A 57671-nucleotide genomic window follows, 5' to 3' on the forward strand; every position below is an offset into this window, starting at 1 on the left:
CACCATCGAGCGCATGACGCCGAACCGGAAGACCGGCTGGACCTATTCGCCGCTTGCCCCGGCGGTGCTCGACCCGTCGATCCTGGCCGAGCTGCCGAAGCGCGAGCGCCATGAATGGGCAATCGACGCTGCTGCCGGCACGGTGAAGCTGCTGGAGCCTTCCGCGCGCACCAAGGATTGGAGCTTCCCGCTGGCGCCGATGCTCGGTTGCTTCGGCGTGGCGCCGGAGCGCGGCCAGGCGATCTCGACCGCGACCAGCGGCGCCTATGGCGGCAATATGGACTACCGGCTGTTCGGCCCGGGGGCGACCATCGCCTTCCCGGTCTTCGAGGCCGGCGCGCTGTTCTTCCTCGGCGACGGCCATGCCTGCCAGGGCGATGGCGAGATCGCCGGCACCGGCGTCGAGACCAGCTTCGAGGTCGAGTTCTCGGTGAAGCTCGTGAAGAAGCTCGGGCTGCGCTGGCCGCGCTGCGAGACCGAAACCGACCTGCTGGTGATCGCGAGCGGACGCCCGCTCGACCAGCCGCTGCAATTCGCGACCACGGAGATGCTGCGCTGGGTCGGCGAGGATCTCGGTGTCGATCCGGTCGAGGCGAGCCATCTGCTCGGGCAGGCCGTGCGCTACGACATCGCCAACGTCTTCAACCCGGCCTATTGCGTCGCCGCCCGGCTGGAGAAGACGGAGTTGACGCGCCCGATGTCGCTGCTCGCCCGCGCCTGAACCTCATCCCCCTCCCCGCTATTGCTCCGCTACGAAGAAGATCGAGTCATGTCCAAGGATACCGCCGCCCTGAAGGCCGAGCTGCTTCAGGCGATCGACGACCGTCGCGACGAAATCGTCGAGTTGCTGCGCCGCTTCCTGCGCATCAAGAGCGTCAACCCGCCCGGCGACACCCGCGAGGCCGCGGACTTCGTTCGCGAACTGCTCGATGCCGCCCGCGTGCCGCATCGCACCGAGGCCTTCGTGCCGGAGATGCCGAACATCATCGGCCGCTGGGAAACGGGCAATCCCGGCCGCCATCTCATCCTCAACGGCCATATGGACATCTTCCCGGTCACCAACGAGAAGCTCTGGGAAGCCGGGATCGTCGACGGCAAGATCATGGGCCGCGGCGCGTCCGACATGAAGACCGGCACGCTCGCCTCGATCCTGGCCTATTGCCAGCTCTACCCTCACCGCGAAAAGCTCAACGGCGCGCTGTCGCTGACCGTGGTCTCGGACGAGCAGTCGGGCGGGCGCTACGGCACCAAGTTCCTCTTCGATGAATTCGGCGAAGAGATGGAGGCAGATTGCTGCCTGAACGGCGAGCCGAGCGGCCTCGCCAATCTGCGCTTCACCGAGAAGGGCACGCTGCGTTTCTCGCTCTCGGCCAAGAGCATCGGCGGGCATGGCGGCTACGCCCACAGGGCGCGCAATCCGATCGCCGACGTCAGCCGGCTCGTGACCGTGATCTACGACCGCTATCACCTGAAGCTCGCGACGCTGCCGCCGGAGATCGATGCGGTTCTGACCTCGCCCGAGACGATCGCAGCGGCCGACCTCAACCTCGGCAAGGGCGCGGGCGATGTCGCCCGGCGCATCACCGTCAATGTCGGCATCCTCCAAGGCGGCCAGAAGGCGACGCAGATCCCGACGCATTGCATCGCCCATCTCGACATGCGCATTCCGATCGGCTCCGACCGCGACGCGATCCGCGCCGATCTCGAAGCGCTCGCCCGCGAGGCCGATTGCGAGATGGTCGTCAACGAGGACCACAGCTATCCGGCGAGCCTGACCGACCCGTTCGGCGAGATGGCCAACATCCTGCGCGGCAATATCCGCGAGCTGCTCGGGCATGACGCGCCGCCGGTGTCGAGCCTGGGCGGCACCGATACGCGCTACTGGCGCTGGCGCGGCGTCCCCGCCCTGATCTGCGGCCCCTCGCCGATCAGCATGGGCACCGACGAGGAGCACGTCACCATCGACGAGGCGATCGCGGTGATGAAGCTGCACGTCGGCTGCGCGGTCGATTATCTCGGCTCGACCGGGCCGGCGGGGAAGTAAACGCCGCCGAACCTATAGCTTGCTGGGCTTTGACGGAAACACGCCGTCATTCCGGGGCTTCGCGTCAGCGAAGAGCCCGGAACCCATGAACACGGGTCTGCCGTCATGGTCGGGCTTTTCCCGACCATCCACGTCTTCGCCGATCGAGCGTCTTGTTCAAGACGGGGATGCTCGCCACAAGGGCGAGCATGACGAACTGGAGCGATGTCGCGTTCATGGGTTCCGGCTCGGGCCTGCCGCCCGCCCCGGAATGACGCCGTGGTTCCGGTCCTAGCCGCTCAGAGCTTCACGACATACGGGGGCGGGGCTTGCGTCCGCCTTCGCTCAGGCGCCGACCTTGGCGAGCACGTCGGCGCGCAGGAAGCGCTCGATGAACAGCATGAACAGCACCGAGGGAACGAGCAGGATCAGCGCCGTGATCGAGGCGACCTGATAATTGCCGCCCATCGCCGCATTGTAGAGCAGCAGCGGCAAGGTCGTGACCTGCGGCACGCCGACGAAGAAGGTGCCGGTGAACTCGTCGAGCGATTCGAGGAAGACGAAGATGCCGCTGGCGATGATGCCGGGCGCGGCGAGCGGCAGCGTCACCGAGAAGAAGGCCTTGAGCGGCGAGGCGCCGATATTGCGGGCCGCGAGCTCGAGATCCCGGTCCACTGCCGCGAAGGCCGCCGCTGCGATCCAGACGGAATAGACGAGGCCGTGCGCCGCGTGGACGAGCACGACGGCGAAGACCGTGCCGTTGATGCCGAGCTGATAGAAGACGCGCGCGACGTTGATGTAGATCGCGACCGAGGGGAAGGCCTGGGGCAGCAGGAAGAGCACCATGAAGAAGGCGCGCGCCGGCAGCTTCAGCCGTGCCAGCGCGTAGCCGGCCGGGATCGAGAGCGCGAGCGCGACGATCACCGTCAGCACCGCGATCCAGACCGAGGTGCCGAGCGAGACCATGGCGTCGCCGGTCGGGCGGAAGACCTGCTCCCAGTAGCGCGTGCCGTAGACGACCGGCAGCTTGTAGGGCGTGTACCAGCGCTCGGCGACCGACCAGAGCGCGAGATTGGCCAGCGGGCCGATCAGGACGAAGGCGAAGGCGATGAGCAGGAAGGCGGCGAGTGTCGCACGCGCGGTCGAGGCTACGCGCATCATGGCGTGCCCTCCTTGGCCATGCCGCGCTTGAGGTAGATGATCGCCGCGCCGGCGGAGATCAGATAGGTGATGACGCCGAGCGCATTGGCCGTGGCGTAGTCGCCATAGGCGTTGATGCGGAAGGCCATGTCGACGGTCAGCATCGTCGGCTGCGAGCCCGACACCATCATCGGCACCGAGAGCACCGAGAGCATCGTCACGAAGGAGAGGACGAGCGCGACGAGGAGCTGCGGCATCACCTGCGGCAAGGCGAGCTCGATGAGGACGCGCATGCGCGAGGCGCCGAGATTGCGGCCGGCCTCCAGCGTCGCGCGGTCGAGCGAGGCGAGCGCGCCGGCGAGCAGCAGCGCGACGAAGGGCGTCTGCTTCCAGACGAAGGTCGCGATGATGCCGCGCCAGTCGAGGAAGCTCACCGCCTGCAGCGGCTCCATCAGGCCGAGCGAGACGAAGGTGTTGTTCATCAGCCCGTTCTTGGCGAGGAAGGTGCGCATGCACTGCGCCGCGACGATGAAGGGGATGAAGAGCGGCCAGCGATAGAGCGCTTTCAACGTGCCGACGATGATGCGGTTCTCGCCCAGCGTCAGCGTGCCGGCGATGACGATGGCGGCGAGCGCAGTCAGCAGGCAGGACGCGAGCACGATGATGACGGTGAAGACGATATCGCCGGAGTAGAGCTCATAGGCCTTGGCGAAGGCCTGCAGCGAGAAGCCGCCCTGGGGGCCGGTGAAGGCCGAGATCAGCGAGAAGCATAGCGGATAGAGGAACAGCGCCGCGACGAGGGCGAGCCCCGGCGCGATCAGCAGCAGGGCGAGATTGCGTTGGGAAAGGGACATTCTGCGCGACCGCTCCTGAAGCTCTGCGCCGTCATCCCGGACAAGCCGCGCGAGCGGCGCCGATCCGGGATCCATCGGGGGGCTGCGGAGTTCCAGGATGGATCCCGGATCTCCGCTTCGCTACGTCCGGGATGACGCGGTGTTTCCACGCGCCATCCCGCAAGGCGAACCTCAGTTCGCGACCTTCTTCTCGTAGCCCTCGAGGATGTCGTTGAAGTAGGGCGCGATCGGGAAGGGCTTGCCGTTCTTGGCGAGCTCGGCCGGCGTGACGTCGGTGAAGAGCTTGTCCCAGGCGGCCTTGTCGAGCTTGCCTTCGAGGTTCTTGGCATCGATGCCCGGATACCAGTTGAACTTCTTGACGATGCCGTCGGCCTGGACCTGCGGGCTGGTGGCGAGCGCGATGAAGGCCTCGGCCAGCTTCTTCTGGGCCGACTTCTCGGGAACGGCGTAGTACATCGGCTGGCCGGGCATGCCGGGCGAGACGAGCTTCAGCTTCATGTTCGGCGGCAGCTTGCCGTCGGCCTGCCAGGAATAGAACATGTCGACCCAGACCGGGCCGATCGCGATCTCGCCGCGGTTCAGCATGTCGAGCGTGCCGGCGTTTCCGGGGGTGATGACGGCGTTCTTGTTGAACTCCTTCAGCTCGCCGAAGGCCTTGTCCCAGCCCGCCTTGGTGTTGGCGTCATAGGGGCCCTGGATCAGCTTGTCGGCGTCGCCGCCGAAGGCATAGACCCAGCCGGCGACGAAGGAGACGCCGGACATGCCGCCCTTGATGCCGTTATAGCCGAACTGCTTCGGGTTCTTCTTGGCCCAGTCGGCAAGCTCGGCGAAGGTCGCCGGCGGCGTCTTGACCATGTCGGCATTGTAGGCGAGCGCGGTCTGCGACTGGAACATGGGGATGACGAAGCCGCTCACATCGGTGCCGAGCGCGTTCTTGGCGGCGTCGCCGGTGGCGAGCTTGGCCGTCTCGACATTGGCCGTGTACTTGTTCAGCAGCCCTTCCTTGACCATCTGGCCGGCGGCCTTCTGGTGAATGACGAGCACGTCGAAATCGGTCGCGCCCGCGCCCTTCTGGGCATCGAGCTTCTCGTAGATCTTCTGCGAGCCGGAATCGCCCGGGCCGGTGCCGACCGAGACGACCTTCACGCCGGGATGGGCCTTCTCGAACATCGGCCCGAGATAGTCCTTGACGTAATCGACCATGTTCTGGTCGCCCGCGGAGGCGACGTTGAGGGTCTGCGCGGATAGCGGCGAAGCCACGATCAGCGCAGCGAGCGAGCAGGCAAGCGTGATGATGCGCATGTGTCTGACTCCCTGTCAGGCGGCAATCCCGGCCTCGGTCGCCGGGAAGATGTGAAGGCGCTGCAGCGGAATGCGCAGCCCAACCTTCGTTCCGAGTTCGTGACGGCCGAGATCGTCGACCGTGATCTGGCGGCCGGCGGCTTCCACCTTGTAGCGGTAGATGCCACCGGGATAGGCGCGTGCGGCGATGGTGCCGGGCACGACGAGATCGCCTCCCGCAGCCGGCGCATCAAGCGCGTCGAGGCTCGCGACGTCGTCGCGGAAATAGGCGAGCGCGTCGCCGGCCGGCAGCGCGGAGGCGGCTTCGCCGGCAAGCGTCGTGCGCGCGTCGCCGGCCGCGACCGCGGCATGGCCGTCGCCACGCTCGACACGCAGCGGCAGCACGTTCTCCGCGCCCATGAAATTCGCGACGAAGGCGCTGGCCGGGCGGTCGTAGACCTCTTCCGGCGTGCCGACCTGGGCGATGTGGCCGGCCTGCATGATGACGAGCCGGTCGGCCATGGTCATGGCCTCCTCGCGGTCATGGGTGACATGGACGGCCGTCAGCCCAAGACGCTGCTGGATGGAGCGGATCTCGTGGCGCATCGTCATGCGGATCTTGGCGTCGAGATTGGAGAGCGGCTCGTCGAGCAGCAGGATGCCGGGGTCGATGGCGAGCGCGCGGCCGAGGGCGACACGCTGGCGCTGGCCGCCGGAGAGCGCCGTGACCTTGCGGTCCTCATAGCCGGCGAGCCCGAGGAAATTCAGCATCTCGCCGACCTTGGCGGCGATCTCGGCCTTCGACTTGCCGCGCAGCTTGAGGCCGTAGCCGATGTTCTGCAGCACGGTCATGTGCGGCCAGAGCGCATAGGACTGGAAGACCATCGCCATCCCGCGCTTTTCCGGCGGCTGGCCGGCGACATCCTTGCCGCCCACGATGATCGAGCCGGACTCGACCGGGACGAAGCCGGAGAGCGAGCGCAGCAGCGTGGTCTTGCCGCAGCCGGAGGAGCCGAGGAGCGCCGTGAAGCTGCCGGGCGTGAAGTCCAGATCGATGCCATGGAGCACGCGCGTGCCGCCATACGCGACCTTGAGACCGCGCACGCCGATGGCCGCGCCACTGCCCGTTCTGGCTTGCGTTACCGGCTGCAAGGCGCCTACTCCCCACTTCGTTTTTGTTGCCGGATAATGGAATTTTTCTTCCATTGACCGACCCGATTGAAATAAACATTACGTACGGGGCGCACTATGTGCAAGAGCTTTGTGAAACTTGGATGACAGCGCGGATACATTCTCTCTGGCTCATGCCATCGCCGGCCGACGAGGCCATGCTGACGGGGCTCGTCGGCGAATTGTCGGGGCGCTTCGGGACCCCATTTTTCGCGCCGCATCTGACGCTGCAAGGTGACACGGAGATGCCGCCCGCCGCGCTGGAACACGCGGCAGCGGCGGCAGCGGAGACGGTCCCGGCCTTCTCGGAGGCCGTCGCGCTGGTCGAGGGAAGCGAGGCCTTCTTCCGCTCCTTCTATGCGCGCTTTGCCGTCTCGCCGCCGCTGGCGAAGCTGAAGCGCGCGCTCGACCCCGAGGGTCTCGACAGCTTCATGCCGCATGTCTCGCTGCTCTACGGGCCGGTCGAAACGCAAGCCAAGGCAGCGGCCATCGCGGAGGTGCAGGCGCGACTCGCGGGACGCATGATCCACTTCGACCGCATCGGCATCGTGACCTCGGGACAGGATATCGCTATCGCCGACTGGCGGGTTGTTACGAGCGTGGAATTACGTTCGTAGATTCCACGGCGCTACAAAACTGCGTGCCATCCCGGACAGAGCGAAGCGACGATCCGGGATCCATGGCTGAACCTTCACCGGCAGCGCTCCGGCACCGATCCCGGGTCAAGCCCGGGATGACCGCGTGTTTCCGAGAAAGCTCGGAAGCCGCCCGGTAAGAGACCGCTACTCGCCCGTCAGCTCGCGGTTGCGACGGCTGATCTCGTCGCTGTAGCGCTTGATCGCATGCGCCTCGCTGAGGATGCCGACGAGGCGGCGTTTCTCGCGGTCGGCGACGACCGGCAGCGCCTCGCTCTCGGCTTCGTCGAAGAGCTTCAGCGTATCGCGCACCGACATGTCGGCCAGCAGCATCCTGTCGGGATTGCGCAGGAGATGCCTCACCGTGCGCGGAGCGGGCTCGGCCGCCGCCTCCTCGTCCAGCCCCGGATCGGGTTCGTAGAGGGCACCGGGCGGCACCATGCCGGCATAGGCGTCGCCCGGACCGACCGCGACGAGATAATTGGTCGAGCCCGGCGGATATTTCAGCCGGGCTTCGGCGATGGTGGCATCGGCGGCGATCTTCGGCACCTCGATGCGCATCATGCTGCCGGCGGTCAGCTCGCGCATCCAGCCGACGTCATGGGCGCCGCGGATGCTCTCGCCGCGCAGATGGAAGCGCCAGGTCGCGAAGGAGAAGCCGAACAGGCGGCGCGTGACCAGCGAAGCGGCGCCGGCCGCGCCGACCACGGCGAGCGTCAGCTTGAGATCGCCGGTCATCTCGAGCGCGAGCAGAGTCATGGTCATGGGGCCGCCGACGATCGAGACCGCGAGCGAGCTCATTCCGACCAGCGCGAACAGCGTCTCGTGCCCTGCGAGGTTCGGAAAGCCGAGCGTCAGCACGCCGATGAAGAGACGCCCCGTCAGCACGCCGAGCAGCAGCGACGCGAAGAACAGGCCGCCGCGGAAGCCGGAGCCGATCGACACCGAGGAGGCCAGCGCCTTGGCGACGAGCACGAGCGCCAGCAGCAGCAGGCTCGCATCGATGCCGAGATAAAGATTGATCGCTCCATGGCCGGCCGAGAACACCGACGGATTCCAGATCGCCAGCGCCCCGACGACGAGCCCGCCGAAGGCCGGCCGCAGCCAGGTCGGGATGCGCGAACGCCGGAATCCTGCCTCGACGAAGGCGGCGGCGCGCATGACGACGATGCCGACGAGGCCGCAGGCGGCACCGAGCAAGACGACGAGGGGCAGGTCTGACACCAGGATCGAACCGATCGGCGGCACCTCGACCGCGAGCAGCGACGGGGCGAGCAGGCTATGCGTCACCGTCGCCATGAAGGTCGCGGCCATTACCGGCACGAAGGCCGCGATCGAATAGCTGCCGAGGATCAGTTCGAAGGCGTAGAAGGCGCCGGTCAGCGGCGCATCGAAGGCCGCGCCGATCGCCCCGCCCGCGGCACAGCCGACCATCAGGCGCATATCCGCCCGGCGCAGGCGGAAGCGGCGGCCGATATGGGAGGCAAGCCCGCTCGCGGCCTGGGTATAGCCGGCTTCGAGCCCGACCGAGGCGCCGGCGCCGCTGGAGCCCATGGTCTGGAGCGCGACGAAGGCGCTGTCGCGCAGCGACATCCGCCCGCCATGCAGCGCATTGGCCTCGATCGGGTCGATCGGCTGCTTGCGACGGCGGAAGAACAGCCAGGACGCCAGGCCGATGGCTAAGCCGCCGAGCACGGGGCCGGCGATTGCGCGCCAGGGCGGTATCGTCGTGGTGATCGAGAGGCGCTGCCCTGCGGCCAGCCCGAAGATCAGCTCATGCAGGAGTTGCGTCGTGAAGGACATCGCCAGCACGATCAGCCCGGCGAAGACGCCGACGACGGAGGCCAGCACGACGATGCCGATCTCGCTCGATCGGATGAGCGCGCGCCAGCCCTGCGGCGCATCGCCCGCCCCGGCTGCGGCTTCGGAGGCTTTCACGGTGATCACGGCAAGGCCCGTCAGGCTCGTTCGTCACGTCCGCTCGCGGTCGCATATCGGAGAGGCCAGAACAAGACGCCATGGCGATACCGCGCCTGCGCCCGCCGCGGAGCCGCTACGGGATTGGCACGGCCAGCCCCGTCTTGACCCGGTCCATGGCGACGAAGCTGCGGAACTTGCGGATGTTGGGGTTGGCGAAGAAGAGCCGGCGCGTCAGCGCCTCATAGGCCGCCATGCTCGGCACCAGCACCACCAGCATGAAGTCGACCTCGCCGGTGACGTAGTAACATTGCTGCACCTCGGGCGCGGCGATGAAGGCGCTCTTGGCAGCGTCGATGTCCACCGCCGTCTCGCTCACGAGTTCGATCTCGACGAAGAGCGTGATGGGATGACCGAGCGCCACGGGATCGACGACCGCGACATTGGCGCGGATGACGCCGCTCGCCTCCATCCGGCGGATGCGGCGCTGCACGGCCGGCGCAGAGAGGTTGATACGCTCGCCGATCACGCGCTGCGGCGTGGTGTTGTCCTGCTGCAGGATGACGAGGATCGCCCGGTCGAAGGCGTCGAGATCATAAGCGGCCGGCGCTGGCATTGAACGTCCCGAGAAACAAACTTGCGTCCGAGGACTATAATTCCAGCGCCTTTTTTGCCTGGATTGCAATATTCATTCACGATCCGCTCCAGCGAGGCCGACATGTTCCTGCTCAACCGCCATCCCGATTACCGTTCCGCGCTTCATCCGAAGGATGTCGAGACGCTGGGTCCGGCCGGGGCGGACGCAATCGAGGCGCATCTGGCCGAACGCCCGAACCATGTGCCGACACCGCTCCATGACCTGCCCGGCCTCGCTGCCGCGCTCGGGATCGGGGCGCTGTTCATCAAGGACGAAGGCCAGCGGCTCGGCCTCGGCAGCTTCAAGGCGCTCGGCGGCGCCTATGCGGTGATCCGGCTGGCTCTGGAAGCGGCGTCCGAACAACTCGGCCGCCCGTTGAACGACGCGGATATGAACGACCCCGCCGTTCGCGCCGTCGCTTCGCAGATGACCTTCGCCTGCGCGACCGACGGCAATCACGGCCGCTCGGTGGCGCAGGGGGCACAGCTGCTCGGCGCGAAGGCGGTGATCTTCGTGCATGGCGGCGTCAGCGACGAGCGCGTCGCCGCCATTGCCCGCTTCGGCGCCGAGATGGTGCGCGTCGCCGGCACCTATGACGATTCCGTGGTCGAGGCGGCCCGCGTCGCGACGGAACGCGGCTGGACCATCGTCTCCGACACCTCCTGGGACGGCTATGAGCGTATCCCCGGCCTGGTGATGCAGGGCTATACGGCGATCGCCCGCGAGGCGCTGGCTGAGATGCCGGCGCGGCCGACCCATGTCTTCGTCCAGGCTGGCGTCGGCGGCATCGCCGCCGCGCTCGCCGCGCAGATGCTGAGCGCCTTCGGCGGGGACAGGCCGTTCTTCGCCGTGGTCGAGCCGTCGCGGGCAGCCTGCATCTTCGAGGCCGCCCGACAGGGCCGGCCAGTGAAGATCGCCCATGGCGAACCGACGGTGATGGCGATGCTCGAATGCTACGAGCCCTCGCCGCTGGCGTTGCGCGTGCTCTATCGCGCCGCCGACGCCTTCCTGACTGCGGAGGATGCGGACGCCGTCGAGGCGATGAACCGTCTCGCCCGCCCCGCAGCCGGCGATCCGGCAATCGTCGCCGGCGAGAGCGGCGGTGCCGGCCTCGCCGGGCTGCTCGCGGCCTTGCGCAACCCGCAGGCGCGCGCCGCGCTTAAGCTCGATGGCGCGTCCCGCGTCTTCCTCGTCAACACGGAGGGCGCGACCGACCCGCAGCGCTATGCCGAACTCGTCGGCCTCAAGCCGGGCGAAGTCACGCGATGACCGGTGCGACAGGCGCCGAACGGCTGACGCTCTATTCGCAGAGCCATTCGCCCTATGCGCGCAAGACCATCGTCTTCGCGCATGAGGCCGGGCTTGCTGACCGTATCGCCGTCGTCGATCACGAGACCAGCCCGACCAACCGCAATCCCGAGGTGTTCGCGGTCAATCCGCTGGGCAAGGTGCCGGTGCTGATGACGCCCGAAGCCGGCGCGATCTTCGATTCTTTGGTGATCTGCGACTATCTCGACGGGCTGCATGGCGGGCCGAGACTGATCCCCATCGCAGGCAAGCCGCGCTGGCAGGCGCTGCGTTTGCATGCCGTCGCGCAGGGGCTGTGCGACGCCGGCATCGCGCTGCGCTGGGAGACGGCGCGGCGGCCGGAGCATCTGCGATACCCGCCGCTGAGCGAGGGCCAGACGACGAAGCTGGTGGCATCCTACGACCTGCTGGAACAGGACGGGGCTTTCGACGAGCCGGTCCATATCGGCCATATCGGGCTGGCTACGGCGCTGGCCTGGCTCGAATTCCGCGCGCTGCCGGATTTCCGCGCCGGGCGGCCCCGGCTGACGCGCTGGTACGAGGCGTTCTCGCAGAGGCCTTCGATGCGGGCGACCGCCTATCATGGCGAGACACAGGACGGCCCGGCGCAGCCCGCCATTGCCGGATGACCGGCTGACGTCGTAGCAGGGGCGCGCGGCCCGCTCCGGCTGCGCCGGAGGCCGCCCATGAAGCTTCGTTCCGATACGCTGGCGATGACCGCCGTCCTCGCCATGCTGACGGCGCTCGGCCCGCTCTCGACCGATTTCTACCTGCCGTCCCTGCCCGAGATCGTGCAGGTGATGGAGACCGATGTCGCCGGCGCGCAGGCGACGCTCTCCTCCTTCCTGTTCGGCTTCGCGGCCGGGCAGATCTTCTGGGGGCCGCTCTCCGACCGGCTGGGGCGCAAGCCCGTGCTGCTCGCGGGCCTGGGTCTCTTCGCACTGGCGACGCTCGCCTGCGCGCTCGCGCCTTCGATCGGCGCGCTGACCGCCGCGCGGGCGCTGCAGGCGCTTGGCGCCTCCGGCCCGATCGTGCTCGGCCGCGCCATGGTGCGCGATCTCTACGATGGCCCGCGCGCGGGGCGCGAACTGGCACGGATGGGCATGATCATGGGCCTGGTGCCGGCGGTCGCGCCGGTGATCGGCGGCGTGCTTCAGGTCGCCTTCGGCTGGCGCTCGACCTTCCTCGCCTCACTCGTCTTTGCTCTTGGCCTCGCGATCGTCATCGTCACGGTGATGCCGGAGACGCTGCGCGCGCGCTCGCCGCAGCCGCTCTCGCTGCTCGCGATCTTCCGCGGCTTCGGCTTCCTGCTGCACAACCGCGCCTTCCGGGTCTATGTCGCCCTGACGGCGCTGGCCTATGCCGGGCTCTTCGCCTTCATCTCCGGCTCGTCCTTCGTGCTGATCGGCATCTACGGGCTGACGCCGGTGGAATACGGCTTCTCCTTCGGCTTCGGCGTGCTCGGCTACATCGCGGGCACGATCATCGCGCAGCGCCTCGTCGGGCGGCGCGGCATGGACGGCGTCATCGCCATCGGCGTCGGCTGCCTCGCCGGTGGCGGACTGGCCATGCTGGTCGGCGTCCTGACCGGGCTGGGCGGACCGGCGGGCGTCGTCGTGCCGATGGCGATCTATGCCTGCGGCGTCGGCCTGGCCATGCCCCAGGCCCAGGCATCGGCGATGATGCCGTTTCCGGACCGGGCCGGCGCAGCCTCGTCCTTCAACGGGCTCTGCCAGATGCTGCTCTCGGCCTGCGTCGGGCTGCTCGTCGGCCATCTGCTGAAGAACGCCGCGCTGCCGCTGCCGCTGGTGATGTCGGCGCTGGGCGTGACCGCGCTGGTGCTGTTCCGGGCGACGCGCGCGATCCGGACGGCGAAGGCTTAGACCGTCCTGCATTCCGACGCACCGCGCCGTCTTTCCGGGGCTTCGCGTCAGCGAAGAGCCCGGAACCCATAACCGCAGTTTGGCATGACGAGGCGGCTTGTTCCGCAGGCTTTTCCTGAAGCACCCGCGGATATGGGTTCCGGGCTCGGCCCTGCGGGCCGTCCCGGAATGACGGTGAGGTTCTTCAGCCGCCGAAGAGCCGCTCGAAGAAGTTGCGCTCCTGCGGAGCGGGCCTGACCCAGGCGCGATCCGAACTCGCGGGCTGGACCGGCGCCGGAGCGCCGGCGTCGGCCACCGGCGCGCCATCCCCGAAGATCGTCTTCGGCGCGCCCTGCCAGAAGCCTCCCGGCAGCGGGACGGGCTGGGCGCCGGCATGGGCGGCCTTCATGTACTTGCCCCAGATCTCGGCCGGGAGGCCTGCACCCGTGACGCGCTTCATGGTCGAGTTGTCGTCGTTGCCGACCCAGACGGCCGTGACGAGGCGCCCGGTGAAGCCGACGAACCAGGCGTCGCGATAATCCTGGGTGGTGCCGGACTTGCCGCCGACCTCCCAACCCGCGAGGTTGACCTTGCTGCCGGTGCCGCCGGTCATCACGCCATGGAACATGGTGTTCATCATCGACAGCGTCTGCGGCTGGATCACCGGGCCGAAATTATTCGCCTTGCGGGCATAGACGACCTTGCCGCTGGTCGAGCGGACCTCGCGGATGACATAGGGCAGCACCGACTGGCCGCCATTGGCGAAGCTGGCATAGGCCGCGGTCATCTCCAGCGGCGTCACCTCGGATGTGCCGAGCGCCAGGGACGGGTTCGGCTGCAGCGGAGAGGTGACGCCGAGGCGCTGGGCCGTGCGGATCACCTCGCGCGGCGTGACCTCCTGGATCAGCCGCGCGACGACCGTGTTGAGCGAATGGGCGAAGGCGGTCTGCAGCGTCACCGGGCCGCGGAAGGTGCGCGAATAGTTTTCCGGCTCCCAGCCCTTGATCGAGACCGGCGAGTCGTCGCGGATCGTGTCCGGCGTCATGCCCTTCTCGATCGCGGTCAGGTAGACGAAGGGCTTGAAGGACGAGCCCGGCTGGCGATGCGCGGCGGTGGCGCGGTTGAACTGGCTCTTGGTGTAGTCGCGCCCGCCGATCAGGGCCCGGATCGCGCCGTCCGGAGCGAGCGAAACCACCGCTCCCTGCGAAACGTTGAGCTTCGACCCTTGAGCCGAGAGCGCATCGACCAGGATCGTTTCGGCCGAGCCCTGCAGCTTGGTATCGATCGTGGTGAGCACGGTGACGTCGCCCTCGACGGCGCCGATGAAGTCGTCAAGGACATCCATCACGTAATCGGCGGCATAGTTGACCGAGCCGGCGCCGACCCGCTCTGGCACCTCGGCGGGCGCGGTGAGCGCGCCCTTGGCCGCCGCCTGCGAGATGAAGCCCTGGTCGGCCATGGCAGCGACGACGAGCTGGGCCCGCTTCTCGGCGAGGTCGGGATTGCGATTGGGCGCGAGGCGCGATGGCGCCTGGACGAGGCCGGCCAGCATAGCGGCCTCCGCGATCGTCACCGAGCGCGCCGACTTGTTGAAATAGCGCTGCGCCGCAGCCTCGACGCCATAGGCGCCGGAGCCGAAATAGACGCGGTTCAGATAGAGCTCGAGGATCTGGTCCTTGGTGTAAGTGCGCTCCAGCCAGAGCGCCAGGATCGCCTCCTGGATCTTGCGGGCCGCCGTGCGCTCCTGCGTCAGGAAGAGGTTCTTGGCGAGCTGCTGCGTCAGCGTCGAGCCGCCCTGGGCGACGCCGCGCCCGCGCAGATTGGTGACGAGCGCGCGGCTGATGCCGATCGGGTCAATGCCGAAATGGTCGTAGAAGCGCCGATCCTCGATCGCGACGAAGGCCTTCGGCAGATAGGGCGGGATCTCGCCGATGGTGATGGTGCGCCCGCCGGTCTCGCCGCGATTGGCGAGCAGAGAGCCGTCGGCCGCGAGGATCGCGATGTTCGGCGGCCGCTTCGGCACGGTGAGCTGGTCGATCGGCGGCAGCTGCGAGGCGTGATAGGCGATGAAGCCGCCGAGCCCGATGGCGCACCACAGGCCGAGCACCATCGTCCAGTAGAACAGGCCGCCCAGCAGCGAGCGGCGCCGGCGTCCACGACGCTTGCCGCCGCCTCCGCCCCCGCTGCGCTTGTTGCGCACCGGCTGACTGCGCGGCTGCGGGCGTGCCGCGGCGCGGTGACGGTGTAGTGGGCGGTCGTCGTCGGAAACGCGCATGTCAAAATCGTCGCGGCTTTCGCCGCTCTCATGATCGAAGGACGGCTCGCGCCGCTCGCCTCGTTTGATCCGGTCGTTCATCCCTGTCCCGTTCCGGCCGACATGCCGCCTGCAATGCGGTCAGGTCACACAGGATTCAAACATGGCGCTTTTAAGGGGTGGTTAAGCGTGCACCGCGACGTTGAGGACACAGCCGTCGCGAGATCGTGATCAAACTTGCAAATGCGCAAACGAAAACGTCATCAAACGGGATATTGCGCAAAATCGAACCGCTCGCCTACAAGCACATCGTCACGCTCGATCGCTCAGCTACTCCGGTTGTCGAAGCCGTTTCAACACTCGTTCGATCCCTTCCATAAAGAGGCACAGCATGCAGTCGCTCAACCGCTACGCGCCGTATTTCCTTGGCGTCCTGCGTATCGTCACCGCGCTGATCTTCATCGCTCACGGCACGCAGAAGCTGTTCGGCTTCCCCGTGCTGCCGCCCAACGGCTCCCTGCCGCCAGCCTTCACCATGTACTGGTACGCAGGCGTGCTCGAGCTGGTCGGCGGCCTTCTGGTCCTGGTCGGCTTCCAGACCCGCATCGCCGCCTTCGTCCTCTCGGGGCAGATGGCTTTCGCCTATTGGATGGGCCACGCGCCGAAGAGCTTCTACCCCGTCGCAAACGGCGGCGACGCGGCGATCCTGTACTGCTTCGTCTTCCTCTATCTCCTCTTCGCCGGCGCCGGCGCCTTCGCGATCGACAAGGACAGCCGCGCCTGACGGCCCGCTGATCCGACCGAAAACGAAAAGGCCCGCTTCCTCACGGAAGCGGGCCTTTTTCTGTCTTTAATCCACACCGATCAGACGGCGGCGGAAATCCAGCGCGAGAGATCGCTCTTCGGCGCCGCGCCGACCTTTTGCGAAGCGAGCTTGCCGTCCTTGAACAGCATCAGCGTCGGGATCGAGCGGATGCCGAACTGGGCCGGGATCTGCTGATTCTCGTCGACGTTCATCTTGACGATCTTGACCTTGCCGTTGAGCTCGGTCGCGATTTCCTCGAGCGCCGGGCCGATCATGCGGCAGGGACCGCACCATTCCGCCCAGAAATCCACGACGACCGGCTCGGAGGACTTGAGGACATCGGCCTCGAAGCTCTGATCGGTTACCTTGCTCGTTGCCATGACTGGCCGCCTTTCGGTTTCAATGGGCGGCAATGCCACCCTTCGCCAGCGAAGCTATGAACGCCCGCCTCTCCGGTCAAGGCGCGTGCGCCGCAGGGCAGAGGCGAGGCCGACGCGTCACGAGCCGCCTGAAACCAGGCCGGCCCCGACATTGATCGCCATCGCCAGGATCGAGGTATTGAAGACGAAGGCGAGGATCGAATGCAGCAGCACGACCGCCCGCGCTTCGCGCGTCGTCACCCCGACGTCCGAGGTCTGCGATGTGCAGCCGATCGTGTACGAGAAATACAGGAAATCGACATAGTTGGGATCGGTTTCGCCGGGAAAATCGAGGCAGGGCTCCTTTTTGCCGCCGCGGTAGTAGACGCCGGCATAGTGCAGCGTGAAGAAGGCGTGCAGCAGCGTCCATGAACACAGGATCGTGACGCCCCCGAGCGCGAGATGCAGGCCGCGATCGGGCGCCGGCACCGACCCGATGCCGGTGAGCTGCAGCACGATGGCGACCAGGCTCGTGCTCGCCGCCAGGCAGGAGATGATCAGGATGGCGAAGGCGCCCTCGTCCTGCCGCTCGGCCCGCGCCCGGATCTGATCGACCGACTCGGAGAACATGGTCGAGGCCAACAGGCCGAGATAGAGGATCGCGCCGACATCCCAGGCGATCAGCAGCCGCGTCGCCCAGCGCCAGTCGCCGGGCAGCACGGCTGCCAGGCCCACGCCAGCCCCCAGGGCCGCCAGAAGGCGGGGGCGCAGCAGCAGGGATGGCAAGAGCTTCATGATCGGGACGATCCGCCGGGGGTGCTCACGCTACCGCCCGGCGCGGCGCCTGCCAAGGCGAGGAGCGCCGCGTCGAGCTGCACCGCGTCGGGTTCGAAATGAACGAGGTTCGCGGTGTAGACCACCAGCGTGCGGATCGCGCATCCGGGATAGATCGCCCGCATCAGCGCGGCATATGCGGCGAGCTGCGCCAGCGTTCCTACCGGGATCGAATCGGCACGCTCGGGCGGCCGGGCGGTCGTCTTGAAATCGGCGATGATGACGCTGTCCGGGGTGACGGCGAGCCGGTCGATCCGTCCGGAAATAGCTCGCGACGTGCCGTCAGGCAGCTGGATGGCACCGGCGACGGGGACCTCCGCCAGCGCGCCTTCGGCGAAGAGTTCGGAAAGGCCGGGTGCGTCCAGCAGGGCCAGAGCTTCGGCGACGATGCGCGCCCGCCGTTCCGATGACAGCGCGCCGCCGCGCGCATCCGCGAGCGCCTCGGCCGTTTCAACGCGGCGCTCGGCAGGGACATCGGGCAGGAGCTGCAGCAGGAGATGCGCCAGCCGGCCGGCAGCCGCTGCTTCCGCCAGGAACGGCCCGTCACCCGGCCGCTCCTCGCCGTCCGCGGCGGACAGAGCATTCGACGGTTTCAGCGGCGGGGCGGGCTCGGCCTCGCGGATGACGGGCTTCGCCAGCCAATCCGGGCGAAGCGGGAGTGGCTCGGCCGGCCGCTCCTCGATATCGGGCGACGGCTGGGGCGGCGTCACGGCGAAGCGCAGGATCGCCTCCTCGCCCTCGCCGATTTCGACCAGGCTCGGCTCTGACTGCGCCAGGCCTTCCGTAATCATCGCATACCAGCTTCCGGCCGGCGACTCGCCCTTGGGCTGCGTGCCGCAGACGATCAGGCGGTCCTCGGCGCGGGTCATCGCGACATAGAGCAGGCGGTGATGCTCCTCGACCATCTGGTCTACGACGAGAGCCTTGGCCGCAGCCGTCGCCTGCGTGTCCTCGGCGCTCGCCGGAGGCCAGATCGGCACGAGGCTGTTGCGTGGCGTGGACACCGCCAGGATCTTCGGCAGGCGCTTGGCGCCGGGCTCGACGCCGAGATCGGCGAGGATGACGACCTTCGCCTCCAGACCTTTCGAGCCATGGACCGTCATGACGCGGACCTCGCCGGCGCTGGCCGAGAGATCGCGCTTCACGTCGGCGGCGCTGCCGGTGACGTGCTGGAGGAACCCCGCCAGCGAGGGGCCGTAGCGGCGCTCATGGTCGAGCGCCGCATTGAGGAAGGCATCGAGCGCATCGCCGGACTCCGCGCCCAGCCGGGCGAGCGCGAGATTGCGCCCGCCGCCTGGGCCGAGCAGACCGGCGAAGAAGCGGAACGGCCCGCAGCGCCCCGCCTCTCGCGTCCACTCGGTCAGCTTTGCCTCGGCCGCGGCGTAGCGCGGCTCGCGAGCAGCCTCCTCCTGCAAGGCTGTGCGCAGCGAACCCTGGCGACCGGGCGCAAGGTGGAGGAGATCGTCGTCGTTCAGGTCGATGAGCGGCGTCTTCAGCGCCGTGGCCAGCGTCAGATCGTCGTCCGGCAAAAGCAGCGTGCGGCCGAGCACGACGAGGTCCTCCACCGCCGGATGCTCGGCGAGCGTCAGCCGGTCGCGGCCGGTGACGGGGACGCCCGCATCCTTCAGCGCCTTGACGATCGCCTCGAACAGGGCACCGCGCTGGCGCAGCAGGATCATCACGTCGCCTGCGGAGAAGGGATTGCCGCGATCGTCGCGGCGGTTGCGATGCCAGCGTTGCAGGGTGCGCGCGATGCGCTCGGCGAGCTTGACCGTGCCGCTGCGCCGCTCGGGCGCATCGACCGGCGTGGTCCAGGCGTCCGGCGGCTCGCCGGTATCGTTGGCCGCGATCGGCCAGATATCGACCGTGCCGGGCGCGCTGCGGCGGACCGTGTCGTGCATCTCGGGACGCGCCGCCCCATCGAAGACGAGGCCGCGCGCATGGGTGGGCAAGGCGAAGACGGCATCGACAGCCTGCATGATGTCCGGCGCCGAGCGGAAGGAGGTGTTGAGGCTGATCGCCTCGAAATCCAGCTGGGCGGCCTCGATCCGCTTTTCCAGCGCGCGGCGCTCCTCGCCGAAGGCGGCGGGCGCGGCGCCTTGGAAGCCGTAGATCGACTGCTTCTCGTCGCCGACGACGAAGATGGTGCGGGGCTTCGCGCGGAGATCGCCGCCGCTGGTGAACTCCTCGGCGAGCTTGCGCAGGATCGCCCATTGCGCCTCGCCGGTGTCCTGCGCCTCGTCGAGCAGGATGTGATCGATGCCGGCGTCGAGCTTGTAGAGCACCCAAGCGGCCTCGACCCGCTCCAGCAGCGAGCGCGTCCGCGCGATCAGATCGTCATAGTCGAGCAGCGAGCGCAGGCTCTTCTGGCGCTGATAGGAGGCGAGCATGCGCGTCACCAGCAAGGCGAGCGCCGCGCTGCGGTCTCGGATCGCCACGGCGTTGATCGCGTCGGCTGCCGTCAGCAGGCAGACGGCGAGCGCTTCCAGCGTCGCGAGCAGCGTGCCGTCGAACTCCGATTTGCCCTTGCCACGGATGTTGGCGTTGATCGCGCCGGCCTCGGTGATGAAGCCGCGCCGGCAGAAGGCGATGGGGTCGCCATCATCCTGCCCGGCGAGCAGCGTGCGCAGATTGGCGGCCACGGTCTGGCGCGTTGCGCTGCCGGCGTGGAGCGCCTCGATCAGGGTCTGGAGGCCGGGCAGGGCGGACAATTCGGCGCGAAAGACCCGCCTGATCGTATCGGCTTCGAGGTCCGGCGCAATGCCGAGGAAGGCGGAGATGCCGGCCAGCATCTCCCGCGGATCGCGGGCGCGGCCGTTCTCGTCGCTGAACAGGGCGCGCTGGCGCAGCGCCTCCTGCACCATGGTTTCGAACGAGTCCTGCGCGGCAAGCTGCGCCAGCAAGTCGAGCGCCTTCGCCTCGGCTCCGCCGGGGTTCGCCGCAACGAGCGCCAGCAGCTCGCGGCGCGCCTCGCGCAGCATCTCGGCCTGGGCGAGATCGTCCGCGACCTCGAAGCGCGGCGGCACATTCGCCTCGAAGGGCGCCGCCTGCAGCACGCGGGTGCAGAAGGCGTGGATCGTCTCGATGCGCAGGCCGCCCGGCGTCTCCAGCGCCTCGGCGAAGAGGCGGCGCGCCTTGGCCCGCTCGGCAGCGGCAGGGGCGCGGCCGGTCAGATTGGTCAGCTCCTTCGCAAGGGCAGCCTCATCCAGCGTCGCCCAGGCGCTCAGCGCCTTGAAGATGCGGTTCGCCATGTTGGCTGCCGCCGCCTTGGTATAGGTGATGCAGAGCATCCGGCTCGGAGCCACACCATCCAGCAGCAGCCTCAGCACGCGGTTGACCAGCACATGGGTCTTGCCCGAGCCGGCATTGGCCGAGACCCAGGCGGAAAGACCGGGATCGGCGGCCAGCGCCTGGCGCTGGTTGGTCAGCGACGGGACGATCCAGCCCGGCTTCACGCCTCGCCTCCTTCGTCACCACCCGGCGCGGCGGACCATTCCTTGACCCGGGCGAGATGGTCGTAGGGGCTGGCATAGCGGATGTAGTCGGGCGCGCGCCGCGAAACGAAGGCCTCGCGTCCTGAGCGCAGCGCGTCGAGATGCCCGAGCAGGTTTTCGAGATGGCGGGCTGCGACATCGGCCAGGGTCTCGTCGCCGAAATCGAGCGGCTTGTCCTTGGTCCAACCTTTCGGATCGTGGTGGAGCTTCATGTAGATGACAGCCTCGACCGGCGTCGGCCCGGTGAGACCCTCGAAGCCGGAACGCGCCGCTAGCTCGGCTTCCAGCGTCAATTGCGGCGCGAAACCCTTCTCGACCTGAGCCTTGCTCGGCGGCGCGCCGGTCTTGAAATCGACGATGCGCAGAGCGGGCTCACGCGTCAGCTCGATCCTGTCGGCTCGGCCGCTCAGGCGAAAGCTGCTGCCGTCGGCGAGCGTGAAGCTTGCGCCGGTGAAAAGCTCGACGCCGATGCGTGCGATACCGCCGCGCCGGCGCTCCTCCCAGCGGATGTAGTGTCCGGCCGTGAGCAGGAAGCGCGGCCACCAGAAGGCGCGCACCTCCGGCACATCGTCATAATCCCTGAACAGCCTGTCGCCGATGGCGATCAATTGCCCGAGCGCATCTGCCGGCATTTGCTCGGGATAGGTCCTGGTGAAGCTTTCGACGATGTTGTGCAGCAGCCGGCCGCGATCCTGCGCGGTCGGGTCCTCGATCAGCCCATCGAGCGCGTCGAGCTTCAGGATCTTGCGGGCGTGGATCTGATAGGGGTCGCGGTAGAGCGTCTCGACCTCGGTGACGCTGAGCAAGAGCGGCTGCAGCGCGCGCGGCGGGCGTGGCGCCGGGCGGGCGATCGGCTTCACGTCGGCGGGAGCGCTCAGCAAGGCAGCAAGCCCACGCAGGCGCTTGCCTTCATCGAGCGCCGCGCTCCAGACCGCCTTCGGCGTCACCGCCTGCAAGCGCTGCCAGAAGCGCGAGGCGATGGTTTCGGCCTCGCCGACCTTGCGGGGCCGCGTCAGCGTCACCTGCGGGGCCATCAGCGCCTGGGTGAAATCATGCGCCGTCTGGCCGACGCGGCGTTCCGGCGGCGACAGGCCGAGCTCGGCGCGCATCGGCCGGTTGATGAAGGAATCGGTGGTGGTCTGCGGCGGCCACACCGCCTCGTTGAGGCCGCCCAGCACGACATGATCCGCTTCGAGCAGGCGCGCTTCGAGCAGGCCCCAGATCGCGACGCGGGGATGGCCCGGCGTCGCGCGCTTGACCGCCCGCTCGGCCAGCAGCCCGTCGAGGATCGCGACGAAATCCTGCGGCCGCCCACCGGGCGGCATGACGGCCTCGGCACCGGCGAGCTCGTCGAACAGCCCGGCCAGCGTCTCGCCATCCGGTCCGAGGAAGGCGAGTGGAGTGCCAGCCTCCGTCATGCCGACCGCCGTCACCGCCTTGCGCGCGGCCATGACGACCGACGCCAATGACGGCTGGTCGAGAAAGAGCGCTTCGAGCAACGGCGCGCAGGCGGTTTCCAGCGCATGGAGCACCACGGTCGCGGCGGCCGCGTCCTCTGCCGTCAGCCGCTTGCGCGGACGGGGAACATGTCCCCGCTCGCGCAGCTCATCCCATTGACCGAGCGCGACATGCAGGCCCGCCAGGCCCCGTCCGACCGCGTTGCCGCGCCAGCAGCCGATTTCCAACGCAGCAGCGCCGCGCGCCAGCGTCTCACGGGAGAGGCCTAGCCGGCAGAGCGGGTGAGCGAAGAGCGGAACGAGCGATGCAGGCGTCATCTGCCCCAGCGCCGCCTCCAGGATCAACCGCAGCAGCGAGCCGGCCGGCCAGCGTGCCAGCGGCATGCCGGCGGAATCGTCGACCTCGACGCCCCAGCGCGCCAGCTCGACGGCGACGCGCTCGGCAAGGCCGCGATCCGGCGTGACGAGCGCGGCCCGCGCCTGCGGCCGCTCCAGCGTCTCGCGGAGCGCGATGGCGACAGTGAGAGCTTCCTCACGCTCGTCGGCCGTCTCGACGATGCGCAGACCGGCGAAACCGGCTGCCGCATCGCCGGCTGCGATGCGCTGATCGAGGCTGGCCCAAAGCTCGGTGACGGAGGCCGGCAGCATCGCTTCGCGGAGAAGGTCTCCCCTCGCATTGCGGGCGGCATCGGGCGCCGCCAGCTCCCGCACGTCGTCGCGCTCGGCACCGAGCGTCTCCATCAGGTGGTGCAGCGCCGCCTGCGGGTGCGAAGGCGCGGGCTCGCCGGCGATGGCGTTCCAGGCGCGCTCGTCCAATCCGAGATCGATGCCGGGCAGCACGACCGCCCCGTTCGGCAGGCGGGCGATGGCCGAGAGCAGCCGCGCCGTCGCCGGGACGGTGCCGGTCGAGCCGGCGGCGATGATCGGCCCCCTCGCCCCGCCGGCCAGCAACCGCTCGCGCTCGGCCGCCAGCATGCGGTTGCGGAATTCGGCCGGATCGATCGCGCCCTGGTCGGCGAGGATCTGCGGCCAGGCATCGCCGAGGATGGCGAGGAAGCTGGCATTGAGCTGCCAGACCTTGTCGAAGCGGGCCGCATCGAGCGCCGCCAGCTTCTCGACCGGCACGTCTTCGGTCTGCAGCTGGTCGAGCAAGGCGGCGAGATCGCCGGCGAGGCCATAGGCTTCCGCCAGCGTCGCCGGCACCAGCGACGGCTCGCCGGGGTCGAGCCTGAGATGGCTGCGGTTGGCGCTGCGGCCCCAGGCATCGACCAGCCGTGTCAGCAGCATGCGGCGCTTGAGCGGATCGATCGGGGCGACGCGCCCGCCCGCCCAGGCGCCGGAGCCGATCAGCGCCGTCTCGGCTTCGTCGACATCGCCCAGCGGCACGATGCGCGGCAGCAGCAACGGCTTGCCGCCGAGCTTCTCGGCCAGGATCGTGGTGAAGGCGCGGGCGGCGCGGCGCGTCGGCAGAAAGAGCGTGGCCCGCGCCATCGCTGCCGGATCGGCCGGGTCGTGGATCGGCCCGAGCCGCCCATCGAGCATCGCCTGCGCCAGCACGTCGAGAAAGGGCGCTCCGGCGGGGATGCTGAAGAGATTGAGCTCAGGCATCGACCGTTTGCGCGGCGAAGGCGGCCTCGGCCGGCGCGATCGCGTCGGGCGTGCCGACATGCAGCCAGCGCCCCTCCAGCCGCTCGCCGAACAGCCGGCCACGAGCAATGGCACGGTCGAAGAGCAGGTTGAGCGAGAAGGGACCGTCCGGCGTATCGGCGAAGAGCTCCGACTTCAGGATGGCGACGCCGGCATAGACCCAGGGCGCACTCGCTGCACTGCCGCGCCGGGCGAGGCGGCCGTCATCGCCCAGGAAGAAATCGCCGGCGCCGTCGAAGCCAATGCTGGTCTCGCGATCGGCGAGCAGGAGAAGCATGTCCATCCGCTCGGGCTCCCAGGCTTCCACCATCGCCTGCATGGCGGGCCGCCCAGTCTCGCGCCAGAGCGCGTCGGAGTTGACGTGGAAGAACGGTGCGGCGCCGAGCAGCGGCAGCGCCTTCTTCACCCCGCCGCCGGTCTCCAGCAATTCGGCGCGCTCGTCCGAGATGGTGATGCGTGGCTGGCTACGGTCAGCGAGACGGGCTTCGACCTGCCAGGCGAGGTGGTGGACGTTGACCACGGCTTCCTCGACACCGGCATGGGACAGCCGGTCGAGCATATGGTCGAGCATCGCCTTGCCGCCGATCTGCACCAGCGGCTTCGGCAGCGTGTCGGTGATGGGGCGCATGCGCTGCCCGAGCCCGGCCGCCAGCACCATCGCCCGGCGGATCGGAGGCGAAGCGGTTGAAGTCACGCGAATCTCCGTATCGATCGGCTTGAGGTTAGTCCGCCGCTTCGGTCTCGAACAGCTTCGGCATGTGCGCCTGATACCAGACCTTCAGCTCTTCCAGGGCCGGATGCTCGAGATTGCGGCGCAGATAGGCCTCGATACGCGGCAGATGCTTGAGATAGCCGGGCTTGCCGTCGCGCTTGTCGAGGCGCGCGAAGATGCCGGCGATCTTGGTGTTGCGCTGGGCACCGAGGATCGCATAGGCGCGGGCGAAAGCCGCGAGGTCAAAATCCGGCGTATCGGCACGTCGGGCCGAACCGTAGGCGGCGAGCAGCCTAAGCTCAAGCGAAGCCGGCACGTCGATGCGTGCATCCTGGCCGAGCGCGGCGAGGTCGTAGGCCGGGTGGCCGAGCACCGCGTCCTGGAAGTCGATCAGGCCGAGCCTGGCGTGGCCCTCACGCTGCTCCAGCCAGATCAGGTTGGGCGAGTGGACATCGCGCAGCGTCCAGGTGCTGGGCTGGGCGAGGATCTCGTCGAACAGCCTGCTCCAGATCCGGGCGAACTCGGCCTGCGTCACCGCCGGCAGCGTGACGCCGGCGATATGCGGCGCATACCATTCGAGGATCAGCTCGGTCTCGATCGCGAGCGCCTGCCTATCGTATGGGGGGATCGAATGATCGCGACCCTCCGCGACGGGCAGGATCGTCGGCAAGGTATGGCGATGGAGATCGGCGAGGAGCCGCGCCGCCGCCTCGTAGCGCTCGGCGATCGGCTGGCGATCGGCATCGATCACGCCCTCGCTGCCGAGGTCCTCGATGATGAGCAGGCCGGCCGTCAGATCCTCGGCGAGGATATCCGGCGCCGAATAGCCGAGCGAGCGCAGCCCGCGATCCATCGCGACGAAGGCGTCGACGCTCTCGGCGAGATGGGCGAGCGCGCTGTAGGGCTTGCCGAGGCGGATCGGCGGGCCGTCCGGGCGCTGCGGCGAGATCATCAGCACCGCCGTCTCGCCGTTCGGCCGCGTCAATCGCTCATAGGCGCGCGTCGAGGCGTCGCCGAGCATGAAATCGCGCCGCGCCTCGCCCCAGCCGGCATTGTCGATCAGGCGGCGCGAGGCCACCGCGATGGCCAGGCGCTGCTTCCAGAGCACGCCACCGGACAGATCGGCGATGCGGCCCGTCTCGGGATTGTCGGGATCGACGTCGAGCACGATGTCGAGCCGGCGGCCGGCAGGGAGGCGCGTGCCGGCCCGGTCCGGCCATTCGACCAGGGTGATCAGGCGCTCGACATCCTCGATCAGCCCGATGTCGTCGAGCTCGTCCGGCGAGCGGACCCGGTAGAGATCGGCATGGAGCACCGTGCCGCGCAGCGTGTCGTAGCTCTGGACCAGGGTGAAGGTCGGACTCGGCGCCTCGAGCGCGGGGTCGTCCGCGAGTTCGCGCAGGATGGCGCGCGCGAACAGCGACTTGCCGGAGCCGAGATGGCCGGAAAGCGCGACGATGTCGCCGGGCTTGAGGTTGGCGGCGATATCGGCGGCGAGGCGGATCGTCGCCGCTTCGTCCGCCAGCATGAGCCGGTGCGAACCGGCCTTGCGGGCTTCTTCGGTCATTCGGCAGCGTCCGAGAGCGACACGCCCTGCGCCGGGAAGACGGCGATGACGCGGGTGCCTTTCCCCGGCGTGGAATCGAGCTCGACATGGCCGCCATGGAGCTCGACGATTGAACGGACGATCGACAGCCCGAGGCCGACGCCGCGATGGCTGGAGCCAAGCGAATGGCTCTCGAAGCGCTCGAACACCTTCTCCTTGACCTCGGCGGGGATGCCGCGGCCCTGATCGGCGACGGTGATGCGGATGTCGCTGCCCTGCCGTGCCGCGGTCACGGTGACGGTCTGGCCGGCCGACGAGAAGCCGATCGCATTGGAAAGCAGGTTGAACAGCACCTGGCGCAGGCGCTTGCCATCGGCACGCAGCGGGCCGGTGCGCGGGTCGATCTCGACCTTCAGTTCGAGCTTGCTGTCGGTCAGCCGGTCATGCAGCCCTGCCGCCGCCTGGGCGATGGTGTCGGCGACGTCGACATCCTGGATCTCGAGCGTGAGCGCGCCATTGTCGATGGTCGCGAGGTCGAGAATGTCGTTGATGATGGCGAGCAGCGCGCCCGAGGAGCGCACGATATGGGCGGAATAATCGCGCTGTTTCTCGTTGAGCGGGCCGACCGTCTCGGTGCCCAGAAGCTGCGCGAAGCCGATGATGTTGGTGAGGGGAGAGCGCAGCTCGTAGGAGACGTGGTGGACGAAATCCTCGCGCAGCCGCGAGACCTTCTCCAGCGCGTCGTTCTTCTCGGTCAGCGCCCGCTCGACATTCACGCTGGCGGTGACGTCGGCGAAGGAGATCAGGGTCGCGCCGTCCGGCAGCGGCGCGGCAGCCATGTCGAGCACGGTGCCGTCGCGGCGCTCCATCCGGCAGCGATAATCCTCGCGCGCATCGCGCACGCCGGTGACGACGCTGTGCAATTCGCTCCACACGTCTTCCTGCGGGAAGAGCGGCCGGCAGAGCCGGATGACCTCGTCGATATGCGGCGCGCTGGCCGCGAGATCGCCGCCCTGAATGCGCCAGGACTGGGCGAAGGCCGGGTTGGAGAGCTTGAGCCGCCCGTCCGAGCCGAACACGGCAACGCCCTCGCGCAGCGAATCGAGGGTCTCGCGTTGAGTGCGGGAGAGCGCGTTGAAGCGGGATTCGAGCGTGAAGCGCTCGGTGACGTCGTCGTAGAGATAGGTGACGCCGCCCTGCGGATTGGGGCTGGCGACGACATGGACGGTGCGCCCGTCCGGCAGATACCACCAGTCCTCGCTGGCGCGTGTCGCGGTGTAGCCCGCCTGCGCGGCCGCCTTCCAGCTGCGGTAATCGCCGAGTTCCGGCAATCGCCGCTCGGAGCGCAGCCGGTCGAGGATCTCGCCATCGGTCGGCAGGGCGTCCAGGAAGCCCGATTCCAGCGACCAGAGCGTGTCGAAGCCGGAGTTGCGATAGACGAGGCGCTGCGAGCCGTCGAACACGGCGACCGCCGTCTTGAGGCGGTCGAGCGTGCGGACATGGGCGTCCATCTGGCGCTGGAGATCAGCCCTCACCGCCTCCAATTCGCTCATATCGGTAGCAAAGCCGGCAAAGCCCGTTGCGACCGGCAATTCGATGATATCGAGGGTCCGGCGCTGGCCGGCGACCACCGCGGGCGCCCGCACCGCGAAGGCATTGCCATCCCGCCTTGCGCGCGAAGCCGTTTCGCGCTCGGCCCGGTCGAGCAATTCCAGCCCACCCTTCGCCGCCGTCGTCGCGTCGGTAGCCTCGACCGCCTGGGCATAGGCGGCATTCACCCAAGTCAGGCGGCCATCGGCATTGCGCATCCAGGCCGGGTGCGGCAGCCCCGCGAGCAGATGGGCGAGAGCCGCGTGATCGGCCGTGACGCGCTCCAGCTCGCCACGCAGCGTCATGACCTGCGCCCGCTCACCCGTGACCTCGCGGAAGCGGATCACCGCACGGCCGGCGACGGGCCGGCCCTCGAGATCGATGAAGGGGCCACCCTTGCTGCGCAGCGTGAAGCTGAAAGCCTCGCCGCGCTCCTTCAGCGCGTCAGTCGCGAGTTCCAGCCGCTTGGCGTCGGCAGGCGCGGCCCAGCTGCCATAAGCGAGGGCGAGCGCTGCCCCGGGCGCGCCGAGAAAGCCGCTATCGCCTTCGAAGACGGGCTGCGCGTCGCGGCCATTCCAGCTCACCACGACCTGGGGATCGGCCGCGAGCAGGATCGAGAGGCGTTCCTGATGGCTGCGGGCAGCCTCGAGGTCGGCCGCCAGCTTGGCTTCGCGCTTCTGCCAGCGCGTCCGTTCGCGCACATAGACGAGCGAGGTGGTCGTGGCGAAGACCGTAAGGCCGGCGAGAATGAGGGACAGCGCGCCCGTGTTCATGATGTCGACCCGTATCGGCGCCAGCCACTGATCCTGCGCCAGAACGGGCGTGGCCGAAGCAGTCAGGGCAGGCAGCCATGCGTGCGGATTCCAGCCGCTTCCCCGCCCCTGTCGCCTCGACCGTCTCATCCTGCGCCCATCATCTCTCGGCAGGTATCCCCGCCCTGTCCACGAGGCTCGTCGGAATCGGCCTGGAGAGCCGGCGAGAATCGCCGTCTCCTGGGGGCCGATGCACGCTCGCCACCACGCCAATCACATCAGAGCTTTCGACCCGGTCGCACCATGGCGGAAGCCCGAATCAGTCCCACTCTAATCATCGCTGGAGTCCGTCAGGAAGTGCTTAATCGCCGGTAAACGGAGAGATTTTGAGGCGGCACTCGGCCGTCATCGAAAAATATCAAGAGGTAGATTCATTGGGTCGCCGACATACAATTAGTAGCGTCCCGCCAAGTGAATCAGCAAAAGCACAGCCATAAAAAAAGGCCCGGCGAGAGCCGGGCCTTGGCAACATCGCGCCTTGGCGCGTGTCAGTAGCGGTAGTGCTCGGGCTTGAACGGGCCGGACTGCGGCACGCCGATGTATTTCGCCTGGGCGTCGTTGAGCTTTGTCAGCTTGGCGCCGACCTTGTCGAGGTGGAGCGCCGCGACCTTCTCGTCGAGGTGCTTCGGCAGGGTGTAGACGTTGTTCTCGTACTTGGCGTGGTGGTTCCACAGCTCGATCTGCGCGAGCGTCTGGTTCGAGAACGAGCAGGACATCACGAAGGACGGATGGCCCGTGGCGTTGCCGAGGTTCACGAGGCGACCTTCCGAGAGCAGGATGATGCGCTTGCCGTCCGGGAACTCGATCTCGTCGACCTGCGGCTTGACGTTGTCCCACTTGAAGTTCTTCAGGCCGGCGACCTGAATCTCCGAGTCGAAGTGGCCGATGTTGCAGACGATGGCGCGGTGCTTCATCGCGCGCATGTGGTCGACGGTGATGACGTCGAGGTTGCCGGTGGCGGTGCAGAAGATGTCGCCGCGCGGGGCAGCGTCTTCCATCGTCACGACCTCATAGCCTTCCATCGCGGCCTGCAGGGCGCAGATCGGATCGACCTCGGTGACGAGGACGCGGCAGCCGGCCTGGCGCAGCGAGGCGGCCGAGCCCTTGCCGACGTCGCCATAGCCGGCGACGACCGCGACCTTGCCCGACATCATGACGTCGGTGCCGCGGCGGATGGCGTCGACCAGCGACTCGCGGCAGCCATAGAGGTTGTCGAACTTAGACTTGGTGACGCTGTCGTTGACGTTGATCGCCGGGAACGGCAGGCGGCTGGCCTTGGCGAGCTCGTAGAGGCGGTGCACGCCGGTGGTGGTCTCCTCGGAGACGCCCTTGATCGCGGCGCGGGTCTTGGTGAACCAGCCCGGATTGGCCTTGAGCTGGCGCTTGATCAGCGCGAAGAAGATCGTCTCTTCCTCATTGCCCGGCTTGTCGAGGAAGGCGGCGTTGCCGGCTTCGGCCTCGGCGCCGAGGATGATCAGCATGGTCAGATCGCCGCCGTCGTCGAGGATCATGTTCGGCGTGCCGCCGTCACCCCAGGTCGCGGTCTTCAGCACGTACTCCCAGTACTCCTCCAGCGTCTCGCCCTTGATGGCGAAGACGGGGGTTCCGGTCGCGGCGATCGCGGCGGCGGCGTGGTCCTGGGTCGAGAAGATGTTGCAGGAGGACCAGCGGACGTCGGCGCCGAGTTCCTTCAGCGTCTCGATCAGCACGGCGGTCTGGATGGTCATGTGCAGGCAGCCGGCGATCCGGGCGCCCTTGAGCGGGGCCTTGCCCTTGTTCTCGGCACGGACGGCCATCAGGCCCGGCATCTCGTCCTGGGCCATGTTGATTTCCTTGCGGCCATAATCCGCAAGCGCGATGTCCTTGACGACGTAATCCGACACGGGGGAGCTCCAATCCTGCCACCTGAAACGTGGGCGGTTCTCTAGCAGCGACCGGAGCGGAAGGCAATCAAAGATATAAAGATGTCTTTATATCAATCTTCGCGAAGGTTCAGGCCGCGCTGAGATGCGACAGGTCGGCGTCCTTCGCCAGATGCTCGGACGCATCGAGAATCTCGACACCAACGATGCGCCCCGCATCGTCGAAGTCGAAAACGATGCCCGGCCGCACTTCCTCGCTTTCAACGATCTTGCTTTCGGCAAACCGCACATAAAGCGCATCGACCTGCGCGTCATAGGTCGTTCTCATCTGCCGCGACCTCGATCGAGAAACATCGTGATGATGCGAAAATGGGTATCGGTTCGCCGGTATACCACACGCAACACGCGCCCGTCGCGCTCTGGCAAGGTCCGGAATGCTCTGGTGACTTCGGGATTGCGGAGATCGGGCTCGACCTGATCCGGTTCAAGCACGGTGAGCTCCACCCACGCGCGTTCGATGGAGCGTTCCGCCATCATGGCCAGGGCATGGTTGGTGAACTCGAAAGCTGCGCCCGTCGCAGCTCGCGTCATTCGCCTTCGCCGAACCTGTCGGCGATCAAGGCCGCAAGCGCGTCGAGGGCCGGCTTCGCCTCCGTGCCCTTGGCGACGATGGTGATCGTCGAGCCGATGCCGGCACCGAGCGTCAGGACGCCCATGATCGAGGTTGCGCCTACGGTCTCGCCGCAGCGGCTCACCGTGATGTCGGCATCGAAGCGGGCGGCGCATTGCACGAATTTCGCCGTGGCGCGGGCGTGCAGACCCTTCTTGTTGACGATCTCGAATTCGCCGTAGAGGGCCCCGGCGGGAATCTCGACTTCGGGGCAGTCACAATCCTCGTCCAAGCCGCCCTCCCCGATCGCGCCCGCTTACTTGCCGGCCAGCACGCGGCTGGCGACCGTGATGTATTTCCGGCCCGCATCCTGCGCACTGGTCACCGCCTCGTCGAGGGTCTTCTCCTCGCGCACGCTGGCCAGCTTGATCAGCATCGGCAGGTTGACGCCGGCGACCACATCGACGCGGCCGGGCTCCATCACCGAAATCGCCAGATTGGAGGGCGTGCCGCCGAACATGTCGGTCAGGATGACGACGCCGCTGCCGTTCTCGACCTGCTCGACGGCGGCGATGATGTCGCGGCGGCGGCTCTCCATGTCGTCATCGGGAGCGATGGCAATGGTCGCCAGCTGCGCCTGAGGGCCGACGACGTGTTCGAGCGCGGCGCGGAATTCCGTCGCCAGATGCCCATGAGTCACAAGGACCAGTCCGATCATTCAATCCAGCACCGGAGAGCGCCCATCGGCGCCCGGACAAGGTCGCGGTTTATGCGGCAGGTGCGAGATAATCGCAAGGTGCCAGCCGTTAAACTTGTCAAAATCGCGGCTACGGGCCGGGCTCTGTGAATAAGTCGAGAGCCGCGAGCACAAGCCGCTCGTCACCTGTGCGTCCAAAGACCCGCAGCCGCGGCAGGTCGATGCCGACGAGATTGTCGACCAGTTCTTCCGGCTCCGGCATGCGCGCGGGCTCCTCGCCGATCAGGTCGACGAGCAACCTGACCACAGCCGCTCCGGTGAAAGGCTCCGGCGTCAGGCCGAGGCCGCGCCGCTCGACGATACCCTCGAGCGGTGCGACCGGGCGGGCAAGCAATCGGCCACCGCCCGCGGCAAGCGCCACGCGGTCGTCGGCGACCAGCCGCGCGAAGCGGCCGGACTGGCTGGCGAGGCCGACAAGGGCCAGAGCCACGGAGGACTTGCCGCTGCCGGAAGCGCCACGGATCAGCACGCCAGCCTCGCCGATCGCGACCACGGTCGCGTGGACCCGACGGCCGGCATTCGATCCCGAGCCCACGGATGTCTCAGGCGGCATGCGTATAGGCCGCTGGCAGGCAGACGATGAAGCGGGCGCCGATCCGGGGTGCCTCGCCATCCGGTCCAACCGGCCCGAGCCGGTTTTCCGCCCGGATGGAGCCGCGATGGGCCTCGATGATCTGCCGCGAGATCGAGAGGCCGAGGCCGGAATTCTGGCCGAAACCCTCATTCGGGCGATCGGTGTAGAAGCGCTCGAAGATGCGCTCCAGGGCATGCGGCTCGATGCCCGGTCCCTCATCCTCGATCGTGACGAGCACGTCGTTGGCGACGCGGGAGAGCACGACGCGCACGGGCTTGTCCGGCGGCGAGAACGAGCGGGCGTTGTCGATGAGATTGACCATGACCTGGCCGAGCCGCGAATCATGGCCGAGCACGACGAAGGAATCGCCGCCCGGGCGCTGGCTGCGCCGATCACTGGTCAGCTCGATCCTGGCCTGCGCTTCGCGGCGGGTCTCGTTCTGGATCGTCACCACCGCTTCCAGGACCTGGGCGACATCGACCGGCGCGGAATCGTTGCGGGCGAGCTCGGCATCGAGGCGCGAAGCGTCGGAGATGTCGGAGATCAGCCGGTCGAGCCGGCGCACATCATGCTGGATCACCGAGAGCAGGCGCGAACGCGAATCCTCCGTCTTGGCACGCGGCAGGGTCTCGACGGCGCTGCGCAGGGAGGTCAACGGGTTCTTCAATTCATGCGCGACATCGGCGGCGAAGCTCTCGATCGCCTCGATGCGGCTGTAGAGCGCCTTGGTCATGTCGCGCAGCGTGCCGGAGAGGTGGCCGATCTCGTCGTGACGGCTGCTGAAATCAGGGATCTGCTCGCGCGACTTGACGCCGCGGCGCACGCGCTGGGCCGCGTCGGCCAGCTTGCGGATCGGCTCCGCGATGGTGCCGGCGAGCAGGACCGAGAGCACGATCATCACGCCTGCCGCCACCGCGAAGACCTGGAAGATCGCGAAGCGCTCGGAGGCGATGACCGCGTCGATGTCGCCGCCCTGCGTCGAGAGCAGCAGCGCGCCCTTGATCGTCCGGAAGCGCTGCACCGGCACGGCGACCGAGACGATGGTCTGGCCACGCGTGTTGACGCGCACGACGCTTGCCGGGGCGCCGTTCAGGGCGCGGGCGACCTCGGGATAGGACTTGCCGTTGGCGTTCTCGAAATCGTCATAGGTCGGGACATCGGCCTTGCCGAGCCGGTTGCGCAGCATGTTCCAGGTGCGCTCCAGCAGCGGCGGCTCGTCGGGCTCGCCGACGCGCGGCAGGTCGAGGCGCAGCACGTCGCCGCGCGAATAGAGGCTGCGCGAGTCGATGGTGAGCAGCCCGTCCTTGTCGTAGACCCGCGCGCGGGTCTTGGTCGGCGTCACCAGCCGGCGGAGCAGCGGCGCGACCTTCTCCGGGTTGATCGAGAAATCGAGCGGATCCTCGGCGATGCCGGCGCTCTCGCCGGCCTGGAGCTGCAGCAGCTTGTCGGGATCGATGGCGATCGAGTCGATCTCGACGGTGGCGGAGGAGGCGATCGCGCCGGCGATGATCTCGCCCTGGGTCAGCAGGCTCTGGACGCGGGCCTCGATCAGGCCCTCACGGAACTGGTTGAGATAGAGGAAGCCGAGCAGCAGCGCGACGAGGCCGCCGAGATTGAGGACGAGGATGCGCCGGGTCAGGCTCGAGGCGGCCCGCGCCGAGACCGCGCGCGCCATGCGCCGCCACGCCAGACCGAAGCGGCGGCGCATCGCCCCGCGCCAGCCGGCGGCGGGCGATGACGCACGAGCCTCGTTGTCGACGGTTGCCATGGCTGCGGCTTGCTTCCCGCTCGAGAGCTGTCACGCACCTGGTGCGGTGCGAATCCCCAGCCTTCCTTGCCTCAGACTTCCTTGAAGCGATAGCCCACGCCGTAGAGCGTCTCGATCATGTCGAAATCGACATCGACCTGGTTGAACTTCTTGCGCAGGCGCTTGATGTGGCTGTCGATGGTGCGGTCGTCGACATAGACCTCGTCGTCATAAGCCGCATCCATCAGGGCGTTGCGGCTCTTCACCACGCCGGGGCGCTGCGCCAGCGACTGCAGGATCAGGAACTCGGTGACGGTGAGCGTGACCGGCTCGCCCTTCCAGGTGCAGGTATGGCGCTCGGGGTCCATACGCAGCAGGCCGCGCTCCAGCGCCTTGGCGTCCTCGGCCCGTGGGGTCGCGGTCGCGTCCTTGGCACCGGCGCGGCGCAGGATGGCCTTGACGCGCTCGACCAGCAGGCGCTGCGAGAACGGCTTCCGGATAAAGTCGTCGGCGCCCATCTTCAGGCCGAATAACTCGTCGATCTCCTCGTCCTTCGACGTCAGGAAGATCACGGGCAGGTCTGACTTCTGGCGCAGGCGGCGCAGCAGCTCCATGCCGTCCATCCGCGGCATCTTGATGTCGAAAATCGCGAGGTCGGGCGGGTTCTGCTTCAGCCCGTCGAGAGCGGAGGCGCCGTCCGTATAGGTCATGATGCGATAGCCCTCCGCTTCGAGGGCGATGGAAACCGACGTCAGGATGTTGCGGTCGTCGTCGACCAGCGCAATCGTTGGCATAAGTCAAAGGCCTCTTCGGCTCGTTGCAATAAATCTGCTCACTCTCGTGCGAGAGAGGCCAAAGCGTGGCGGCAATCTAGCCCGAGCGTGGCGATTTGCCTATGTCCCCGTATCACAAGCCGAAAACCGAAGAGAGGTTCCATGGCCAAAGACGTGATCCAGCCGATGGACGATGCCGTTCGCGGCGAGGCCAAGGGGCTCTTGCGCGGTGCGCGCTCGGCCACGCTGGCCACGATCGGGCCGGACGGCTACCCCTCGGCGAGCCTGGTCGGGCTCGCCACCGACATCGACGGCGCGCCCGTCATCCTGATCTCAGGCCTCGCCGCCCATACCCGCAACCTCGCCGCCGATCCCCGCGCCTCGCTGCTGATCTCGCCCGGCGGCAAGGGCGACCCGCTCGCCCATGCCCGCCTCACCCTGAAGGTCAGCGCCCGCAAGATCGACCGCGAGGCACCGGAGGGCGTCCGCATTCGCCGCCGCTATCTGGCGCGCCAGCCGAAATCCGCGCTTTACGCCGATTTCCCCGATTTCAGCTTCTTTGCCCTGGCGATCGAGGGCGTCAGTCTCAATGGCGGCTTCGCCCGGGCCTATGCGCCCTCCCCCGCCGATCTCATGAGCGATCCGGCCCATGCGGCCGCCCTCGCCGATGTCGAGGAAGGCGCGGTCGAGCACATGAACGAGGATCACAAGGCGATAGGGCTCTATGCGACGCGGCTTCTCGGCGCGAAGGCGGGCAACTGGCGCGCCATCGGCCTCGACCCGGACGGACTCGACATGGCGCTGGGCAGCGCCGCGCTGCGCCTGCCCTTCCCTGCCTCCGTCGACGGCCCTGGGGCCCTGCGCCGGATTCTCGGAGAACTCGCAGGCAAGGCGCGGGCGCAGGCCGCCTGACGGTGCCGTGGGCCAAGGCGGGTCGCCGACCGTATCATGCCCGCCCGGCACGATCCGGGGATTTACCACAGTCGACTTTCAATCGATTTAGCAAAACATCCGAAGAGGCCGGGCTTTTCCAATGACTTGAGCCTGAGGCATCATGGCTCTAAAGACCGGGCAAGGCCTCATGGCCTCCGCCTCGACGCCCGGGCCTTCCGCCGGCCCGGCGTATTCGTTTCGACAATGGGCCGCCCACAGCAACGGCCGGCCTTGGAGGAATTCAGTGGACACGATCGGTCAGTTCAATGCCGCCCATGGTGCCGAGGGCTTCGGCTTCCGCAAGCTCAAGGCCGTGCACTGGAATCTCGAAGCGCCACAGCTCTACGAGGAGTCGCTGAGCCGGAGCGAATCCCGGCTCGCACGCGGCGGCGCGCTCTGCGCCGACACCGGCACGCATACCGGCCGCTCGCCCAAGGACAAGTTCACGGTGCGCGACGCGCTGACCGAGAACACCGTCTGGTGGGACAACAACAATGCGCTGAGCCCCGAGCATTTCGAGACCCTGCTCGCCGACTTCCTGGCCCATGCCGAGGGCAAGGAGCTGTTCGCGCAGGACCTCTATGGCGGCGCCGACCCGGTTCACCGGGTCAAGGCGCGGGTCTATACCGAGATGGCCTGGCACTCGCTCTTCATCCGCAACCTGCTGATCCGCCCGGCGCGCGACGAGATCGCCGCCTACGTTCCGGAGATGACGATCGTCGATCTGCCGAGCTTCCGGGCCGATCCGAAGCGCCATGGCTGCCGCAGCGAGACCGTGATCGCCATCGACTTCACCCGCAAGATCGTGCTGATCGGCGGCTCCGCCTATGCCGGCGAGATGAAGAAGTCGGTCTTCACCTATCTGAACTACGTCCTGCCGACCAAGGGCGTGGTGCCGATGCACTGCTCGGCCAATGTCGGACCCAAGGACGATTCCGCGATCTTCTTCGGCCTCTCCGGCACCGGCAAGACGACGCTCTCCGCCGATCCCGACCGCACCCTGATCGGCGACGACGAGCATGGCTGGTCGAAGGAAGGCATCTTCAACTTCGAGGGCGGCTGCTACGCCAAGACGATCCGCCTCTCGGCCGAGGCCGAGCCGCAGATCCACGCCGCCTCGCTGCGCTTCGGCACGGTGCTGGAGAACGTCGTGCTCGATAAGGTGACGCGCGAGGTCGATTTCGACGATCAGTCGAAGACCGAGAACACCCGCTCGGCCTATCCGCTCGACTTCATCCCCAACGCCTCGCGCACCGGCCGCGCCGGCATCCCGAAGAACATCGTGATGCTCACGGCCGACGCCTTCGGCGTGATGCCGCCGATCGCCAAGCTGACCCCGGCCGAGGCGATGTATCACTTCCTCTCCGGCTACACCGCCAAGGTTGCCGGCACGGAACGCGGCCTCACCGGCGTCGAGCCCGAGTTCTCGACCTGCTTCGGCTCGCCCTTCCTGCCGCGGCACCCTTCCGAATACGCCAATCTGCTGCGCGACTTCATCGACAAGCACCATGTCGATTGCTGGCTGGTGAACACCGGCTGGACCGGCGGCCAATACGGCACCGGCCGGCGCATGCCGATCCGCGTGACGCGCCGCCTGCTCTCGGCTGCGCTCGACGGTTCGCTGAACCGCGCCGATTTCCGCCGCGACCCCTATTTCGGCTTCGCGGTGCCGAGCTCGGTGCCCGGCGTCGAGCCGCACATCCTCTACCCGGTGAAGACCTGGGCCGACAAAGCAGCCTTCGCCGAGACCGCTAAAAACCTCGTCGGCATGTTCGCCAAGAACTTCGCCAAGTTCGAGGACCATGTCGACGATGCGGTGAAGGCGGCGGCCCCGACAAATTACCTCGCGGCCTGACGCCAAGGCCGCAGGCCTGTGCTACGAGAGGCGGCCATGGGCCGCCTCTTTTTGATTGTGCTGAAGCTCCTCCTGACCCTCGCCATCCTCGCCGCCGCGCTTTGGGGCGCGGGCTTCCTGCTGTTCCGCCTTTCGGGCGCGATGGCGATCGTCGCGGCGATCGGCTTCGGCATCGCGGCACTGGCCGGCCTCGTCGGCGTCTGGACGAGCGACGCGCGCCTGCCGCTCGGCTTCGTCATGGTCTTCGTCGGCCTGCTCTCCTGGTGGAACAGCTTCCAGCCCTCGCATGACCGCGACTGGATTCCCGAACTCGCGCGTTTGCCGACGATCGCGCGCGAGGGCGATGCGCTGACCGTCTCGAACCTGCGCCATTTCCGCTGGCGCACGGAGGAGGACTACGACCAGCGCTGGGAGACGCGCCGCTACAACTTCGCAGCGATCACCGGCGCCGACGTCTTCCTGACCTATTGGTCGGGCGAGGCGATCGCGCATCTCCTGGTCAGCTTCACCTTCTCGGATTCGGTGCCGCTGACCTTCTCGATCGAGGTGCGCCGCGAGAAGGGCGAGGACTGGTCTGCTCTCGCCGGCTTCTTCCGCAGCTACGAGATGGCCTATGTGGCCGCAGACGAGCGCGACATCGTCGGGCTGCGCACCCATGCCCGGCGCGAGGATGCCCGCCTCTTCCGCCTCAGCGCCTCGGCTACACAGGCGCGCGACCTGTTGCTCGCCTACATCGCGGATATCAACGACCTCGCGGCCAAGCCGCGCTGGTACAACACGCTGACGACCAACTGCACGACCGTGGTCTACCACCTCGTCGGCAGCGTCGCGCCGGGCTGGAAATTCTCGCTGCCGCTCGATCCGCGCGTCCTGCTCTCCGGATACCTGCCGGGCTATCTCCAGCAGATCGGCGCGATCCGGCAGGACATCCCGCTCGACGAGCTTGTGCGCCTTGCCCGCATCGGAGACCACGCGCGCACGCTCTCGCTCGACGACCCGCTATTCTCCGCGAAGATCAGGGAAGGCGTTCCTGCCGGGCGGCCATAGCGCCAGCGCCGCGACCTATCTGAAGAACAGGAAGGTCAGCACCACGAACAGCGGGATCAGGATCGCGCCCGACCAGAGCATGTAGCCGAAGAAGCTGGGCATCGCGACCTTGCGGTCCTTGGCGATGGCATAGACCATGAAGTTCGGCGCATTGCCGATATAGCTGTTCGCGCCCATGAAGACGGCACCGGCCGAGATGGCTGCCAAGGTCAGAGCGCCGCTGGTCATCAGCTCCCTGGCATCGCCGCCCGCCAGTTCGAAGAAGACGAGATAGGTAGGCGCGTTGTCGAGAAACGAGGAGAGCGCACCGGTCAGCCAGAAATAAGCGGTCGTGTTGGCGCTGCCGTCGGCGTTGGTGACGAGGCCGACCAGTGGCGCGAAGGCGCCCTCGCGGCCCGCCTGCAGCATCGCCAGCACCGGGATGATGCAGACGAAGATGCCGGCGAAGAGCTTGGCGACCTCCTTGATCGGCCCCCAGCTGAACTCGTTGCCGGCGCGGACCGGTTTCGGCGTCAGCCGGAGCGAGAGGCCGGCAAGGACGAGCAGGATCACATCGCGGAGCAGGTTCTGCCCCTCGACCGGCACGCCATGCGCGGTGAAGGCGACGCCCGGCTTCCAGTTGGCCGACATCAGGATCGCGGCGATGACGCCGCCCAGCAGCAGGATATTGACCTTGCCCCAGAGCTTGATGGCCCGGTCCGGCGTCGGGTCCTTGAGCTTCGGAGCGCCTTCCTCCTTGCGGAAGAACCAGTTGTCGAGCGCGTAGAACAGCGCCAGCAGCACGACGACCCCGAAGCCGGTCCCGGGGAGCAGATGCGTCGTCGTCCAGAAGAAGTCGACGCCGCGCAGGAAGCCGAGGAAGAGCGGCGGGTCGCCGAGCGGCGTCAGCGAGCCGCCGATGTTCGAGACGAGGAAGATGAAGAAGACGACGACATGGACGTTGAAGCGCCGGGCGTCATTGGCGCGCAGCACCGGCCGGATCATGATGATCGAGGCGCCCGTCGTGCCGACGAAGCTCGCCAGCACGGTGCCGATCGCGAGCAGCACCGTGTTGGTCAGCGGCGTGCCGTGCAGATTGCCGGAGATCAGGATGCCGCCCGCGATCGTGAACAGCGCGAAGAGCAGGATGATGAAGGGGACGTAGTCGAGCAGCGCGGTATGGAGCAGCGCGCCGAGCGCCGGATCGAGCCCCCGCAGCAGCACCAGCGGCACCAGCGTGAGCAGGGCCCAGAAGGCCGCGAACTTGCCGTAGTGCAGCTCCCAGAGATGCGGGAACAGCACGGGACCGAGCGCGATCGAGAGCAGCATGCCGGCGAAGGGCAGTGCCCAGCCGCCGCCCATCGTCGCCCCGCCGATATCGCCCGCCGCCCAGGCACTGGCAGGCGCCATCGCCGAGGCGGCGACCAGGATCGCGGCGACCCCTCGACCGACGACAGCCCCCATGGCGCAGCCTGCCTTACGGCTTGGGCGGCGCGCCGATCGACGGCGGCGCGTTGAAGTCGAAGCCACCCGGACCGCCGAGACCGGGGATCTGGATCGAGTCGAACTGCTTGTCGATCGCCTTCTGGTCGAGCTGAATGGCGGAGGCCTTATAGTGCATGACCATCTGCGGGAAGAGCACGACCAGCGCGACCATGATGCACTGGATCACCACGAAAGGCACGGCGCCCCAATAGATCTGGCCGGTGGTGACGGGCTCCATCATCTTGCCGGTGACCTTGTCCTTGTAGGGGTTCTTCGGCGCGACCGAGCGCAGGAAGAACAGGGCGAAGCCGAAGGGCGGGTGCATGAACGAGGTCTGCATGTTCACGCCGAGGATGACGCCGAACCAGATCAGGTCGATGCCGAGCTTCTCCGCCGCGGGGCCGAGCAGCGGCACGATGATGAAGGCGAGCTCGAAGAAGTCGAGGAAGAAGGCGAGCAGGAAGACCATCACGTTGACGACGATCAGGAAGCCCGTCGCCCCGCCGGGCAGCCCGACCAGCAGATGCTCGACCCAGACATGGCCGTTGACGCCGTAGAAGGTCAGCGAGAAGACGCGCGCGCCGACCAGGATGAAGAGCACGAAGGACGAGAGCTTGGCCGTCGATTCGACCGCCTGCCGGAGCAGGTCGAAGGTCATCCGCTTCTTGCCCCAGGCGAGCAGGATCGCGCCAGCCGCGCCCATCGCGCCGCCCTCCGTCGGCGTGGCGACGCCGATGAAGATCGTGCCGAGCACGAGGAAGATCAGCGCCAGCGGCGGCACCATCACGAACACCACCTGCTCGGCCATGCGCGAGAGCAGCTTGAGGCCGAGAAGCTTGTTGAGCAGCGCGATGACGAAGGACACGCCGACCGCGATCGACATCGTCAGCACGACGAAGTCGGAGCCCGCCGTCACCTTGGTGAACAGCTTCATATAGGCGTAGGCGATGGCGAAGGAGAGGATGGTGATGACGAGCAGCGAGAGCCGGCGCGTCTGGCCGTCGGCGTCGCGCAGCGTCTGCGCCTCCGGCGGCAGGCCCGGCGCGCGCGAAGGCGCGATCATCGTGATGATGAAGACATAGCCGGCATAGAGACCGGCCAGCACGAGGCCGGGGATGAAGGCGCCCTCATACATGTCGCCGACGGAGCGGCCGAGCTGGTCGGCCAACACGATCAGGACGAGCGAGGGCGGAATGATCTGGGCGAGCGTGCCCGAGGCCGCGATGACGCCGGAGGCAAGGCGCCGGTCGTAGCCGTAGCGCAGCATGATCGGCAGCGAGATCAGGCCCATCGAGATCACGGAAGCCGCGACGACGCCGGTGGTGGCCGCGAGCAGCGCGCCGACGAAGATCACCGCATAGGCGAGGCCACCGCGCACGGGCCCGAAGAGCTGGCCGATGGTGTCGAGCAGGTCCTCCGCCATTCCGGAGCGCTCGAGGATCAGGCCCATGAAGGTGAAGAACGGGATCGCCAGCAGCACGTCGTTGTTCATCGTGCCGTAGATGCGTTCCGGCAGCGCCTGCAGGAAGTTCTCCTGGAACAGTCCGAGCTCGATGCCGACCAGCGCGAAGAGCAGGCCGTTGGCGGCCAGCGCGAAGGCGACGGGATAGCCGAGCAGCAGGAAGACCACGAGCGCGGCGAACATCACCGGCGCCATGTTGACGCGCAGGAAGTCGCCGATGCCGCCGCCCGCCGCATAGGCGTCGCCGGTGTGGAGGCTGAAGAAGGCGAGGATCGTGAGCGCGAGCAGCAGGCCGGCGGCGCGCGAGAGGCGATGAGCGTGCATGGGACGGTTCCGGACTTCTTGCGGGCCGCTCACGAAGCGAGGCCCTGTTCCTTGGCTTGTTCGAGCAGACGCTGGGCTTCCGCCTCGGCCGCCGCAGCGTGACCCAGGGCGACCTCGGCATCCTCCAGATCGCCGCGGATGATCGCGACCTGCTTGATGATCTCGGAGATGCCCTGGAAGGTCAGCATCACGAAGCCGACCAGGACGAGCCCCTTGGCCGGCCATTGCGGCAGGCCGCCGGCCGAGAGCGACTGCTCGTTGATGGCGTAGGAACGCAGGAAGAACGGCCAGGAATGGTAGACGATCAGCAGGCAGAACGGCATCAGGAAGAAGATGTGGCCGAGCAGCTCGATCCACTGGCGCACGCGCTGCGGCAGCATGCTGTTCACGATGTCGATGCGGATGTGCTCCTTCACCTGCAGCGTCCAGGAGGCACACATCAGGAAGACCGCGCCGAACAGCATCCATTGCAGTTCGAGCCAGGCGTTCGACGAGACGTTAAAGACCTTGCGGATGATCGCGTTGACCGTCGCGACGATCACTGCCGCAAGGATCAGCCAGGCGACTTTTCTGCCGATGAAGCCATTGACCGCGTCGATGACCCGGCTGACTGCAAGGAGGCCCTTCACATTCCCGCTCCCGTCGAGAGGCGCTACGCGCCGGATACATCGTTCCGGGCAGTGATTATGCGCTGTTTACGGGCAGGATCGGTATAGGAGCGGTGCGTGCCACGCAAGACTATGCGGCTCTTATCCCTTGGACGAAAGGCGGACCCGCGCGGCTGCCCATTTTCGCGCCACAGAATGCGGCGCATTCGTCGTCCGGGCCAACGGCCGCTAGAAAATTCGTTATGTCTGCATTCATATTCAGAGAACAATATTCCCTTCGATCGTTTCCACCCGGCTGATTCGAGGCCGAGATGTGCCGTTTCCTCGCCTATTCAGGCGCCCCCGTCTTTCTCGAGGACTTCGTCGCCTCGCCTTGCCATTCGCTGATCCACCAGTCGCTCCACGCCGAGGAAGCCAAGACCGGAACGAATGGCGACGGCTTCGGCGTCGGCTGGTATGGCGAGCGGCCCGAGCCCGGGCAGTACCGCGAGGTCAGGCCGGCCTGGTCGGACGAGAACCTGCTTTCGATCGCGCGGCAGGTGCGCTCGCACCTGTTCTTCGCCCATGTCAGGGCGGCCACGGGCACCGCGACGACGCGCGCGAACTGCCACCCCTTCGTCCATGACCGCTACCTCTTCATGCATAACGGCCAGATCGGCGGCTACGGCCTGATCCGCAGGCGCCTCGAGGCCCTGATCCCGGATTCCCTCTACGGCGTCCGCGCCGGCACGACCGATTCCGAAGCGCTCTTCCTGCTTGTCCTGGCCCATATTGCCGACGGCATGGCGCCGGGCGAGGCGCTCGCCGCCGCGCTCTCCGACGTGCTCGCCCTGATGGAACAAGCCGGAACGCGCGAGCCGCTGCGCTGTGCGGCTGCACTGGCGGATGGCGAGATGATCCATGCCGTGCGCTGGTCCTCCGACAGCAAGCCGCCGAGCCTGTATGTCTGCGCACGGCCCGACAGCGTCGTCGTCGCCTCGGAGCCGGTCGATGCCGCCCGCGAATGCTGGCAGGCCCTGCCCTGCAACACGCTGGTCACGGTGCAGGGCCGCGATGTGACGTTGTCGCCTTTCCTCGTCGGCTTGCGGCAGGCGGCCTGAAACCACCCGGCAGAACGGCCATGCGCTGGGCGGCCTGACGGCTGCGCTGTTGCCTTCCTACGTCGAACGCCTAGCCTTGCCGTTCAGGCGAGGCCGCTTCCACGGAAAGGCGACGGACAATGAAGAAGGGTTCCGATCTTCTGGTCGAGGCGCTCGAGAACGAGGGCGTCGATCGCGTCTTCGGCGTTCCCGGCGAGGAGAATCTCGACGTCGTCGAATCGCTGCGCAAATCGAAGATCGAGCTGGTGCTGACGCGGCATGAACAGGCTGCCGCCTTCATGGCCGCCACGCATGGCCGCCTGACCGGCAAGCCCGGCGTCTGCATCGCGACGCTCGGCCCCGGCGCCCTCAACTTCTCGACCGGCGCGGCCTATGCCCATCTCGGCGCTATGCCGATGATCCTGATCACCGGGCAGAAGGCGATCATGACGGCCAAGCAGGCGCGCTTCCAGATCGTCGACGTCGTCGCTTCGATGCGCCCGCTGACCAAGATGACGCGCCAGATCGTCAGCCCTGCCAGCATTCCCTCGGTGGTACGTGACGCCTTCCGCGTCGCGATGGAGGAGCGGCCGGGGCCGGTCCATCTCGAACTGCCCGAGGACGTGGCCGCCGAGGAGATCGAGGACATCCCGCTGATCCCGGTGCACCCGCTCGACCAACCGGTCGCTTCTGCGGTGCCGCTCGACCGCGCGGCCGAGATGATCCTCGCCGCCAAGCGGCCGCTGGTGATGATCGGCGCCGCCGGCAACCGGCCGCGCCTCGTCGAGCCCCTCTCCGCCTTCGTGCGCCGGACCGGCCTGCCCTTCTTCAACACCCAGATGGGCAAGGGCGCCGTCACCGGCGGCTCGAACCTCTATATCGGCACCGCCGCGCTCTCCGAGGGCGACTATGTCCACGAGGCGGTGGCGCTGGCCGACCTTATCATCGCCGTTGGCCACGACACGATCGAGAAGCCGCCCTTCCTGATGCGCAATGCCGGGGGGCCGAAGGTAATCCATGTCGGCTACCAGTCGGCCAATGTCGAACAGGTCTATCATCCCGACGCCGAGGTCATCGGCGATATCGGCGCGACCGTGACCGCGCTGGCGGACCGGCTCGAGGGCAAGCTGCCAGAGCAGAAGCAGATGCTGGAGCTGCGCCAGAAGATCCTGGCCAAGATCAACGCCCGCGCCGAGGAGGACCGCTTCCCCGTGACGCCGCAGCGGCTCGTCCATGACGTGCGCGCGGTGATGCCTGAGGACGGCGTCGTCTGCCTCGACAACGGCATGTACAAGATCTGGTTCGCGCGGAACTACCGCACCCATGTCGCCAACACGCTGCTGCTCGACAACGCGCTGGCGACGATGGGCGCCGGCCTGCCCTCGGCGATGATGGCGGCGATGCTGCATCCGCGCCGGCGCGTCATGGCCGTCTGCGGCGATGGCGGCTTCATGATGAACTCGCAGGAGATGGAGACGGCGGTGAGGCTCGGCCTCAACCTCGTCGTCCTCGTTCTCAACGACGGCGCCTACGGCATGATCCGCTGGAAGCAGGCGGTCGACAAATTCCCCGATTACGGCATGACCTTCGGCAACCCCGATTTCGTGCGCTATGCCGAGGCCTATGGCGCGAAGGGCTCGCGCGTGACCTCTGCCGAGGCGCTGGTGCCGACGCTGGAGGCCGCCTTCAAGGGCGGCGGCGTCCATCTCGTCGACTGCCCCATCGACTATTCCGAGAACACGCGCGTCCTCGTCGAGGAACTGCGCAACAAGGTGCCGGACGTCGATCTGGCCTAAACGCCCTTCTCCAACTGGCAGCCCTCATCCTGAGGAGCCGCGGCACGCGGCGTCTCGAAGGATGCTCCAGCCGGTTCCGGAGCTTCATGGAGCATCCTTCGAGACGCCATTCCGTCGGAATGGCTCCTCAGGATGAGGGCTCGCAGGAAGAAGCCAAGACGTCTTATTCTGGAGAAAGAACCATGCTTCAGGTTGTTCAAGCCTATGACCGCGCCCCGATCACCGAGATCGAGACCGACGACGAAGCCGCGCTCGAACGCAAGCTCAAGGCGGCGCAAGAGGTCTTCAAGGACCGCGACAATTGGCTGAAACCGCATCAGCGCATCGCGATCCTGCGCAAGCTGGCGGGTCTGCTGGAAGCCAAGCGCGACCATTTCGCCATGCAGATCGCGCGCGAGGGCGGCAAGCCGCTGCCCGACGCGATCGTCGAGGCGAACCGCGCCGTCGACGGCGTCAACAATGCCGCCGACGAATTGCGCAACTTCGCCGGGCGCGAGATTCCGATGGGGCTCTCCGCCGCCGCGGCTGACCGCTGGGCCTTCACCACCAAGGAGCCGATCGGCATCGTCGCGGCGATTTCGGCCTTCAACCACCCGCTCAACCTGATCGTCCACCAGGTCGCGCCGGCTATCGCGGTGGGCTGCCCGGTCATCATCAAGCCGGCCGGCACGACGCCGCTCTCCTGCATCGACTTCGTCAAGCTGGTGCATGAGGCCGGCCTGCCGGAAGCCTGGTGCCAGACCTTCGTCCCGACCGAGACGGCGCTCGCGGAAAAGCTCGCCACCGATCCGCGCATCGCCTTCCTCAGCTTCATCGGCTCGGCCAAGGTCGGCTGGTACCTGCACTCCAAGCTCGCTCATGGCGCCCGCTCTGCGCTGGAGCATGGCGGCGTCGCGCCCGCGATCGTCGACAAGAGCGCCGATCTCGACGCGATCATCGAGCCGATCGTGAAGGGCGGCTACTACCATGCCGGCCAGGTCTGCGTGTCGACGCAGCGCATCTATGTGCACGACGCCATCGTCGACGACTTCACCGAGCGGCTCGTCGCGCGCGTCAGGAAGCTGCGCACCGGCGACCCGACGCTGAAGGACACCGAAGTCGGTCCGCTGATCATCCCGAAGGAGGCCGACCGCGTGGCGTCCTGGATCGACGAGGCGGTGAAGGGCGGGGCCAGGCTCGCGACCGGCGGCAAGCGCCTGTCGGAGACGACATTGGAGCCGGCCGTGCTGATCGACCCGGCGGCGGAAGCCCGCATCTCCACCGAGGAGGTCTTCGGCCCGGTCGTCGCGATCTACCGCTACAGAGAGCTCGACGACGCCATCGCGCGGGCGAACTCGCTGCCCGTCGCCTTCCAGGCCAGCATCTTCGCGCAGGATATCGACGTTGCGCTGAGGGCCGCGAACCGGCTCGATGCCTCCGCCGTGATGGTCAACGACCCCACCACCTTCCGCACCGACTGGATGCCCTTCGCCGGGCGGCGCAGTTCGGGCTACGGCACGGGCGGCATCCCCTACACCATGCATGACATGACGCAGGAGAAGATGATCCTGCTGAAGCGACGCTGAGGTGGGGCTCGGCTCATGCGTTTCGGCGTCATTCCGGACAAGTCGCGAAGCGGCGCCGATCCGGAATCCATCGGAGGGCTCCGACGCTCTATGATGGATTCCGGGCCAAGCCCGGAATGACGGCGGCTTTTTCAGAAGGCGGAGCACATGGAAAGCATGACTTGGTCGCGCTTCCTCAAGTATCAGGCGTAGCTTCTATAGATTACGATCGTTCCAAACTATAAGGATTTGGTTGACCCCTGCGTTGCGGCTGCCTAGGCACAAGACGTCTGCGCCGCGAATAGCCTGATCGCGACGCGCAACCGGGCCTGGCTCGCCGTGATCGTACCGTTTCTCATCATGCTCCGCGAAGGCATCGAGGCCGCGCTGATCGTCGGCATCGTCGCGAGCTATCTGGTGCGGACCGGACGGCGCGAATGGCTGCCGGCGCTCTGGCTGGGCGTCGGCCTCGCCTGCGCGGTGAGCCTCGCGGCGGGTGCTGCGCTCGACATCGTCGCGGGCGAACTGCCCCAGCGCGGGCAGGAGCTGTTCGAGGCGGTCGTCGGCCTCATCGCGGCGGCGATGCTGACCTCGATGGTGTTCTGGATGCGCAAGGCGGCGCGCTCGATCAAGGGCGAGTTGCAGGCCGGCGTCGACGCGGCGCTTTCCGGCGAACATCAGGGGCTCGCGCTGGTCGGCCTCGCCTTCCTCGCCGTGGTGCGCGAGGGGCTGGAATCGATCTTCTTCCTGCTCGCGATCTTCCAGCAGAACGGCGGCTGGGCGCCTGCGCTCGGCGCGGGGCTCGGCATCCTGCTCGCCGTCGTCGCCGGCTACGCCATCTACGCGCTCGGCGTGAAGCTCAACCTGCGCGTCTTCTTCCGCTGGACCGGCATCCTGATCCTGTTCGTCGCAGCCGGGCTCGTGGCGAATGCCGTGCGCTCCCTGCACGAGGCCGGCATCTGGAACCAACTCCAGCAACCCGTCTACGACCTCGGCACGGTGCTGCCGGCCGACAGCGCTCTGGGCGCGGTTCTGTCGGGCTTCTTCGGTTATCAGGAGCGCGCGGCGTTGGGCGAAGTGATCGCCTATTTCGCCTTCCTGATCCCGATGCTCGTCCTGTTCCTCGCCGGCGGCCGGCGGGAGCAGATGGCAGCCGCCGCGCCGCGCCGCGAAATCCGGCGCTCGCCGCGCCTGAGGCTGGCCGGCACCGTCACCTTGCTGCTGGTCGGCGGCGGCGTCACCGCTTTCGTCTATGCGGCGGCCACCGGCAGCCGGCGTGCGGCCGAAGCGGGAACCACCGACATCGCGGTCGCGATCACCGACCGGACTTGCGAGCCGGCGACGCTGACCATTCCCGCCGGCAAGGCGAGCTTCGTCGTGACCAATCGCGGCGAGCGCGTGCTGGAATGGGAGATTTTGGACGGCGTCATGGTGCTGGAGGAGCGCGAGAACATCGCGCCGGGCCAATCGCGCCGGCTGACGACGCAATTGCATCCAGGCGAATACGCCATCACCTGCGGTTTGCTCAGCGCACCGCGCGGCCGATTGATCGTGCAGGCCTCGACGATCCAACCACGCCCGGCCCTGACGTTGATGGACATGGTCGGCCCGGCCGCCGAATACCGCGCCTTCCTGAGCGAGCGCTCGGCCGCTCTCGGATCGGCACTCGACGCTCTCGATAAGGCTGAGAGCGCGGGCGATGCACAGGGCGCCGACAGGGCTCGCCGGGATGCCGTCGCGCTACTGCCCGGCTTGCGGCCGGCGACAGCGGGCGATGCCGAACTCGAAACGCTCCACGGAAAACTGCAGGACGCCCTCGCAGGAGATACCGCGGCGGCTCCTGCGGAGATCAGGCAGGCCGCCGAGGCGTTTCGCGCTGCACTCGGCCGGCGCACGATCCTGCCGGACACGATGTTGGCCGGCGCGATCGCCCTCCTGTCGCCTCAGGACGCGGACACGGTCACGCCCGAGGGCATCAGCGCTGCAAGGGACATCGCGCGGTTGCTTTTGCTGCTGACGGCGCGCATCGACCCCGATCTGGCGGCACGGACGAAGGCCGATCTCGCCGCGCTTGCCGGTGATGCCAAGCCGGGCGGCGCGATCCTCTCCCTCTCCGAAAATCTGGCGGCCATGCGTCGGGCGCTCGCGCTGCCTGAAACGGAGCGCAAATCGTGACCCGGCCGGACAAAGGATTCTCGCCCTCGCGGCGATCGCTGCTGACCGGGGGCGCGGCAGCGTTCGGCGGCGCCTCGCTGGCGCAGGCGGCGACGGAACCGGCACAGAACCCGGCCACGGCGCCCGAGAGCGACTCCACAGCCCAGCGCCAGCCCTTCCACGGCGTCCATCAATCCGGCATCGTCACGCCGCGCCCGGCGACCGGGCTCATCGCCGCCTTCGACGTCACCGCGACCTCGCTCGACGAGCTCGAACGGCTCCTGCGGCTGCTCACCGAACGCATCGCCTTCCTGATGCAGGGCGGGCCGGCTCCAACAGCCGATCCGGGCTTTCCGCCGCCGGATAGCGGCATCCTCGGTCCCGTCATCGCGCCGGACAATCTCACCGTGACCGTGGCGCTCGGCGCTTCGCTCTTCGACGAGCGCTTCAGCCTCGGCCCGCTCGGGCCGAAGCACCTGCAGCGGATGAAGCGCTTCCGCAACGACGCGCTCGACGGCGCGCTCTGCCATGGCGACCTGCTGCTGCAATTTTGCGCCAACACCGCCGACACCAACATCCATGCGCTCCGCGACATCCTGAAGAACGCTCCCGATCTGCTCCTGCTGCGCTGGAAGCAGGAAGGCACGGTGCCGGTGCGCCAATCCAAAACGGGAGAGCCGGCGGAAAGCGCGCGCAACCTGCTCGGCTTCCGCGACGGCACCGCCAACCCCGACGCCACCGACAAGGCGCTGATGGACCATCTCGTCTGGGTGCGACCGGGTTCGGGCGAGCCGGAATGGGCCCATGACGGCAGCTACCAGGCGGTGCGGATCATCCGCAACTTCGTCGAGCGCTGGGACCGTACGCCGCTTGGGGAGCAGGAAGCGATCATGGGCCGCGAGAAGGCGAGCGGCGCACCGTTCGGCGGCAGGCGCGAATACGACGAACCCGCCTATGCCGACGATCCCGAGGGCAAGCGCACGAAGCTCGACGCCCATATCCGGCTCGCCAATCCGCGCCGGCCGGAGACGGAAGGCAGCCGGATGCTGCGGCGTCCGTTCAATTACTCCAACGGCGTCACCCGCGCCGGCCAGCTCGACATGGGGCTGCTCTTCATCTGCTTCCAGCAGGATCTGGAGCGCAGCTTCATCGCCGTGCAGAAGCGGCTCGATGGCGAGCCGCTGGAGGAATACATCAAGCCGGTCGGCGGTGGCTATTTCTTCGCCCTGCCCGGCGTGCCCGATGCCGCCAGCCATCTCGGCGCCGGATTGATCGCGGCCGCGCGCGGCATCGCCCCGGCATCGGTTTCGACTTCCCCCCGCAAGACAGGAGACTAGGATGAGCTTGCGTTTCGCATGGCTGGCAGGCGCCGGCATGATCGCTACCGTCATAGCGGCCCCGGCCTTCGCCGCCTCGCCGCTCGACCTCGTGGCACCGGTCTCCGAGTACAAGATCTATGTCTCGAAGGGCGTCGACCAGCTGGTGAAGGACACCAAGACCTTCACCGATGCGGTCAAGGCCGGCGACCTCGCCAAGGCCAGGGCGCTCTACGCGCCGACGCGCGTCTCCTACGAGAAGATCGAGCCGATCGCCGAACTCTTCAGCGATCTCGACGGCAGCATCGACTCGCGCGCCGACGACCATGAGAAGAAGGAGGAGGACCCGGAGTTCACCGGCTTCCACCGCATCGAATACGGGCTCTTCGCCAGGAACAGCACGGAGGGCCTCGCCCCCTTCGCGGACAAGCTGCTGGCTGACGTCACCGAGCTGCAGGGCCGGATCAAGGGGCTGACGGTTCCGCCGGACAAGATGGTCGGCGGCGCGGCGGCGCTGATCGAGGAGGTCGCGGCGACCAAAATCTCCGGTGAGGAGGACCGCTACAGCCACACCGACCTCTGGGACTTCCAGGCTAATGTCGACGGCGCCAAGACCATCGTCGACCTGCTGCGCCCTCTCGTCGCCAAGGAAGACAAGGCGCTCGCGGCCAAGATCGACGCGAATTTCGCGACCGTCGACAAGACGCTGGCGAAATACAAGCTCGGGGATGGCGGCTTCGAGACCTATGACAAGCTGAGCGAGGCCGACCGCAAGGCGCTCGCGGCGATGATCACGACGCTGGCCGAAGACCTGTCTAAGCTGCGCGGCGTCCTCGGCCTCGGCTAGGGCATACGTCCTTCATCGGAAAGACTCCGTCATTCCGGACAAGCCGCAAGCGGCGCCGATCCGGAATCCATCACGGGACACCGCGCTCTACGATGGATTTCGGGTAAGCCTGGAATGACGGCGAGATCGTCAGGCAGGCGCGAGCCTCGACAGGCAGGCCCCGATGCGCCAATGACGGGGCATTCAGCGCGCAGCGCCCTTTCAAGACCATACTCACGGACCGCCAGCATGACCGCCACTTCCGCGAACGCTCCCGCTTCCCAGGGCCGCATCGCCCTGCTCGGCGCCCCGATCGAGGTCGGCGCCTCGCGCCGCGGCGCGCTGATGGGCCCGGCCGGCCTGCGCACGGCCGGCCTCGTGCCGGTGCTGGAAGAGCTCGGCTATGCGGTCGAGGACCATGGGGACATCCTGCCGCGCGACCTCAGAGCCGTCGACGGCCCGGCGCCCGAGAATGCCCGCTTCTACCACGAGATCGCCGCCTGGATGCGCGCGCTGAGCGCCCGCGCCTATGAACTCGCCCGCACCGGTGCCACCCCGATCTTCCTCGGCGGCGACCACAGCCTGTCGATGGGCTCGGTCAACGGCGTGGCAAGGCACTGGCAGGAGCAGGGCCGCAAGCTCTTCGTGCTCTGGCTCGACGCGCACGCGGATTTCAACATGCCTGCGATCTCACCCTCCGGGAACATGCACGGCATGTCCTCGGCCTTCCTCTGCGGCGAAGCCGGCCTCGACGACCTGCTCGGCGCCGAGCCGCGCGCCTCGATCACGCCGGAGCAGCTCAGCCTGTTCGGCATCCGCTCGATCGACCCGCTCGAGAAGGCGGCGGTGAAGGCCCGCGGTGTCGACATCGCCGACATGCGCGCCATCGACGAGCATGGCGTCGGCATCCTGATCCGCCAGGTGATCGAGAAGGTGCGGGCCGCCAACGGCGTGCTGCATGTCTCGTTCGACGTCGATTTCCTCGACCCGCCGCTGGCGCCGGGCGTCGGCACCACCGTGCCGGGCGGAGCGACCTATCGCGAGGCGCATCTCGTGATGGAGCTGCTGCACGATTCCGGGCTGGTGCGCTCGATGGATATCGTCGAGCTCAACCCCTTCCTCGACGATCGCGGACAGACGGCGCGGCTTGCCGTCGAGCTGGCGGGCAGCCTGTTCGGCCAGCAGATCACCGACCGCCAGACGCCGTCGAACGCGATCGGCGCCGCCTGAGCCCAAAAAAACACCGTGCGCCTCGGCGGGCGCACGGGGTTTCAGGGCATGCGGCGGTTGAGGCTCAGCGGCCGTCAGACCGCCAGCGCGAAGCCGTCCTTGCGGTGGTCGGAGGCGCCGAACATCACGCCGCGCGCATGGTCGACCCAGATCGCCTGGCAGCCGCCGAGCGGCTCCTCGGCCCAGACCACATCATGGCCGCGCGCCTTCAGGTCGGCAGCGACATCGGCTGCGATCGTCGATTCCAGCGAGAGCTTGCCGTCGAAGGCGAAGCTGCGCGGCGCGTCCGAGGCCTGCTGCGGGTCGAGGCCGCGATCGAGGATGCCGGAGAGGAAATGGACATGGCCGGTCGCCTGATACTGGCCGCCCATCACGCCCATCGGCATCACCGCCTTGCCATCCTTGGCCAGCATGCCCGGAATGATGGTGTGGAAGGGGCGCTTGCGCGGCGCGATGGCGTTCGGATGCCCTTCGATCAGGCGGAAGCCGGAACCGCGGTTCTGCAGCATGACGCCGGCCTTCGCCGCATAGATGCCGCTGCCGAAGGCCGAGAACAGCGAGTTGATGAAGGACACCATGTTGCCGTCGCGGTCGACGACGCACAGATAGATCGTGTCCTTGTGCAGCGGCATGTCGAAGATTTCCGGCGCCGCCGCCTTCTCCATGCTGATCCGGCTGCGGATGCGGCCGACGAACTCATCCGAGAGGAAAGCCTGCGTATCGAAGGGGCTCATGGCAGGATCGGCGATCAGAGCATCGCGCTGGCGATAGGCGGCCTTGCTCGCCTCGGCGAGGAGATGGATGCGGTCGGCCTCGCTGAGCTTGTCGCCCTTGAAGTCGTAGCCGTCGAGGATGCGCGCGATCAGCAGCGCCGCGATGCCCTGGCCGTTCGGCGGGCATTCCCACAGCCGATGGCCGCGGAAGTCGGCGCCGATCGGGTCGACATAGTCCGGCTTCGCGGTGGCTAGGTCCTCGGCCGCCATCACGCTGCCGGCCGTGTTCAGGACCGCGACGATCTCCTCGGCGATCTCGCCCTCGTAGAAGGCGGCGCGGCCCTCGCGAGCGATGCGGCGCAGCGTCTTGCCGAGCGCGGGATGGACCATCCTGTCGCCGATGGCCGGGGCCTTGCCGCCCGGCAGGTAGACGGCGTTGCCGAGCCCATGCTTCTCGATGCGGCCCTTGTAGCGGTTCCAGTCGAGCGCGACGCGCGGCGTCACCACGAAGCCCTCCTCGGCGGCGCGGATCGCCGCGGCGAAGATCTCGTCCAGGCTCTTGCTGCCATGGTCCTCGACGAGGCGGCACCAGGCGTCGATGGCGCCGGGCACGGTGACCGCGTGGGGCGAATCCGGCGCGATCGCGGTCAGGCCCTGGGCGAGGAACCAGCCGAGTTCGGCCTTGGCCGGCGCGCGGCCCGAGCCGTTGAGCGCGACCATCTTGCCGCCGGCCGGTGCGTAGATGGCGAAGCAGTCGCCGCCGATGCCGGTCATATGCGGGTCGACCACCGCCTGGACCGCGACGGCGGCGATGGCGGCATCGATGGCGTTGCCGCCGGCGCGCAGGATATCGACGGCGGCCAGCGTCGAGGCGGGATGCGAGGTCGCCGCCATGCCGCGATCACCGACCGCCACCGGGCGGCCCGGCACCATGAAATCGCGATTGCCCCAGCTCATCCGTCGTCTCCACCTCTGTGACGCCGTCGCTTCGCGGCGCCTTGTTTCGCGCAACGGTTTCGCCGCCTGCCGGAGGCTTGGCAATCCCGCCGGGCGCATGACCCGCATGAGCAGCCCCGCGCCGCACGCCGTATCGGCGATTGACATCCCGGCCGGGCGAACTATCGCCGGCTGGAAGGACGGACTGCCATGCAAGACTACATCCGCAAGATCATCGGGGCGCGCGTCTACGACGTCGCGATCGAGAGCCCGCTCGACGCGCTGCCGCGACTTTCGGCCCGCATCGGTGGCGGCGCCCTGCTGAAGCGCGAGGATCTGCAGCCGGTCTTCTCGTTCAAGCTGCGCGGCGCCTACAACAAGATCGCCGGGCTCGCGCCAGAGGCGACCGAGCGCGGCGTGATCTGCGCCTCGGCCGGCAACCATGCACAGGGCGTGGCGCTGGCGGCGCGCAAGCTCGGCATCAAGGCCACCATCGTGATGCCGCGCACTACGCCCGACATCAAGGTGCAGGCGGTGCGCAGCCTCGGCGGGCGCGTCGTGCTCCATGGCGAGAATTTCGACGAGGCTTACGGCCATGCCCGCAAGCTCGAGGCCGAGAAGGGCCTGACCTTCGTCCACCCCTATGACGATCCCGACGTTATCGCGGGGCAAGGCACTGTCGGCATGGAGATATTGCGCCAGCACCCCGACCCGATCGAGGCGATCTTCGTGCCGATCGGCGGCGGCGGGCTCGCCGCTGGCGTCGCGGTCTACGCGAAGTTCCTACGGCCGGAGATCAAGGTGATCGGCGTCGAGCCTGTGGACGCCGCCTCCATGGCCGGCGCCATCGCGGCGGGGGAACGCATCGTGCTCGACCAGGTCGGCCTCTTCGCCGACGGCGTCGCGGTGCGGCAGGCGGGCGAGGAGACCTTCCGGCTCTGCCGCGAGCTGCTCGACGAGGTCGTCACCGTCTCGACCGACGAGATCTGCGCGGCGGTGAAGGACATCTTCGAGGACACCCGTGCCATCGCCGAGCCCTCCGGCGCCGTCAGCCTCGCCGGCTTGAAGGCCTATGCCGCGCGCCATGCCGAGCGGACGGGCGCGCTGATCGCGATCAACAGCGGCGCCAACATGAATTTCGACCGTTTGCGCCATATCGCGGAGCGGGCCGAGATCGGCGAGCAGCGCGAGGCGCTGCTGGCGGTGACGATCCCCGAAAAGCCCGGCAGCTACCGCGCCTTCATCCATCTGCTCGGCCGGCGCGCCATCACGGAGTTCAACTACCGCTACTCCGACGCGAAGGCCGCGCGCATCTTCGTCGGCGTGCAGCTCAACGAGGGCGAGGCCGAGAAGCGCCAGATCATCGCGATGCTGGCCGAGCACGGCTATCCGGTCCTCGACATGAGCGACAACGAGCTCGCCAAACTGCATATCCGCTACATGGTCGGCGGAAAGGCGCCGGGGCTTGGTGACGAACTGATCTTCCGCTTCCAGTTCCCGGAGCGGCCGGGCGCGCTATTGAAGTTCCTGAACAGTCTCTCGGCCGACTGGAACATCTCCCTCTTCCATTATCGCAACCACGGCGCCGATTACGGCCGCGTGCTCGCCGGCATCCAGATTCCGCAATCGGAACGCGGCCAGCTCGCCAAGCGCCTCGATGCGCTCGGCTATCCCTATTGGAGCGAGAGCGAGAATCCGGCCTATCTGTCGTTTCTGGCGGAGGCGTAGAGCGCATTACGTTTTCATAGAAGCGCGGTCATCCCGGACGCAGCGCAGCGGAGATCCGGGATCCATCGCAAAGCTCCGGAGCCCTACGATGGATCCCGGGTCAAGCCCGGGATGACGGGGGTTCTGCGCATAATCAGCGAACACCCGTATCTCAGCGAGTAAATGCATCAGTTCGCTCTTATCGAACGATTCATTCGATATTATGAGTTGGATCGATCGAAGGTAGAAAATTATTCCATGACCAGCATCGGAGAGCTGGTCAATGTCCTCTTTCGCCTCGCAACGACTCGCGCAGCCGGTCCCGGCAACGACCGGCGCGTCCTGGCTCGCCATCGGCCCCGGCCTGTTGCTCGCCGCCGTGATTGCTGGGGCGGGCTTCGCGCTGCGCCAGCTTCCGGGCGTCGGCAGCTTCAGCCCGATGATCCTCGCCATCCTGATCGGCATCGGCTTCCACAATCTTGTGGGAACGCCGGCAATCGCCAAGGCCGGCGTCGCCTTCGCCATGCGCAAGGTGCTGCGCTTCGCCATCATCCTGCTCGGGCTGCAGCTCACCGTGGCGCAGGTGCTGGATGTTGGGCTAAGCGGCATCGCCGTGATCGGGCTGACTCTGGTCTCGACCTTCCTGTTCACCACCTGGCTCGGGCGGCGGATCGGCGTCGAGCCGAAGCTGACCGAGCTGATCGCGGCGGGCACCTCGATCTGCGGCGCCTCGGCCGTGATCGCGACCAACACCGTGACGCGGGCGCCCGACGAGGACGTCGCCTATGCGGTGGCTTGCGTCACCGTCTTCGGCTCGATCGCGATGTTTGCCTATCCGCTGCTGCCCGGGCTGCTGCATCTCGATGCCCACGCCTACGGCTTGTGGACGGGCGCCTCGATCCACGAGATCGCGCAGGTCGTCGCCGCCGCCTTCCAGGGTGGGCAGCAGGCTGGCGAATTCGGCACCGTCGCCAAGCTCTCGCGGGTGATGATGCTCGCCCCCGTCGTCATCACGCTCGGCCTGATGGCCACCCGTCGGGCGCGCCGCGGCGGCGATGGCGGCACGCAGGCCAAAGCGCCGATGCCCTGGTTCGTGCTCGGCTTCATAGCGATGGTCGGCCTCAACAGCCTGATCGCGGTTCCCGGCGACGTAAAAACCGGCATCGTGACGGCGACCACCTTCCTGCTGTCGATGGCGCTGGCCGCGATGGGGCTGGAGACCGACATCCGCAAGCTCAAGGCCAAGGGCCTGCGCCCGCTCCTTCTTGGGCTCGCCGCCTTCCTGTTCATCGCCTGCTTCAGCCTTCTGCTGGTGAAGCTCGCCGCGTAAGCTGCGGCGCATGACGCTCGAACAGCTCCGCATCTTCGTCGCCGTCGCCGAGCGCGAGCACCTGACGCAAGGCGCCCGCGCGCTCAACCTCACCCAATCGGCGGTGAGCTCGGCGATCGCGGCGCTGGAGGCGCGCTATGCGACCCGGCTGTTCGACCGCATCGGACGGCGGATCGCGCTGACCGAGGCGGGCCGGCTGTTCCTGACCGAAGCCCGCGCCGTGCTGGCGCGCGCGGCGGCGGCGGAAGCGGTGCTCTCCGATCTCTCCGGACTGGCGCGCGGCTCGCTCGCGCTGATGGCGAGCCAGACCGTGGCGAATTACTGGCTGCCGCCGCTGATCCAGCAATTCCGCCACGCCCATCCCGGCATCGCGATCACGGTTTCCATCGGCAACACCGAGACGGTCAGCGCCGCCATCCATGACGGAGCGGCCGATCTCGGTTTCATCGAGGGCGAGATCGACGATCCCGCCCTTGCCATCACCGCCGTCGCCGAGGACGAACTCGTGATTATCGTGCAGACCGGCCATCCCTGGACGGGCGCACCGCCGATCCCCTCCGCGCTGAAGCAGGCGGCGTGGGTGCTGCGCGAACCGGGCTCCGGCACGCGCGCCATGTTCGAGGCGGCGCTGCCCCGGCTCGGGCTCGTGCCTGCCGATCTCACTGTGGCGCTCGAACTGCCGTCGAA

The 57671-nt window shown here is 67.7% G+C and carries 46 protein-coding genes and 1 pseudogene (2 of these 47 only partly in view); 21 read left to right on the forward strand and 26 right to left on the reverse strand.

Annotated elements, in window-relative coordinates; genetic code table 11:
• Together AC2FAN_RS06355 and AC2FAN_RS06360 are read left to right on the forward strand one after the other, a co-directional pair.
• Positions 1-721 carry the 3' portion of an acetamidase/formamidase family protein gene (locus tag AC2FAN_RS06355; RefSeq protein WP_485173132.1) on the forward strand. It extends 212 nt beyond the left edge of the window, so the window shows 721 of its 933 coding nt (coding positions 213-933); the start codon falls outside the window, past its left edge; the stop codon is at positions 719-721.
• Between the two features lie 48 nt (positions 722-769).
• Entirely contained in the window at positions 770-2044 is a 1275-nt protein-coding gene (locus AC2FAN_RS06360) for a M20/M25/M40 family metallo-hydrolase (protein WP_476806278.1), read from the forward strand.
• 324 nt (positions 2045-2368) lie between these two features.
• On the opposite strand, the gene AC2FAN_RS06365 is transcribed toward AC2FAN_RS06360, so the two are convergent.
• The 4 genes from AC2FAN_RS06365 to AC2FAN_RS06380 all read right to left on the reverse strand — a co-directional run bounded on the left by AC2FAN_RS06365 (position 2369) and on the right by AC2FAN_RS06380 (position 6450).
• Positions 2369-3181: an ABC transporter permease gene (locus tag AC2FAN_RS06365; RefSeq protein WP_485173713.1), complete on the reverse strand. Its 813-nt coding sequence runs from the start codon at positions 3179-3181 to the stop codon at positions 2369-2371.
• On the reverse strand, positions 3181-4017 hold the full coding sequence (locus AC2FAN_RS06370) for an ABC transporter permease (RefSeq protein ID WP_265051704.1): 837 nt from the start codon (positions 4015-4017) through the stop codon (positions 3181-3183). The genes AC2FAN_RS06365 and AC2FAN_RS06370 overlap by 1 nt, the downstream gene beginning before the upstream one ends.
• A 171-nt stretch (positions 4018-4188) precedes the next feature.
• Positions 4189-5319, reverse strand: a complete 1131-nt coding sequence (locus tag AC2FAN_RS06375; protein ID WP_265051703.1) for an ABC transporter substrate-binding protein — start codon at positions 5317-5319, stop codon at positions 4189-4191.
• Between the two features lie 15 nt (positions 5320-5334).
• Positions 5335-6450 (reverse strand): ABC transporter ATP-binding protein, encoded by a 1116-nt coding sequence (locus tag AC2FAN_RS06380; protein WP_265051702.1) that lies wholly within the window; start codon positions 6448-6450, stop codon positions 5335-5337.
• Positions 6451-6503: 53 nt separating this feature from the next.
• Between AC2FAN_RS06380 and AC2FAN_RS06385 the strand changes: the two genes are divergently transcribed.
• Entirely contained in the window at positions 6504-7085 is a 582-nt protein-coding gene (locus AC2FAN_RS06385) for a hypothetical protein (protein WP_485173133.1), read from the forward strand.
• A gap of 165 nt (positions 7086-7250) precedes the next feature.
• On the opposite strand, the gene AC2FAN_RS06390 is transcribed toward AC2FAN_RS06385, so the two are convergent.
• Both AC2FAN_RS06390 and AC2FAN_RS06395 read right to left on the reverse strand, forming a co-directional pair.
• Positions 7251-9050, reverse strand: coding sequence for a chloride channel protein (locus AC2FAN_RS06390; protein ID WP_485173134.1), 1800 nt, complete (start codon positions 9048-9050; stop codon positions 7251-7253).
• A gap of 106 nt (positions 9051-9156) precedes the next feature.
• On the reverse strand, positions 9157-9636 hold the full coding sequence (locus tag AC2FAN_RS06395) for an Lrp/AsnC family transcriptional regulator (protein ID WP_476806272.1): 480 nt from the start codon (positions 9634-9636) through the stop codon (positions 9157-9159).
• Positions 9637-9738: 102 nt separating this feature from the next.
• Between AC2FAN_RS06395 and AC2FAN_RS06400 the strand changes: the two genes are divergently transcribed.
• From AC2FAN_RS06400 to AC2FAN_RS06410, 3 genes are read left to right on the forward strand one after another with little or no spacing between them, the layout of a single operon-like run.
• Positions 9739-10926 (forward strand): diaminopropionate ammonia-lyase, encoded by a 1188-nt coding sequence (locus tag AC2FAN_RS06400; protein WP_476806271.1) that lies wholly within the window; start codon positions 9739-9741, stop codon positions 10924-10926.
• 23 nt (positions 10927-10949) lie between these two features.
• Positions 10950-11594, forward strand: a complete 645-nt coding sequence (locus AC2FAN_RS06405) for a glutathione S-transferase family protein (RefSeq protein WP_476806328.1) — start codon at positions 10950-10952, stop codon at positions 11592-11594.
• Positions 11595-11651: 57 nt separating this feature from the next.
• Positions 11652-12848: a multidrug effflux MFS transporter gene (locus AC2FAN_RS06410; RefSeq protein WP_485173135.1), complete on the forward strand. Its 1197-nt coding sequence runs from the start codon at positions 11652-11654 to the stop codon at positions 12846-12848.
• Positions 12849-13032: 184 nt separating this feature from the next.
• On the opposite strand, the gene AC2FAN_RS06415 is transcribed toward AC2FAN_RS06410, so the two are convergent.
• Complete coding sequence (locus AC2FAN_RS06415) at positions 13033-15183, reverse strand: transglycosylase domain-containing protein (RefSeq protein WP_265051696.1); 2151 nt, start codon at positions 15181-15183, stop codon at positions 13033-13035.
• Positions 15184-15472: 289 nt separating this feature from the next.
• Between AC2FAN_RS06415 and AC2FAN_RS06420 the strand changes: the two genes are divergently transcribed.
• Positions 15473-15865: a DoxX family protein gene (locus AC2FAN_RS06420; RefSeq protein WP_485173136.1), complete on the forward strand. Its 393-nt coding sequence runs from the start codon at positions 15473-15475 to the stop codon at positions 15863-15865.
• 80 nt (positions 15866-15945) lie between these two features.
• On the opposite strand, the gene trxA is transcribed toward AC2FAN_RS06420, so the two are convergent.
• The 15 genes from trxA to AC2FAN_RS06495 all read right to left on the reverse strand — a co-directional run bounded on the left by trxA (position 15946) and on the right by AC2FAN_RS06495 (position 34681).
• Positions 15946-16266, reverse strand: coding sequence for a thioredoxin (gene trxA / locus AC2FAN_RS06425; protein ID WP_038366779.1), 321 nt, complete (start codon positions 16264-16266; stop codon positions 15946-15948).
• Positions 16267-16383: 117 nt separating this feature from the next.
• Positions 16384-17040, reverse strand: a complete 657-nt coding sequence (locus tag AC2FAN_RS06430; protein WP_265051694.1) for a DUF1345 domain-containing protein — start codon at positions 17038-17040, stop codon at positions 16384-16386.
• Positions 17037-20534, reverse strand: a complete 3498-nt coding sequence (gene addA / locus AC2FAN_RS06435) for a double-strand break repair helicase AddA (protein ID WP_485173137.1) — start codon at positions 20532-20534, stop codon at positions 17037-17039. Before addA ends, AC2FAN_RS06430 begins: the two co-directional genes overlap by 4 nt.
• The gene (gene addB / locus AC2FAN_RS06440; protein ID WP_485173138.1) at positions 20531-23638 is read right to left on the reverse strand and encodes a double-strand break repair protein AddB; all 3108 of its coding nucleotides are present in this window, start codon (positions 23636-23638) and stop codon (positions 20531-20533) included. The genes addA and addB overlap by 4 nt, the downstream gene beginning before the upstream one ends.
• Complete coding sequence (locus AC2FAN_RS06445) at positions 23631-24371, reverse strand: nucleotidyltransferase family protein (protein ID WP_485173139.1); 741 nt, start codon at positions 24369-24371, stop codon at positions 23631-23633. The genes addB and AC2FAN_RS06445 overlap by 8 nt, the downstream gene beginning before the upstream one ends.
• 28 nt (positions 24372-24399) lie before the next feature.
• Positions 24400-25956: a tRNA (adenosine(37)-N6)-threonylcarbamoyltransferase complex ATPase subunit type 1 TsaE gene (gene tsaE, locus AC2FAN_RS06450; protein ID WP_485173140.1), complete on the reverse strand. Its 1557-nt coding sequence runs from the start codon at positions 25954-25956 to the stop codon at positions 24400-24402.
• On the reverse strand, positions 25953-28298 hold the full coding sequence (locus tag AC2FAN_RS06455) for a sensor histidine kinase (RefSeq protein ID WP_265051689.1): 2346 nt from the start codon (positions 28296-28298) through the stop codon (positions 25953-25955). Before AC2FAN_RS06455 ends, tsaE begins: the two co-directional genes overlap by 4 nt.
• Positions 28299-28825: 527 nt before the next feature.
• Entirely contained in the window at positions 28826-30220 is a 1395-nt protein-coding gene (gene ahcY / locus AC2FAN_RS06460) for an adenosylhomocysteinase (protein WP_265051688.1), read from the reverse strand.
• Between the two features lie 109 nt (positions 30221-30329).
• Positions 30330-30527 carry a DUF2283 domain-containing protein gene (locus tag AC2FAN_RS06465; RefSeq protein ID WP_265051687.1) on the reverse strand — a complete coding sequence of 66 codons (198 nt, stop codon included), beginning with the start codon at positions 30525-30527 and terminating at the stop codon, positions 30330-30332.
• The gene (locus AC2FAN_RS06470) at positions 30524-30790 is read right to left on the reverse strand and encodes a DUF4258 domain-containing protein (RefSeq protein WP_265051686.1); all 267 of its coding nucleotides are present in this window, start codon (positions 30788-30790) and stop codon (positions 30524-30526) included. The genes AC2FAN_RS06465 and AC2FAN_RS06470 overlap by 4 nt, the downstream gene beginning before the upstream one ends.
• The gene (locus tag AC2FAN_RS06475; RefSeq protein WP_442864887.1) at positions 30787-31101 is read right to left on the reverse strand and encodes an HPr family phosphocarrier protein; all 315 of its coding nucleotides are present in this window, start codon (positions 31099-31101) and stop codon (positions 30787-30789) included. The genes AC2FAN_RS06470 and AC2FAN_RS06475 overlap by 4 nt, the downstream gene beginning before the upstream one ends.
• A 24-nt stretch (positions 31102-31125) precedes the next feature.
• Positions 31126-31527, reverse strand: coding sequence for a PTS sugar transporter subunit IIA (locus AC2FAN_RS06480; RefSeq protein WP_265051685.1), 402 nt, complete (start codon positions 31525-31527; stop codon positions 31126-31128).
• Between the two features lie 109 nt (positions 31528-31636).
• The gene (locus AC2FAN_RS06485) at positions 31637-32101 is read right to left on the reverse strand and encodes an HPr kinase/phosphorylase (RefSeq protein ID WP_485173141.1); all 465 of its coding nucleotides are present in this window, start codon (positions 32099-32101) and stop codon (positions 31637-31639) included.
• A gap of 7 nt (positions 32102-32108) precedes the next feature.
• On the reverse strand, positions 32109-33908 hold the full coding sequence (locus tag AC2FAN_RS06490; RefSeq protein WP_442864886.1) for a stimulus-sensing domain-containing protein: 1800 nt from the start codon (positions 33906-33908) through the stop codon (positions 32109-32111).
• Positions 33909-33979: 71 nt separating this feature from the next.
• Positions 33980-34681: a response regulator transcription factor gene (locus tag AC2FAN_RS06495; RefSeq protein ID WP_265051683.1), complete on the reverse strand. Its 702-nt coding sequence runs from the start codon at positions 34679-34681 to the stop codon at positions 33980-33982.
• A gap of 141 nt (positions 34682-34822) precedes the next feature.
• On the opposite strand from AC2FAN_RS06495, the gene AC2FAN_RS06500 reads away from it, so the two are divergent.
• The 3 genes from AC2FAN_RS06500 (at position 34823) to AC2FAN_RS06510 (ending at position 38495) form a co-directional block, all read left to right on the forward strand.
• Positions 34823-35572 carry a HugZ family pyridoxamine 5'-phosphate oxidase gene (locus tag AC2FAN_RS06500; RefSeq protein ID WP_485173142.1) on the forward strand — a complete coding sequence of 250 codons (750 nt, stop codon included), beginning with the start codon at positions 34823-34825 and terminating at the stop codon, positions 35570-35572.
• Between the two features lie 265 nt (positions 35573-35837).
• Positions 35838-37448 (forward strand): phosphoenolpyruvate carboxykinase, encoded by a 1611-nt coding sequence (locus tag AC2FAN_RS06505; RefSeq protein ID WP_265051681.1) that lies wholly within the window; start codon positions 35838-35840, stop codon positions 37446-37448.
• Positions 37449-37484: 36 nt separating this feature from the next.
• Positions 37485-38495: an Lnb N-terminal periplasmic domain-containing protein gene (locus AC2FAN_RS06510; protein WP_485173143.1), complete on the forward strand. Its 1011-nt coding sequence runs from the start codon at positions 37485-37487 to the stop codon at positions 38493-38495.
• 15 nt (positions 38496-38510) lie between these two features.
• On the opposite strand, the gene AC2FAN_RS06515 is transcribed toward AC2FAN_RS06510, so the two are convergent.
• From AC2FAN_RS06515 to AC2FAN_RS06525, 3 genes are all read right to left on the reverse strand, one after another.
• On the reverse strand, positions 38511-39938 hold the full coding sequence (locus tag AC2FAN_RS06515) for a sodium:proton antiporter (protein WP_485173144.1): 1428 nt from the start codon (positions 39936-39938) through the stop codon (positions 38511-38513).
• A 13-nt stretch (positions 39939-39951) separates the two neighbouring features.
• Positions 39952-41616, reverse strand: a complete 1665-nt coding sequence (locus AC2FAN_RS06520) for a TRAP transporter large permease (protein ID WP_442865053.1) — start codon at positions 41614-41616, stop codon at positions 39952-39954.
• Positions 41617-41774: 158 nt separating this feature from the next.
• Positions 41775-42374 carry a TRAP transporter small permease subunit gene (locus AC2FAN_RS06525; RefSeq protein ID WP_265051679.1) on the reverse strand — a complete coding sequence of 200 codons (600 nt, stop codon included), beginning with the start codon at positions 42372-42374 and terminating at the stop codon, positions 41775-41777.
• A gap of 290 nt (positions 42375-42664) precedes the next feature.
• Between AC2FAN_RS06525 and AC2FAN_RS06530 the strand changes: the two genes are divergently transcribed.
• The 8 genes and pseudogenes from AC2FAN_RS06530 (at position 42665) to rocF (ending at position 52298) form a co-directional block, all read left to right on the forward strand.
• Complete coding sequence (locus AC2FAN_RS06530) at positions 42665-43453, forward strand: class II glutamine amidotransferase (RefSeq protein WP_485173145.1); 789 nt, start codon at positions 42665-42667, stop codon at positions 43451-43453.
• A 119-nt stretch (positions 43454-43572) separates the two neighbouring features.
• Positions 43573-45228 carry an acetolactate synthase large subunit gene (locus AC2FAN_RS06535; RefSeq protein ID WP_485173146.1) on the forward strand — a complete coding sequence of 552 codons (1656 nt, stop codon included), beginning with the start codon at positions 43573-43575 and terminating at the stop codon, positions 45226-45228.
• 182 nt (positions 45229-45410) lie between these two features.
• Positions 45411-46793 (forward strand): aldehyde dehydrogenase family protein, encoded by a 1383-nt coding sequence (locus tag AC2FAN_RS06540; protein WP_485173147.1) that lies wholly within the window; start codon positions 45411-45413, stop codon positions 46791-46793.
• Positions 46794-47111: 318 nt separating this feature from the next.
• A pseudogene (gene efeU / locus AC2FAN_RS06545) lies at positions 47112-47897 on the forward strand (iron uptake transporter permease EfeU); the annotation flags it as partial.
• 21 nt (positions 47898-47918) lie between these two features.
• Complete coding sequence (locus AC2FAN_RS06550) at positions 47919-48947, forward strand: cupredoxin domain-containing protein (protein ID WP_485173716.1); 1029 nt, start codon at positions 47919-47921, stop codon at positions 48945-48947.
• Complete coding sequence (gene efeB / locus AC2FAN_RS06555; protein ID WP_485173718.1) at positions 48941-50263, forward strand: iron uptake transporter deferrochelatase/peroxidase subunit; 1323 nt, start codon at positions 48941-48943, stop codon at positions 50261-50263. The genes AC2FAN_RS06550 and efeB overlap by 7 nt, the downstream gene beginning before the upstream one ends.
• A gap of 1 nt (position 50264) precedes the next feature.
• Positions 50265-51089: an iron uptake system protein EfeO gene (gene efeO, locus AC2FAN_RS06560; RefSeq protein WP_485173148.1), complete on the forward strand. Its 825-nt coding sequence runs from the start codon at positions 50265-50267 to the stop codon at positions 51087-51089.
• A 228-nt stretch (positions 51090-51317) separates the two neighbouring features.
• Positions 51318-52298, forward strand: a complete 981-nt coding sequence (rocF, locus tag AC2FAN_RS06565) for an arginase (RefSeq protein WP_265051673.1) — start codon at positions 51318-51320, stop codon at positions 52296-52298.
• A 74-nt stretch (positions 52299-52372) separates the two neighbouring features.
• Here the strand turns inward: rocF and ggt are convergent, their stop codons facing one another.
• Positions 52373-53968, reverse strand: coding sequence for a gamma-glutamyltransferase (gene ggt / locus AC2FAN_RS06570; protein ID WP_265051672.1), 1596 nt, complete (start codon positions 53966-53968; stop codon positions 52373-52375).
• Between the two features lie 189 nt (positions 53969-54157).
• Here ggt and ilvA point away from each other — a divergent pair, with 189 nt between their 5' ends.
• The 3 genes from ilvA to AC2FAN_RS06585 form a co-directional block, all read left to right on the forward strand.
• A complete protein-coding gene (gene ilvA, locus AC2FAN_RS06575; protein WP_485173149.1) occupies positions 54158-55675 on the forward strand; it encodes a threonine ammonia-lyase, biosynthetic in 1518 nt (505 codons plus the stop codon).
• Between the two features lie 262 nt (positions 55676-55937).
• Positions 55938-56984, forward strand: a complete 1047-nt coding sequence (locus AC2FAN_RS06580) for a YeiH family protein (protein WP_485173150.1) — start codon at positions 55938-55940, stop codon at positions 56982-56984.
• 10 nt (positions 56985-56994) lie between these two features.
• On the forward strand, positions 56995-57671 hold the 5' portion of the coding sequence (locus tag AC2FAN_RS06585; protein WP_485173151.1) for a LysR family transcriptional regulator. The gene runs 214 nt beyond the window's last position; 677 of the gene's 891 nt are visible here — the first part of the coding sequence; its start codon is at positions 56995-56997; its stop codon lies off the right edge, out of view.

It is taken from the genome of Allobosea sp. RIT-PG3_2 (assembly GCF_057321085.1).

Excerpts from the sequence above, each read along its gene's own strand:
- AC2FAN_RS06360 (WP_476806278.1), top strand. The coding sequence starts at position 770 with ATGTCCAAGGATACCGCCGCCCTGAAGGCCGAGCTGCTTCAGGCGATC.
- AC2FAN_RS06365 (WP_485173713.1), bottom strand. The coding sequence starts at position 3,181 with ATGCGCGTAGCCTCGACCGCGCGTGCGACACTCGCCGCCTTCCTGCTC.
- AC2FAN_RS06370 (WP_265051704.1), bottom strand. The coding sequence starts at position 4,017 with ATGTCCCTTTCCCAACGCAATCTCGCCCTGCTGCTGATCGCGCCGGGG.
- AC2FAN_RS06375 (WP_265051703.1), bottom strand. The coding sequence starts at position 5,319 with ATGCGCATCATCACGCTTGCCTGCTCGCTCGCTGCGCTGATCGTGGCT.
- AC2FAN_RS06395 (WP_476806272.1), bottom strand. The coding sequence starts at position 9,636 with ATGCCAGCGCCGGCCGCTTATGATCTCGACGCCTTCGACCGGGCGATC.
- AC2FAN_RS06400 (WP_476806271.1), top strand. The coding sequence starts at position 9,739 with ATGTTCCTGCTCAACCGCCATCCCGATTACCGTTCCGCGCTTCATCCG.
- AC2FAN_RS06410 (WP_485173135.1), top strand. The coding sequence starts at position 11,652 with ATGAAGCTTCGTTCCGATACGCTGGCGATGACCGCCGTCCTCGCCATG.
- AC2FAN_RS06415 (WP_265051696.1), bottom strand. The coding sequence starts at position 15,183 with ATGAACGACCGGATCAAACGAGGCGAGCGGCGCGAGCCGTCCTTCGAT.
- AC2FAN_RS06420 (WP_485173136.1), top strand. The coding sequence starts at position 15,473 with ATGCAGTCGCTCAACCGCTACGCGCCGTATTTCCTTGGCGTCCTGCGT.
- trxA (WP_038366779.1), bottom strand. The coding sequence starts at position 16,266 with ATGGCAACGAGCAAGGTAACCGATCAGAGCTTCGAGGCCGATGTCCTC.
- AC2FAN_RS06430 (WP_265051694.1), bottom strand. The coding sequence starts at position 17,040 with ATGAAGCTCTTGCCATCCCTGCTGCTGCGCCCCCGCCTTCTGGCGGCC.
- addB (WP_485173138.1), bottom strand. The coding sequence starts at position 23,638 with ATGCCTGAGCTCAATCTCTTCAGCATCCCCGCCGGAGCGCCCTTTCTC.
- tsaE (WP_485173140.1), bottom strand. The coding sequence starts at position 25,956 with ATGACCGAAGAAGCCCGCAAGGCCGGTTCGCACCGGCTCATGCTGGCG.
- AC2FAN_RS06455 (WP_265051689.1), bottom strand. The coding sequence starts at position 28,298 with ATGAACACGGGCGCGCTGTCCCTCATTCTCGCCGGCCTTACGGTCTTC.
- AC2FAN_RS06465 (WP_265051687.1), bottom strand. The coding sequence starts at position 30,527 with ATGAGAACGACCTATGACGCGCAGGTCGATGCGCTTTATGTGCGGTTT.
- AC2FAN_RS06470 (WP_265051686.1), bottom strand. The coding sequence starts at position 30,790 with ATGACGCGAGCTGCGACGGGCGCAGCTTTCGAGTTCACCAACCATGCC.
- AC2FAN_RS06480 (WP_265051685.1), bottom strand. The coding sequence starts at position 31,527 with ATGATCGGACTGGTCCTTGTGACTCATGGGCATCTGGCGACGGAATTC.
- AC2FAN_RS06490 (WP_442864886.1), bottom strand. The coding sequence starts at position 33,908 with ATGGCAACCGTCGACAACGAGGCTCGTGCGTCATCGCCCGCCGCCGGC.
- AC2FAN_RS06495 (WP_265051683.1), bottom strand. The coding sequence starts at position 34,681 with ATGCCAACGATTGCGCTGGTCGACGACGACCGCAACATCCTGACGTCG.
- AC2FAN_RS06500 (WP_485173142.1), top strand. The coding sequence starts at position 34,823 with ATGGCCAAAGACGTGATCCAGCCGATGGACGATGCCGTTCGCGGCGAG.
- AC2FAN_RS06510 (WP_485173143.1), top strand. The coding sequence starts at position 37,485 with ATGGGCCGCCTCTTTTTGATTGTGCTGAAGCTCCTCCTGACCCTCGCC.
- AC2FAN_RS06515 (WP_485173144.1), bottom strand. The coding sequence starts at position 39,938 with ATGGGGGCTGTCGTCGGTCGAGGGGTCGCCGCGATCCTGGTCGCCGCC.
- AC2FAN_RS06520 (WP_442865053.1), bottom strand. The coding sequence starts at position 41,616 with ATGGCGCCGGTGATGTTCGCCGCGCTCGTGGTCTTCCTGCTGCTCGGC.
- AC2FAN_RS06530 (WP_485173145.1), top strand. The coding sequence starts at position 42,665 with ATGTGCCGTTTCCTCGCCTATTCAGGCGCCCCCGTCTTTCTCGAGGAC.
- AC2FAN_RS06535 (WP_485173146.1), top strand. The coding sequence starts at position 43,573 with ATGAAGAAGGGTTCCGATCTTCTGGTCGAGGCGCTCGAGAACGAGGGC.
- AC2FAN_RS06540 (WP_485173147.1), top strand. The coding sequence starts at position 45,411 with ATGCTTCAGGTTGTTCAAGCCTATGACCGCGCCCCGATCACCGAGATC.
- AC2FAN_RS06550 (WP_485173716.1), top strand. The coding sequence starts at position 47,919 with ATGGCAGCCGCCGCGCCGCGCCGCGAAATCCGGCGCTCGCCGCGCCTG.
- efeO (WP_485173148.1), top strand. The coding sequence starts at position 50,265 with ATGAGCTTGCGTTTCGCATGGCTGGCAGGCGCCGGCATGATCGCTACC.
- rocF (WP_265051673.1), top strand. The coding sequence starts at position 51,318 with ATGACCGCCACTTCCGCGAACGCTCCCGCTTCCCAGGGCCGCATCGCC.
- ggt (WP_265051672.1), bottom strand. The coding sequence starts at position 53,968 with ATGAGCTGGGGCAATCGCGATTTCATGGTGCCGGGCCGCCCGGTGGCG.
- ilvA (WP_485173149.1), top strand. The coding sequence starts at position 54,158 with ATGCAAGACTACATCCGCAAGATCATCGGGGCGCGCGTCTACGACGTC.
- AC2FAN_RS06580 (WP_485173150.1), top strand. The coding sequence starts at position 55,938 with ATGTCCTCTTTCGCCTCGCAACGACTCGCGCAGCCGGTCCCGGCAACG.